Genomic DNA, 57671 nt, shown 5'->3' on the forward strand with positions numbered 1-57671 from the left:
CAACACGCGTACCCCGGAGTCCTCGATCGTGCAGGTGGCATGACCCCACCAGGTGACCTCCACCGGCACGTGCCGCCTCCTCGCTGCTCGGCCTCCGCGGGCCCGATGCCCCGGAGCGGTCCACGCCCTACCCGTTACCCGGAAGCGCCGCCGGTACGAGCCTATGCGCCCATGCGCGCTCCCCACGACGGCCGCCGACCGGGACCGACGCTGTGAAAGGCTGGGGACGGGCCCTTGACGGACGGGCCCGTGGTGAAGAAGGCGTGAGGTGGACCGGCGTGGACGAGCGGAGACGACGTACGCCGGGGTGGCCCACGGGGAGACGGCGTACGGCGGAGCGGTCCACGGCGGACCGCCCCCTGCCCGCGCAGTCCGCACCGGGAGGGCGTACGCCGGGGTGGCGCACGGGAGGATGGCGCAAGGCCGGGTGGCGCACAGGCGTGTGGCACACGGCCGGGTGGCGTACGGCGGGCGGTGCGCTCCTGCGGATCATCGCGGTCTGGGCGGTCTCCACCCTCACCATGCTCGTGCTCGCCGGGGCCCTCCCCGACTTCCGGCTCCAGTCCGACGACGGCGACACCATCACCCGTACCGCGTTCACGGCGGCCTGGGGCGCGGGCGCCTTCGGTCTGCTCTCGGCGCTGGTGTGGCCCGTCCTCGTCCGGGCCCTGCTCATCGTGCCCGCGCTCGTGCTCGGCGCGCTGGTCTTCTTCCTCAACGGTTCGCTGCTGCTGATCGCGCTGCGCCTGATCCCGGACGGGCGCGGGGACGCCGCCCCCGAGACCGCCGTCGTGGTCGCCGCCGTGATGTCCGCCGTCGCCTCCGCCACCTCCACCGCCCTCGCCGTCCGCGACGACGAGGCATACCGCCGCAGGCTCTCCCGCCTCGCCGACCGGCGCCGCAGACGCGGCTCCCCGGACACGCTGGAGCCCGACCGCGACGGACCGCCCGGCACCGTCTTCCTCCAGCTCGACGGCGTCGGCCACGACGTCCTGGTGAAGGCCGCCGCCGACGGGCTCATGCCGACCGTCGCGGGCTGGCTCGCCGACTCCTCCGGCCACCGCCTCACCCCCTGGCGCACCGACTGGTCCAGCCAGACCGGCGCCAGCCAGCTGGCCATCCTGCACGGCTCCAACCACGACATCCCCGCCTTCCGCTGGTACGAGAAGGAGACCGGCACCGTCATGGTCTCCAGCCGCCCCGCCAGCGCCCTGGAGATGCAGCGCCGCGCCATCGCCCGCACCCGGGACGGCGGCCTGCTCACCATCGACGGCGCGAGCCGCGGCAACCTCTTCAGCGGCGGCGCCGGACAGCTCGCCCTGGTCCTGTCCATGGCGGCCCGGCGCGGCAAGGGGCGGCGCTCCCGCTCCGGCTACTTCGCCTACTTCTCCGACCCGGCCAACGCCGTCCGCACCGCCCTCTCCTTCGCCGCCGAGGTCGGCCGCGAGATCGGCCAGTCGACCCGGGCCCGCGCCCGGAAGGAGACCCCGAGGGTCAAGCGCGGCGGCCTCTACCCCTTCATCCGGGCCTTCGCCACCGTCGTGGAGCGCGATGTGGTGGTAGCCGCCGTCCTGGGGGACATGTTCGCCGGACGCACCGCCGTCTACGCCGACCTGGTCGCCTACGACGAGGTCGCCCACCACTCCGGACCGCACAGCCGCGACGCCGAGAAGGTCCTCCGGCGGCTCGACCGCTCGCTCGCCCTGATCGCCAAGATCGCCGACCACACCCCGCGCACCTACCGGATCGTGCTCCTCTCCGACCACGGCCAGAGCCCCGGCGAGACCTTCGCCGGGAAGTACGGGCTGACGCTCAAGGACCTCGTACGGGCGGGCTGCGGACTCCCCGTACCGCGTCGGGCACGCGGCACGCACAGCGCCTCCGAGGCCCGTGACGCGGTACGGATCGCCCTGCACCGCCCGCCCGAGGCGGAGGAACCGGAGGCCGAGCACCCGGCCAAGCGCTCCGACCCGATCGTGCTGGCCTCCGGCAACCTCGGCCTGATCTCCTTCCCCGACATCGAGGGGCGCGCCTCGCGCGAGCAGATCGACCGCCGCCACCCGGCGCTGCTCTCCACGCTCGCCAACCATCCGGGGATCGGCTTCCTCCTCGTCCGCAGCGAGGAGCACGGCTCCGTGGTGCTCGGGCCGGGCGGGGCCGAGGTCCCGGTGGCCGAACTGACCGACGGGGAGGGCCCGATCGCGGTCTTCGGCACCGGAGCGGCGGCGGCCGTGCGACGTACCGACACCTTCCCGCACGTCGCCGACATCATGGTCAACTCGATGTACGACCCCGAGTCCGGCACCGTGCACGCCTTCGAGGAGCAGATCGGCTCGCACGGTGGCCTGGGCGGTGAGCAGTCCCGGCCGTTCCTGCTCTGGCCGCGCGGGATGACGGACCCGCTCGACATCGTGGCCGCGGAGACCGCCGAGGGCGCGCCCCCGCCGCCGGGCGGCGGGCTGGTGGGCGCCGAGGCGGTGCACCGGGTGCTGAACCGCTGGCTGCTGGAGTTCTCGGGGCCCCAGGTGCCGGTGCGGACGGAGGGGTTCACGGGGGCGGCCCGGGCGGACGAGCCGTTCCCGGGGGATTCGGGGAGCTCGGTGGGTTCGGTGGGTTCGAGGAAGGGGTCGGTCGAGGCTCGGGGGCCGGTCGACCGGAAACCCCCGCTGTCCTCCGACGTGGTGCACGGCCAGGTCCCGCAGGGCCAGGCCCCGCCCGCGCGGACGCCCCCGGTGCTCAGCGAGGTCCCGCTGCCGCTGCCCCTGCCGCTGTCGGAACCGGAACCGGAACCGGAGGCGCCGGGCACGACGGGGTGAGCGCGCCCCGGCTCACGCTCAGGCCGACTGCCGCCGTACCAGCGTCGGCGGGAAGACCACGGAGGGCGAGGGGCCGCCGGGCCCGCCGATCTGCTTGAGCAGCAGCCGGGCCATCTCCGCCGCCATCTCCTCCACCGGCTGCCGCACCGTCGTCAGCGGCGGGTCGCAGGCGGCGGCCGCGCTGCTGTCGTCGAAACCGACCACCGCGACATCGGACGGTACGTCACGCCCGGCCCGCAGCAGCACCGGCAGAGCGCCCAGCGCCATCAGGTCCGAGGCGATGAACACCCCGTCCAGGCCCGGCTGTTCCGCCAGCAGCCGGCGCATCGCCGCCGCCCCGCCCAGATGGGTGAAGTCCCCCTCGGCACAGGCCACGTCCTCGATGCCGTGCGCGGCGAGCGCCTCCAGGAACCCCGCCAGCCGGACCTGCCCGGCGGGCCTGTCCTGCGGACCGGAGATCGTCCCGATGCGGCGCCGCCCCAGCGCGGCCAGATGGTCGGCCGCGAGCCGCGCCCCGGCCTGCTGGTCCACCTCCACATAGGCGAGCGACGAGGGGCGCGGGGGACGGCCCGCGAGGACGGCGGGCAGCCGGGTGTCCTCGAGCAGCCCCGGCAGCGGGTCGTCCGCGTGCGAGGTGACCAGGACGACGCCGTCGACATGGCCGTGGCGCAGGTAGGAGAGCAGCTGGTTCCGGGACGCCTCGTCGTCCGCCAGCATCAGCACCATCTGGATGCCCGCCGGACGCAGCACTTCGAGGAGTCCACCGACGACCCGGCCGAAGTAGGGGTCGGAGAACATCCGGCCGACGAACGGCTCGGAGTCCGGCCGCCGTTCGCGCTCCGAGATCACCAGGGCCACGGAGTCGGTCCGCCGGGTCACCAGCGAGCGGGCCGCCCGGTTGGGCACGTACCCGGTGGTCGCCACCGCCTCCTCGACCACGGTGCGCAGGGCCGGGTCCACCGTGGTGGCTCCGTTGATCACCCGCGACACGGTGGCCCGTGAGACACCTGCCACGGCCGCCACGTCCTCCAAGGTCGGGCGCACGGGCGGCTCCACTTCGGCTGTCATGCAGCCCTTTATACCCGCAGCCCAGCCGCACCGGTCAGCCGAGGGCCCGCGCGGCCTCCGGGAGCCCTTCCAGCTCGGTGAGCGCGGCCTCGCGCGCGGTGACGAGTGCGGCGGCCAGCCGCTTCGCGTCGGCTCTGGCGCCCGCGTCGATCTCGGACCGCGACACCTGCGCGGAGTGGCGCAGATGGTCGTGGACCAGTTTCAGGAAGAGCCGGTCGAAGGCCGAGCCCTCGGCCGCTTCCGCCGCTGCCAGGTCCTGTTCCGTCACCATGCCGGGCATGTCGTGGCCCGCGTGCACATCGGTACGGGGAAGCCCCATCCGTACCAACAAGGCTTTCAGGCGCTTGAGTTCGGACTCCTGGCCACTGCGCAGGCGGTCCGCGAAGGCCCGCAGCCGGGGCTCGGTGGCGCGGTCGGCGGCGAGGGCGAGCAGGGCCACCGCCTTCTCGTTCATCGGGGTCATCAACTGCACCCAGGCGGCGTCGGTGGAGGGGGCGGAGGCGGTCTTCCGTACGGCGGAGGGGCCGGGCGCGGGGTCCGTGGCGGGGGAGCAGCCGGCCGACGCGGTGAGGACCAGCAGGGCCGACAGGCACAGCGCGACGAGGGGCCTGGCCGGGGCGGAGCGGTTCATGAGGTGTCCTGTGACCGGGCGGAGGGTGCCGCCCCGGAGCCTGTGCCCGGGGCGGACACCGGCGGACAGCCGGCCTGCACATCACCGGCACATCACTGACGCATCACCGGAGCTTTCCTGACGGAGGCTCAGGGGGTGCCGTCGAAGCCGCACTTGACGATGGCGTTGATGCAGTCGCGTACGCGCTGTGCGAGCTCCTCCTCCGGCCATACGTTGAAGAAGTCGCCGTGCATCGTGTAACCGGCCCCCGACGCCAGCCGGAAGCGGGCCGGGTCGCCGTTGACCGGATAGCGCAGCACCTGGCGGAGCTTGGGCACCGGTACGGGGTGGGTCGACGGGCAGGCACCGGCGACCGGGTAGGCCATGTGGCTCTTGTGGTCGGCCGAGTCGAGATCCGTACCGTTCCAGCACTGCGGGAAGTCCAGGTAGGACTCCAGCATCGTGCCGGGCGGACAGTTCACGAAGTCCTGCGAGGGGTCGACGTGACCGGCGTGCAGGCACGACCACCGGGCGATGGTGTTCTCCTGCGGCCCGGCCGCTTTCGCGTTGCCCGCCACGATGCGCAGGCCCCGGGGGAAGGGCTGGATCTGCCGGATGATGTCGTCCCTGACCCCTTCGCCCAGGTAGTAGAAGGTGGTCCCGGTCGGCTCCACCTCCCGGTCGCCGTCGTACAGGGTGGGCACCCAGTACGAGGAGAGGTCGGTCTCGGGCGAGCAGCTGGTGCGGCCTTTCTCCAGCGACTCCAGGTCCGAGTTCCCGTTCGTGGTGTCGTTGCCGAAGAAGCTGTGCATGTGGGAGGCGCCCGGCAGGCCCGGGAAGACGATCGGGTCGTCGGGGGCCCGGTGGGTGAACGGGCACTCCGCGAGGAACTCGGCGACCCGCACCACATCGGCGGCGGCCCCGGGCGCGATCCCGGCGGCGGCGCGGTCGCCCGCCGCGTTGCCGATGTTGGCCTGGACGAGGGAGAGGGCGAGGGCAGCGGCGGCGAGCCCGGCGACTCTGCGGCGCCAGGAACGGGGGGATCGCCGACGGCGGTGTTCGCGACTGTTTCGGTTTCGGAAGAGCACGGCACTCCTGTTCGGAAGTGGGGGGAGATTTCTCGATCACGGTAGAGAGCGCTCTCTCATCGGAACGTAAGAGTGCTGCCTATGCATGTCAAGGGAAGGTGCGAGAACTGCAACGAGCTGCACAATGAAGGGACTTGAGGGGGTGGAGGGCAGGAGAGCGCTCTCCCTTTTCTGTCCTCGGAACGTGCCGTTCCCTGGCGTACGGGGAGGTGCCCCGCCGTTCCTGGAGTGACGGGAGAGGCCCCGGGGGCGAGGGCCGGGAAGCGCTGCCGGAGGATTGTCAGTGGTGGGCGGCAGGATGGTGGTCATGACGAACTCAGCCGCTGTGCTCGCCGATGCCGCCGCCTATGCCGCCGCGGTCGAAGAGGCATCCCAGGCCGCCGCCGCGTACTACGCCACGGGCGAGAGCACGCTCGACGACGACGCGTACGACCGGCTGGCGCGGGGGATCGCCGCGTACGAGGCGGACCATCCCGACGAGATACACGAGTCATCACCGACGGGGAAGGTGGCGGGCGGGGCCGCCGTCGGCGATGTTCCGCACACGGTGCCGATGCTCTCGCTGGACAACGTGTTCTCGGCCGAGCAGTTCGTGAGCTGGACCGCGTCGCTGGAGCGGCGGATCGGCAGACCGGTCGCCGCCTGGAGCGTGGAGCCGAAGCTCGACGGCCTCGCGGTCGCCGCCCGTTACCGGGAAGGCCGCCTGGAGCGGCTGATCACCCGGGGCGACGGCGCGGCGGGCGAGGACGTATCGCATGCGGCCGCCGCGGTCGTCGGACTGCCCGAGCGGCTGGCGGCCCCGGTCACCATCGAGGTGCGCGGCGAAATACTCATGACGAACGAGCAGTTCGAGCAGGGCAACGCGATCCGTACGGAGCACGGCGGCGCCCCCTTCGCCAACCCGCGCAACGGGGCGGCGGGCACCCTGCGCGCCAAGGACCGGGCGTACCGCGTGGAGACGACCTTCTTCGCCTACGGGGCACTGCCGCTCGCCGACTCCGGTGAGCTCGCCGAGACCCTCACCGAGCTGCCCCACAGCGAGATCCTCGCGTATGTCGCCGGGCTCGGCGTGCACACGGCCGCGGCCACGGAGGTGGCACCGGTCCGGGTGACCACGGCGGAGGAGGTGCAGGCCCGGGTGGACGAGATCGGCGCCCTGCGTGCCGTGCTGCCGTTCGGTATCGACGGGATCGTGATCAAGGCGGACCTCGCCGCCGACCAGCGCGAAGCCGGGTCCGGGACCCGGGCGCCGCGCTGGGCCATCGCCTACAAGCTCCCCGCCGTCGAGAAGATCACCCGCCTGCTCTCCGTCGAGTGGAACGTGGGACGCACGGGGATCATCGCGCCGCGTGCCGTCCTGGAGCCCGTCGAGATCGACGGATCGACCGTCGGGTACGCCACCCTGCACAACCCGGCGGACATCACCCGCCGCGATCTGCGCCTGGGCGACCAGGTCATGGTCTACAAGGCGGGTGACATCATCCCGCGCATCGAGGCGCCCGTCGCCCATCTGCGTACGGGGGACGAGACGCCGATCGAGTTCCCGGAGAGCTGCCCGCAGTGCGGCTCCGAGATCGACGCGAGCGAGCAGCGCTGGCGCTGCACCCGGGGCCGTGACTGCCGGCTGGTCGCCTCCGTCTCGTACGCCGCCGGGCGGGACCAGCTCGACATCGAGGGCCTCGGGGCCACCCGGGTCGTCCAGCTCGTGGACGCGGGCCTCGTCACGGACTTCGCCGATCTGTTCACCCTGGAGCGGGAGCAGCTGCTCGCCCTGGACCGGATGGGCGAGACCTCCACCGACAATCTCCTGGCGGCCATCGAGACCGCCCGCTCGCGCCCGCTGTCCCGGGTCTTCTGTGCCCTGGGCGTACGGGGGACGGGGCGCTCCATGTCCCGCAGGATCGCGCGGTTCTTCGCGACCATGGACCACATCGTCGCCGCCGACGCCGAGTCGCTCCAGCGGGTCGACGGCATCGGCAAGGAGAAGGCCGCGGCGGTGGTCGCCGAGCTGGTGGAGCTGGCCCCGCTGATCGAGAAGCTCGTCCGGGCCGGGGTGACGATGACGGAGCCGGGTGCCACCCCGCCCCCGGAGCCCGGCACGGAGGAGCAGGAGGGCGCGGGGGCCGGTGCGGAGCTGCCGCTGGCGGGGATGAAGGTGGTGGTCACGGGGGCGATGACCGGGGCGCTGGAGAAGCTGTCGCGCAATCAGATGAACGAGCTGATCGAGCGGGCGGGCGGGAAGTCGTCCTCCAGCGTCTCCGCGCGCACCAGCCTGCTGGTGGCGGGGGAGAAGGCCGGGTCGAAGCGGACCAAGGCGGAGGAGCTGGGCCTCAGGATCGTGGCGCCGGAGGAGTTCGCGGAGCTCCTCGCGGACTTCCTCACGGGGAAGGCCGCCGAGGTCGGGGAGGTCGCGGAGGCCATGGAGACGGTGAGCGTGGTGGCGGCGGTCGTGACTGCCGAAGCGGCGGCCGGTACGGCAGCGGCAGCCGTGGGGGCGGCGGAAGCTGTGGAGGGCGCGGTGGTCGTGGAGGGCGCGGTGGTCGCGGGGAGTGCGACGGTTGTGGACGAGGCGGTGGTCGTGGAGGGCGCGGTGGTGGTCGAGGAGGCGGAGGCCGTGAAGGACGCTGAGGTGGTGAAGGACGCTGAGGTGGTGAAGGACGCTGAGGTCGTGAAGGTCTGAGGCAGCCCGGGGGTGCCTTGGAATCGGGAGGGAAGTGGCTTTCCCTCACCCGGTATTGCATAGTGAGGGCTTGGTCATGCCTCGCTATCAGCGGGCCGATGGGTGCGTGGACGGCTGCGGACGGCCGACCGGGGGTGAGGGGCGATGCGTTCTCCGTACGACGGACAGCGACACGGCCGTGCCGTCCCCCTGCCGGGCCGCCCCGGCGGCGAGGACCGTGACCCTCCGGCCACGTTCGGGCCCGGCCGGTCCGGTGAAGGACACGGCCCGCCCGACGACGGACACGGACCGTTCGGCGAGGGACCCCGCCCGCCCGGCGGAGGTCCCGCACCGCTTCGTGACGGAAGCGGGGCCGGGAGGTCCGGGACCGGGCGTGAGCCCGGGGCGCTCCGGGTGCGCCACGGACACCGCCGGCTCGGCGGCAGGACCGTGGCCGCCCGGGGACTCGCCCTGGACCTCGGCAGCTCCCGCACCCGGGCCTGGGTGCCCGGCCACGGCCTGGTCGCCGACCCGCTCCTCGGCCGCGCCCCCGACGGGGATGCCGAGCGGCCCGTCCGGCGCGGGCGCATCGTCGACCCCGAGTCCTGCGGACGGCTCCTCGGCCGCATCGCCGACGCGGCCCTCGGGCCCGACCGTACGGACAGTGTGATCGTCCTCAGCCACCCCGTCCTCGCCGGGGCCGTCCACCGCAACGCCGCGCGGGAGCTGCTCGCCGGGCTGGGACCCACACGCGTCCTCGTCCTCAGCAGCGCCCGGGCCGCCGCCGCGTACGCCGGACCGCGCGACGCCGGTCCCCTCCTCGTCGTGGACATGGGCGCCGAGCTGACCGAGGTCACGCTCCTCGTCGGCGGCCGGATCGCGGACGCCCGGCAGGCCGAGACCGGCCTCAGCGACCTGGACCCGGCGACGCTGCCCGCCACCCTGGTCGGTACGGTCCTGGACATGGTGAAGTCCATGTGGCGGCAGGACCGGCACGGCGCGATCCGGGGCGCCCTGCGCAAGGGCCCGGTCCTCGCCGGTGGCGGAGCGCTGCGCCCCGACGTGACCGACCGCATCGCGCGGTGCCTCGGCACCCCCGTGCGGCTGGCGGACGACCCGTCGACCACCGTCGTGCGCGGCGCGGGACAGATCCTCAGCTCCGTGCTCCGCCACGGGGTGACGCCCGCCGTCCTGCCCGGCCGACCGAGGTGACCCCGCACCCGGGGCCGCCCCGGGGGAACGCACTCCGGCCGAGGCCGACCGATACGGCACAGGGCTCGCGGCGCATGCTGGCCGTGCTGCTCCTCGCCGTCCTCACCCTGGCCGGTGGCGCCCCCGCAGCGGGCGCGCTCCCCGTCGGGGTCCTCAACAGCCTCTCGCTCGCCGTGGCGTACACGCCGCAGGCCCCGGCGCCCGCCCCGCAGACCGACCGGACCGTCCACCCCGGCTCCCCCCACCCCGATCTCCGGCGCACCCGCACGGCCCCGGCCCCCGCGGGTTCCGGCGCCGGTGGCCGTACCGCCCGGGAGCAGCAGCCCCGGGCGCGGACCACCCCCGCGCAGCCGTACACCTCGACCCTGTACGAGCGGTCGCCGGCCGCCGATCCGAGCACGCACACCCCCCGGGCGGGCATCGGCCGCGCCCACCTGACGGGGCACGCGCCCCCGCCCTCGTACGAAGGGCTGCTGCCCGGCGCACCCGGTCCGGTCGTGCCGTACGGCCCGGCCGAGCGGGTCGCCGTGCCTTCCGCCGGAACGCCCTCGGGGCGCGAGGGCGCCCTGCCCGGCGTCCGGGGTCCTCCGCGCACGGCCGCCGGCCCCTCGGCCGGTCATCCGTCCCGCTCTGCCGTTCCGGCGTCGCGTCCTCGCTGAGGTGAGGGCGGCCGACGCCCCACCGGAGGATTCCCATGACTCGCGCCACCGCGGTGCGAGCGGTTCTGGCTGTCGCCGTGCTGCTCGTCTCCGTCTACATCTCGCTGACCATGTCACCCAGACTCGGCCTGGATCTCCAGGGCGGCACCCGTATGGTGCTCCAGGCCAAGGACTCCGCCACCGTCAAGGCGGACCGGGAGACCACCGACCGCACCCTGGAGGTCCTGCGCCAGCGCGTCGACTCCCTCGGGGTCGCCGAACCCGTCCTCACCCGCTCCGGCGAGGACCGGATCATCGTCGAACTGCCCGACGTCCAGGACCCGCGCCAGGCCGCCGCCGTGATCGGCCGCACGGCCCAGCTCAGCTTCCACCCGGTCCTCGGCGCCTTGCCACCCGGCGCCGAACCCGAGGCCAAGCCCGAAACCGGGGAAAAGCGGCTGCTCCTGCCCGACGAACAGGGCGTGCAACTCGATCTCGGCCCCACCCAGCTCTCCGGGGCGGGGGTCAAGGACGCCACCGCGGCCTTCGACGCCCAGCAGGCGGGCGGCTGGACCGTCTCCCTCGACTTCCACAAGGACGCCGGGAAGGGCTGGACCAAGCTCACCGGTGAGGCCGCCTGTCACCCCGCCGGGGACGAGCGGCGGCGCGTCGCGATCGTCCTGGACGAGAAGGTCATCTCCTCGCCCCAGGTCGACCCCTCGGTCGGCTGCCAGGTGGGGCTGCCCTCCGGCGGCACCCAGATCACCGGCTCCTTCACCGCGAAGGAAGCCCGCGACCTGGCCCTGCTCATCAAGGGCGGCGCCCTGCCCGTACCCGTCGAGATCGTCGAGCAGCGGACCGTCGGACCGACGCTCGGCGCCGCCGCCATCGACGCCAGCGCCCAGGCGGCCCTGATCGGCGCCGCCGCCACCGCGCTCTTCATCACCGTCATCTACCGCCTCTTCGGCGCGCTCGCCGCCGTCGCCCTCGCCGCGTACGGGGTGATCTCGTACGCCGCACTCGTCGGCCTCGGCGTCACCCTCACGCTCCCCGGACTCGCCGGGTTCGTCCTGGCCATCGGGATGGCGGTCGACGCGAACGTCCTGGTCTTCGAACGGGCCAGAGAGGAGTGCCAGGCCCAGCCGAAACCCACCCTGCGCTCGGCCCTGACCACCGGGTTCCGGAAGGCGTTCAGCGCGGTCGCCGACTCGAACATCACCACGCTCCTCGCCGCCGGGCTGCTGTTCTTCCTGGGCTCGGGTCCGGTCAAGGGCTTCGGTGTCACCCTCGCCATCGGGGTCATCGCCTCGATGTTCTCCGCGCTGGTCATCGCCCGGGCGCTCACCGAGATCGCGGCGGGCTCCCGCTTCGTCAGCGACTACCCGGGCGTCAACGGCATCGCGCGCCCCGGCGGCGTACGCACCTGGCTGATCCGCAAGGACCCCAAGCTGTTCCGGAAGCCGGTCCAGTGGCTCGTGGTCTCCGCCGTCCTGGTGGCCGTCGCCGTCGGCGGGATCGTGGTGCGCGGGATCGACCTGGGCGTCGAGTTCACCGGGGGCAGGCTCGTGGAGTACTCCACCAGCCGCCCGGTCGACGTCGAGACCGCCCGTTCCACGCTCGCCGAGGCCGGGTTCGGTGACGCCGAGGTCACCACGGCGGGCGACGGCGACATCTCCGTACGCACGGGCAAGCTCGACAACGACGGGGAACACGCCCTGCGAACCGCACTGGCCACCGAGGGAGGGGAGACCACGAAGGTACGGGACGAACTGATCGGTCCGAGCCTCGGCGACGAGCTGCGACGGAACGCGCTGATCGCCCTGGCCGTCGCGGTGCTCGTGCAGCTCGCCTATCTGGCGGTCCGGTTCCGCTGGACGTTCGCCGTCGGATCGGTGGTCGCGATGGTGCACGACGTGGTCATCGTCGTGGGCGCCTTCGCCTGGCTGGGGCGGCCCGTGGACGGCATCTTCCTGGCCGCCCTGCTCACCGTCATCGGCTACTCGGTCAACGACTCGGTGGTGGTCTTCGACCGGGTCCGGGAGCTGTGGGGCGCCAACCGGAAGACGCCCCTGCCCACCATCGCGCGCCGGGCCGTCCTCCAGACCGTCCCCCGTACGGTCAACACCGGGATGGGCGCCCTGTTCATCCTGGTCGCCCTCGCCGTGCTGGGCGGCGACTCGCTGGCCGACTTCGCACTGGCCCTGCTCATCGGCATCGTCGTGGGCACCTGGTCCTCGGTGTTCACCGCCGTACCGGGCGCCATCGTCCTGGAACGGACCACCAACGCCCCGCCGCCCGTCCCGGGGAAGACGAACCGGCGCGGCCGCGCACCCCGGCGGGACCTGGACGACAACGGGGCCCGCGTCTGACACCCGTACACGAGGAAACCGTCCGTCCCCCCGCTCCGGGTTCCGGGGCGGGGGGACGGACGGTGGCTACGGCAGGCGTTCGCGCAGATAGGCCGCGGTCTCCCGGTCGGCGGGGAGGAACGTCTCGATGGCCAGCTCCGCCACCGTCACGTCCATCGGTGTGTTGAACGTGGCGATCGAGGCGACGAACGACAGCACCCGGTCGCCGTGCTCGATTACCAGAGGGAGGGCGAACGACGGCGTACGCTCCCCGCTCGGATCACCGGCTCCCCGGTCCGCCACCGGGTAGGCGGCCACCTCCTCGTACAGGGCGCGCAGCTCCGGCGACCGTACGAGGGCGATCTGACGTTCCATCTGCGCCAGCAGATCCGCCCGCCACTCCGGCAGGTTCCGGATGCGCGGCGCGAGCCCCGCCGGGTGGAGCGTGATCCGCATGGCGTTGAGCGGCGGGGTCAGCAGCTCCTCGGAGACCCCCTCCATGAGCAGGGCGATGCCCCGGTTGGCGGCCACCACGTCGTACGTGCCGTCGACGACGAGCGCGGGATACGGCTCGTACCCTGCCAGCAGCCGGTCCAGGCCCTCGCGCAGCGACGCCAGCGCGGGGGCGTCCAGCGGGGTCTGTGCGTAGCGGGGCGCGTAACCGGCCACCACGAGCAGGGCGTTGCGCTCCCGTACGGGGATGTCCAGGTGCTCGGCCAGGCGCAGGATCATGTCCTCACTGGGGCGGGCGCGGCCCGTCTCGACGAAGGAGATGTGCCGGGCCGAGGAGTCCGCGCGCAGCGCCAGCTCCAGCTGGCTGATCCGCCGCCGCTCGCGCCAGCCGCGCAGCAGCGGCCCCACTCCCGTGTCGGGGGAGACAGTCGTCATGCGAAGACCGTAACGTCACCGGCGGGCCGGGGAGCCGCGTACCCCGGGACCGAACCGGCCGGACGTGCGCCCGGCCCGACATCCGACACCCACGTCCACACCCACGGGAGCCGTGCCATGTCCGCCGAACCGCTGTCGAAGACCGAGACCGAACACCGGCTGGAGGCGCTGCCCGGCTGGGCGCTGGAAGGGGACCGGATCACCCGGACCTACCGGCTGCCCTCGCACGTGGCCGCCGCCGCGCTGACCGTCCACATCGCGCGGATTCAGGAGGAGCTGAACCACCACTCCGATCTGACGCTCGGGTACAACACCGTGGCCCTGTCCGTCCACACGCACGACGCGGGCGGCGCGGTCACGGCGAAGGATCTGGAGCTGGCCACCCGGGTGGAGGCCGCCGCACCGGCCCACGGAGCGGAGTAGCCGGTACGGGAGGCCGTACGGGAGACCGCCTGGTGCTCCGACGGCCCGGGCGCTCCCGGCTCAGCTCACCCGGTCCGGACCGCTCCCGGTTCAGCTCTCCCGTCTCCGCTCGCTGGTCCGGGCCCTCCCGGCTCAGCTCACCAGCCCGAAGCGTGGATTCGCGGCGAGCCACCGTGCGTAGCTCGGGCTGCGCAGCACCGCTTCCTCGTACGCCGCGCGGGTCTGCCCGGCCACCGCCACCGCCGCGGCGTCGGCGGCGGGGGAGTGCGGGTGCCAGCCCAGCAGGTGGCGCCAGCTGAGCGGCGCCCCGGCGAGCGGCCGGGTCACCAGGCCGGGGACCGGCGGGAACGTCGCCCGGCACAGGCCGATCGCCCGCCCGACCTGCACCAGGTGGACGACGGACGAGGTGTCCGTCTCGTACACGGACACCGGGGTGAAGCCCGCCCGCGCGCAGGCCGCCGCGAAACAGTCGGCGAAACAGCCGTCCCCCGGCACATCGGCCCAGCACTGGTCAGCGAGCGCGGCGAGGTCGAGCTCCTCCTCACCGGCCAGCGGATGGTCCTCCGGCAGCATCACGAAGACCGGGTCCACCCCCACCACCTCCCAGACCAGCCGGTCGGCCAGCGGTGGCGGGCTCTCCCCGCAGGTGCCGATGAGCGCGAAGTCGAGGCGTCCGTCGATCGTCAGGGCGGCGATCTCGTCCACCGACCACGCGGTGTACGTGGTGACCGGCGCCTGCGGGTGCGCCGTGGCGATCCGGTCGACCAGACCGCCGAGCAGCGGGCCGTGCGTACCGCCCAGCCGGAACCGCTCCAGCGGACCGGTGGCGTTGGCGAACCGCACCGCCTCCGCCTGGAGTTCACTCACCGCGGGCAGCACCACCCGGGCCCGCTCCAGCACCAGTTCGCCGAGCGGAGTGGCGCGGGCGCCCGTGTGGTCACGGTCGAAGAGCGTGCCCCCGAGGGCCTTCTCGATCCGCCGCAGCTGGGCGCTGAGAGCGGGCTGGGCGAGGCCCAGCGTGGCGGCGGCCTTGGTGAGGCTGCCGGTGTCGGCGATGGCACGGACGGTTCTCAGATGGCGCAACTCCAGCTCCATAATGGCAAGTTATGGCCACCGGCCCGCCCCGGCAATATGTCGGTCACTCTTCGGTCCGGGCAATGTTTCCGGCCTGTACCCAGTCTGTACCCCGGTCTGTCCCTCCGGCCCGCACGGGCCGGAGGGACCAGCTCCGGTTCAGCCGTGCCAGGCGCCGTCCCGCGCGGCCTCGTGGGCGAACGCGGTGAACTCCTTCGCCTCCCGCCCCAGCACCCGCTTCACCCCGTCCGTCGTCACGGAGTTGTGGCCGTCCAGCAGCCCCGCGAACAGCTCGGCCAGGAACCCCGCCTCGGGGCCGGACACCCCGTACCCCTCCAGCACGTCCGCGTACGCGGCGGCGCTCACCGGCACGTACCGCACCGGCCGCCCCGCCGCCCGGCCGAGCTCCGCCGCCGCCTCCTCGAACGTCAGGCTCCGGGGCCCGGTCAGCTCGTACACGGCCCCCGCGTGCCCGTCCCCGGTCAGCGCCGTCACCACCACATCGGCCAGGTCGTCGATGTCCAGGAACGGTTCGGCCGTCGACCCGGCGGGGAAGACCAGCTCACCCCCGAGCACGCTGTCCAGCAGGGCACCCTCGCTGAAGTTCTGCGCGAAGAACGCCGACCGTACGACGGTGAGCTCCACCGCCCCCACCGCATCCCGCAGCGCCTCCTCGGCCACGGCCGCCTGCGGTTCGCCGCGCCCCGAGAGCAGCACCACCCGGCGGAGCCCGCTCGCCGCCGCGAGCCGCCCGAAGGCCGCCATCGCCGCGGGCGCACCGGGCACCGCGAGATCCGGGTAGTACGTGATGTACGCGGCCTCCGCACCGGACAGCGCCGCCGCCCAGCCCGACTCGTCCTGCCAGTCGAAGCGCACCCCGCCGGTACGCGAACCCGCCCGGACCGGCACCCCCAGCGCCGTCAGCCGCTCCGCCACCCGGCGGCCGGTCTTGCCGGTACCGCTCGTCACCAGAACCGTTCCCACGGCCCTCACCTCTTCCTGTCCGCTTTTCCGGCCGCATTTCCGTCCGCCGGGGGTGCCGGTGTCCGTGCCGACCGGCCGCTTCGTATACGGCTTCTCCGTCATGTTTTTCTCCGCCCTCCGTCTTCGGCCGTCCGTCTTCCGGCAGGTCTTCCGGCCTGGCTCCAGACTTCCGGGCGCCGGACACCGGGAACATCGTCGAGAAGCTCAGCTCCCTCCGTCTGCGTCCAGACGGCGCCCCGGTCCGGCCCGCCCCCGCCCACCCGCGTCTACGCTGTCGCCCATGGACGCTCTCGCCGGACTCCTGGACGGACCCCGGGCCCGGGGCGCCTTCCTCCTGCGCATGGTGATGGAGCCGCCCTGGGCGGTCCGGGTCGCCGACCGGGCCCCGATCTGCCTGATGTCGGTCACCCGGGGAACGGCGTGGATCGTCCCCTCGGAGGGGGCGGAGCCGGTCCGCCTGGACCCGGGTGACATCGCGGTGGTGCGCGGCCCGCACCCGTACACCGTCGCCGACGCGCCCGGCACCGAGCCGCACGCGCTGGTCGGGCCCGGCGGCCACTGCACCACCCTGCACGGGCGGCCGCTCTCCCAGGAGATGCTGCTGGGGGTACGGACCTGGGGCAACGCCGCCCACGGCGCCACGGCGGTGCTCGTCGGCACCTACCTGATGGACGGTGAGATCAGCCGCCGGCTGCTCGACGCCCTGCCGCCGCTGCTCCGGCTCCCCGCCGACCGGCGGACCGGGCCGCTGCTGGACCTGCTCGACGCGGAGATCGCGCAGGACGAACCGGGGCAGCACGTCGTGCTGGACCGGCTGCTGGACCTGCTGCTCATCGCCGTGCTGCGCGGCTGGTTCTCCCGGCCGGGCGCCGAGGCCCCGGCCTGGTACCGGGCCATGAGCGACCCCGTCGTCGGCGTGGCCCTCCGGCTGCTCCAGAACGACCCGGCGCACCCCTGGACCGTCGCCTCGCTCGCCGCCCGGGCCGGGGTCTCGCGGGCCGGGCTCGCCCGCCGCTTCACCGAACTGGTCGGCGAGCCCCCGATGGCGTACCTCACCGGCTGGCGGCTCGCGCTCGCCGCCGACCTGCTCCGGGAGAGCGACGCCACGGTCGAGGCGGTGGCCCGGCGGGTCGGCTACAGCGCCCCGTTCGCCTTCAGTACGGCGTTCAAGCGCGTCCGGGGAGTGAGCCCGCAGGAGTACCGCGCGACCGGAGACGGGGGCGAGCCCCCGGCCCGCACCGGTTTGCCGGAACGGCAACGTAACTTGCCCACGGGCTGACCTGCGGCGAAGGTGGCGCCATGAGCAGCCACGCCGGACACGGCCACCACGACAGCCACAGCGACCGGGACGCGCACGTCCACACCCACGGACCGGGCGCGGCGGGCGCCGGTACGGAGTTCGACTGGAACGTCATGGGCCCGATGCTGGAGCAGGAGGCCGAGCTCAACAGCGGGCCCTACGAGGAGGCGGCCCGCTGGATTGCCGCCCTGCCCACCGCGCCGGAGGTGCGCCGGGTGCTCGACATCGGCAGCGGTCCCGGCGTCGTCACCTGTCTGCTGGCCGAGGTGTTCCCCGAGGCCGAGGTCGTCGCCGTGGACCCCACCCCCGCCCTCCTAGAGCGTACGGAGGACCGCGCCCGGCGCCTCAGCCTGAGCGGCCGCGTCCGGACGGTGGAGGCCGAACTCCCCCAGGACGCCGACCGGTTGGGCGAGGCCGATCTCGTCTGGGCCGGTAACTCCCTGCACCACATGGGCGACCAGCGCGCCGCCCTCACCCGCTTCGCCGGACTCCTGCGCCCCGGCGGGACCGTGGCGCTCCTGGAGGGCGGGCTGCCCACCCGGCGGCTGCCCCGGGACCTCGGCTTCGGACGGCCCGGACTGGAGGCCCGGATGGACGCGGCCTCCGCCGCCCGGTTCGACCGGATGCGCACCGAACTCCCGGACGCCAGGCGGGAGACCGAGGACTGGCGGGCCCTGATCGAGGCGGCCGGGCTGACCCCGCAGGGCACCCGCACCTTCCTGCTCGACCTGCCCGCCCCGCTCTCCGGGCCTGCCCGCGACCATGTGGTCACCCGGATGACCCGGGAGGCCGAGGTCCTCGGCGAACTGCTCGACGCCGAGGACCGCGCCGTACTGGACCGGCTGCTGGACCCCGAGGACCCGGCCGGGCTCCACCGGCGGCCCGACGTCCACCTGCTCTCCGCCCGCACGGTCCACCTCGGCCGCCGTGACTGAGGGACCGGTCTGCGACTGAGAGACCCGTCCGTGGCTGAAGGACCCGTCCCGGGTATGGGTCAGGACGGCGGTACCGGCTCCAGCCGCCACCACTGGAAGGGGGAGTCGGTGTCCTCCCACTGCTGGACCGTGCCGCCCTCCTCGGCCGAACGGTCGGCGACCTCCATGACGAGCCCGCTGATGAAGCTCACCAGCGTCACCGTCCCCGGCGCCTCCAGGTGCTGTTCGATCAGCCACTCCTGGGCGCCGAAGTTGTTGGCCTTCCACTGCTGGATGCGGACGCCGTTCTCCGTGTCGGCGTTGGCCACGTCCAGCCGCTTCCCGCTGTGCGCGTTGACCAGGTGGTAGAGGGCCGCGCCCTCGTGCACCGGGGACACCAGCCACTCCTGGGCGGCCGTCCCGTCGTCCTTGCCCTGCTGGACCCGGGCACCGCTGCCCTTGGCCGCGCCGTGCACCTCCAGCACCAGGCCGCTGCCCACATTGCGCAGACGGTATGTGCCCGCCTCGACGACAGGCGCCGGATCGCTGCTCATTGCTCTGTTCACTCCCGGGACGTGGGGCTGTGGACCGACGACGGCGCCCCCACCGCCGTGACGGTGGGGGCGCCGGGGGCACCTGGCGCTCAGGCGCCGAGGTTGAACTCCGCCGGGTCCGGGCCGAGCCGCTTGCCCTCGTCCAGCGCCGCGAAGGCGGCGAGGTCGTCGGCGTCCAGCTCGAAGCCGAACACGTCGATGTTCTCCTCGATCCGCGCCGGGGTCACGGACTTCGGGATCACGATGTTGCCGGTCTGGAGGTGCCAGCGCAGGACCGCCTGGGCGGGGGTGCGGCCGTGCTTCTGGGCGATGGCGACGACCGTCGGCACCTCCAGCAGGCCCTTGCCCTGGCCCAGCGGCGACCATGCCTCGGTGGCGATGGAGTGCTCGGCGTGGAAGGCGCGCGCCTCGGCCTGCTGGAGCTGGGGGTGCAGCTCGATCTGGTTGAGGACGGGGACCACGGAGGTCTCGTCCAGCAGCCGCTTCAGGTGCTCGGGGTGGAAGTTCGACACACCGATGGCCTTGGCCCGGCCCTCGGCGTAGATCTTCTCGAACGCCTTGTACGTCTCGGTGTACGCGTCCTTGGCCGGAACCGGCCAGTGGATCAGATACAGGTCGACGTAGTCCAGGCCGAGCTTGTCCAGCGAGGCGTCGAACGCGCGCAGCGTGCTGTCGTAGCCCTGCTCGCTGTTCCACAGCTTCGTGGTGACGAAGAGCTCGTCACGGGCGACACCGGAGGCGGCGATGGCCTTGCCGGTGCCCACCTCGTTCTCGTAGATCGCGGCGGTGTCGATGGACCGGTACCCGGACTCGATGGCCTTCGCGACCGCCTTCGCCGCCTCGTCGTCCGGCACCTGCCAGACACCGAAACCGAGCTGCGGCATGTCGAGGCCGTTGTTGAGGGTGATGGAGGGGACCTGGCTCACGAGCGGTCGATCCTAACGTCGTCGGTTGGTACTCCGTACGACAACGAGCGGGCGGGCCCAGGCATTCCCGCCCCGGGCACGGTCAGTGGTAGAGCGCGTCGACCTCGACCGCGTACGCCGTCTCGATCGCCCGCCGCTTCAGCTTCAGCGAGGGCGTCAGCAGCCCGTGCTCCTCGGTGAACGGATGGGCCAGAATCCGGAACGTACGGATCGACTCGGCCTGCGACACCGCCGTGTTGGCGGCCACCACCGCCCGGCGGACCTCCATCTCCAGGTCCGGATCGCGCACCAGGTCGGCGGGGCCGAGCGGGGTACGGCCCTGCATGGAGAGCCAGTGGTCCACGGACTCCTGGTCGATGGTGACCAGCGCCGCGATGTACGGGCGGTCGTTGCCGACGACGATGCACTGGGCGACCAGCGGATGGGCCCGTACGCGCTCCTCCAGACCGGCCGGCGACACGCTCTTGCCGCCGGACGTCACCAGGATCTCCTTCTTCCGCCCGGTGATCGTCAGATAGCCGTCCGCGTCCAGCGCGCCGAGGTCCCCGGTGGCCAGCCAGCCGTCGTCGAGCGCGGCCCGGGTGGCGGCCGGATTGCCCAGATAGCCGGAGAAGACGTGGGGGCCGTACAGCCAGACCTCGCCGTCGTCCGCGATGTGCACCGAGGTGCCGGGGATGGGCTGCCCGACCGTGCCGTAGCGGGTGCGCTCGGGCGGATTGGCGGTGGCGGCGGCGGTCGACTCGGTCAGCCCATACCCCTCGAAGACGCCCACCCCGGCGCCCGCGAAGAACAGGCCGAGCCTGCGGTTCATGCCCGAGCCGCCCGACATCGCGTGCCGCACCCGGCCGCCCAGCGCGTCACGGACCTTCTTGTACACGACCTTGTCGAAGAACTGGTGCTGCACCCGCAGCCCGGCGGACGGCCCGGGCCCGAGCCCGAACGCCTTCTGCTCCAGCGCCTCGGCGTACTTCACCGCGATGTCCACGGCCTTGTCGAACGGCCCGGCCCTGCCCTCCGTCTCGGCCCTGCGGCGGGCGCCGCTGAACACCTTCTCGAAGATATGGGGCACCGCCAGGATGAAGGTGGGCCGGAACGTCATCAGGTCCGGCATCAGCGCGTTCGCCGACAGCTCCGGCTGATGGCCCAGCTTGACCCGGCCCCGTACCGCCGCGATCTCCACCATCCGGCCGAAGACGTGCGCCAGCGGCAGGAAGAGCAGGGTGGCCGCCTCGTCGCCGGGCCTGGAGTGGAACACGGGCTCCCAGCGGGCGACCATCGTGTCGCTCTCGAACATGAAGCTCGCGTGCGTGATCACGCACCCCTTGGGGCGGCCGGTCGTGCCCGAGGTGTAGATCACCGTGGCCACGGAGTCGGGCGTCACCGCGCGCCGGTGCCGGTGCACGACCTCGTCGTCGACCGCCCGGCCCGCGCCGACCAGCTCGTCCACCGCACCGGCGTCCAGCTGCCACAGCCGCTTGAGGCGCGGCAGCCGGTCGATCACCGAGCCGACGGTCATCGCGTGGTCCTCGTGCTCGACCATCACCGCCACCACCTCGGCGTCGTGCAGCATCCAGTGGACCTGCTCGGCGGAGGAGGTCGGGTAGACCGGCACCGACTGGGCCCCCACCGACCAGACCGCGAAGTCGAAGAGCGTCCACTCGTACCGGGTACGGGACATGAGGGCGACCCGGTCGCCGAACCTGACCCCGTGCGCGATCAGCCCCTTCGCCAGGGCCAGCACCTCGTCGCGGAACGCCTCCGACGTCACATCCCGCCACTGCCCGTCCGCGTCCTTGCGGCCGAGCGCGACCCGCCGCGGGTCGTGCTCGGCGTAGTCGAAGACCACATCGGCCAGACCGCCGACCAGGGGCGCCGCAGCCAGGGGTGGGACAGTGAATTCACGCAATGACCTGCTCCTCGTGGCGCTCCGCACAGCGCCGCGACGCTACCCCAACCGGGGGCCCGGCGGGAGGGCCCGAGCCGCCCGCAAAACGGGCCGTCCCCAGAGGTCAACCGTCGAAATCCGGCCAGAAGGGCAAGGCTCGGGCGTACTTCTGCCGGAGGAGTGAGCGGCTCGCGGTCACATCTCCACCGAATCCGCCCCCCGAGGGCACGCACGGCTGCTTCCGGGCCCGGAGGCCCCTGCTCGGGCCCGGCCTCAAGGCTCCCGTCCGGTCCGGGAACTCACGCCCGGCCGCCGGACGGCCCCCGAGCTCACTCCCGGCCGCCGATGCCCCGGTGCAGCCGGTCCCCGCCCGCCAGGATCGCCCCCGCCAGCGCGTCCGCCGCCTCCTGTGCCGCGCCCCGGCGCTCCCCGTGCAGCAGGACGAAGTCGACCCCGCCCGGCTCCGGCAGCCCCGCCCGCGCCGGAACCGGTGCCAGCCCCGGCGGGATCAGCCCCCGCGAGTGCACCATCACACCGAGCCCCGCCCGCGCCGCCGCCACCAGGGCGCTCAGGCTCGTACTCGTACACGCGATCCGCCAGGCCCGCCCGTGCTCCTCCAGCACCTCCAGGGCGCGGGCCCGGGTGATGCCCGGCGGCGGGAAGACGATGAGCGGCACCGGGCGTTCCGGATCGATCCGCAGCCGCGGCGCGCCGATCCAGTCCAGCGTGTCCCGCCACACCGGCTCGCCGTGGCTGTCGCCGGTCCTCCGCTTGGCCAGCACCAGATCCAGCCTGCCCGCCTCCAGCTGCCGGTGCAGGGTCCCGGAGAGCTCCACCGTGAGTTCCAGTTCGACGTCCGGGTGGTCGCGGCGGAACGACTCCAGGATCTCCGGCAGCCGGGTCAGCACGAAGTCCTCACAGGCCCCGAAGCGGAGCCGGCCGCGCAGCCGGGTGCCCGCGAAGAAGGCGGCGGCCCGCTCGTGCGCCGCCAGGATCGTCCGGGCGAAGCCGAGCATGGCCTCGCCGTCCTCGGTCAGGTCGACCCGGTGGGTGTCCCGCGCGAACAGCTGCCGCCCGGCCGCCTCCTCCAGCCGCCGCACGTGCTGGCTCACCGTGGACTGGCGGATTCCCAGCCTGCGGGCGGCCTGGGTGAAGCTCAGGGTCTGGGCGACCGCGAGGAAGGTACGGAGCTGGGCGGGGTCGTAGGAGGTGTCCACGTACCCACGCTAACGGCCCTTATCGCGTTCCGTGATGACAGTCAGAGAGGTGTGAGGGATTCCCGATCGCCGCATGGGAGGCAGGATGGTGGGGCACTGCAGGAAGCCCGAAGCCGCCCACGCGCCGCAGAGAAGCCACAGGAGCACATGAGCCGCCGCCGCACCCTCGCCCTGCCGTCCTGGCTGCCGGTCGACGCGTACATCCTGGCGCTGGTCGGCACGGTCGTTCTCGCCGCGCTGCTGCCCGCACGCGGTGCCGCCGCCGATGTGGCGGGCGGGGCCTCCACCGGGGCGGTCGCCCTCCTCTTCTTCCTCTACGGGGCCCGGCTCTCGACGGCCGAGGCGCTCGACGGGCTGAAGCACTGGCGGCTCCACCTCACCGTCCTGGCCTGCACGTTCGTCGCCTTCCCGCTGCTGGGGCTGGCCAGCAAGGGCCTGGTGCCGTACGTGCTGACGCCCGAGCTCCAGGCGGGCTTCCTCTTCCTGTGCCTCGTGCCCTCGACGATCCAGTCCTCGATCGCCTTCACCTCGATCGCCCGGGGGAACGTGCCCGCCGCGATCTGCGCCGGGTCCTTCTCCAGCCTCACCGGGATCTTCCTCACCCCGCTGCTCGCCGCGCTCCTGCTCGGCTCCGCGGCCGGCGGGTTCTCGGCGGACTCGCTGCTGAGGATCGTGCTCCAGCTGCTCGTCCCGTTCCTCGCCGGACAGTTCCTGCGCCGCTGGGTCGGCGGTTTCCTGACCCGGCACAAGAAGGTGCTCGGCCTGGTGGACCGCGGCTCGATCCTGCTGGTCGTCTACACCGCGTTCAGCGAGGGCATGGCCGCCGGTGTCTGGAGCCGGGTCACCCCGGCCAGGCTCGGCGCCCTGCTCGCGGCCGAGGCGGTCCTGCTGGCCCTGATGCTCGCGCTGACCTGGTACGGGGCGCGGCGGCTCGGCTTCGGCCGGGAGGACCGGATCGCCATCCAGTTCGCCGGGTCGAAGAAGAGCCTGGCGGCGGGGCTGCCGATGGCGAGCGTGCTGTTCGGCGCGCACGCGAGCCTCGCCGTGCTGCCGCTGATGCTCTTCCACCAGATGCAGCTGATGGTCTGCGCGGTCATCGCGAAGCGCCGCTCGCGGGACCCGGAACCGGCACAGGACGATCGGCCCCGGCGACAGGACCCCGTACCGACCGCCTCCTGAGAGGGGTGAAGGGGCCAGGCCCCGTCACCCGTCCCGGACCCCCGCCTCCAGCGCGATCCGGTGCTCACCGGCGTACACGTTCATGGACGGACCCCGCAGGAACCCCACCAGCGTCAGCCCGCTCTCCGCCGCCAGGTCCACCGCCAGCGAGGACGGCGCCGAGACCGCCGCGAGCACCGGAATCCCGGCCATCACCGCCTTCTGCGCCAGCTCGAACGAGGCCCGCCCCGAGACCAGCAGCACCGCCCGCGACAACGGCAGCCGCCCGTCCGTCAGCGCCCGGCCGACCAGCTTGTCCACCGCGTTGTGCCGCCCCACGTCCTCCCGTACGTCCAGGAGCTCGCCCGCCTCGGAGAAGAGGGCCGCCGCGTGCAGCCCCCCGGTCCGGTCGAACACCTTCTGCGCGGCCCGCAGCCGGTCCGGGAGCGCGGAGAGCAGCCCGGGAGTGATCCGGACCGGGGGAGTGTCACCGACCGGGTGGCGGGTGGTGGTGCGTACCGCGTCCAGGCTGGCCTTGCCGCACAGGCCGCACGAGGAGGTGGTGTAGACGTTCCGCTCCAGCGTGATGTCGGGCACCCGGACCCCGGGCGCGAGCTTCACGTCGACCACGTTGTACGTGTTCACGCCGTCGGCACTCGCCCCGGCGCAGTAGACGATGGACTGCACCTCCCCGCCGTCGGCGATCACGCCCTCGCTGACCAGGAACCCGGCGGCCAGCGCGAAGTCGTCACCGGGCGTGCGCATGGTGATGGCCAGGGGTTTCCCGTTGAGCCGGATCTCCAGGGGCTCCTCCGCGACGAGCGTGTCGGCGCGGGAGGAGACGGCACCGTCCCGGATACGGAGGGTGCGGCGGCGCTCGGTGACCCGTCCCATGAGGCTGAACCCGATTCTGTCGGTTGCGGAGCTGGTGGCCGTGGCTGCGGCCGGAGCCTGGCCCCGTCATTGTCCTGCACACGCATCGCCCTGTCCCGGCACGGGAGCAGCACGGGGGCGGGGCTGTTGTCAATGCTCCAACACGCGGGCCGGATTCCTGTGGGATCACGTGCCCCCGTACCGGGCGGTAGCCACCAAGACTGGGTCTTTCCTGCCCTACGCCAATGATGGGAACCCGTATGACCGGCTCACGTGTCGTGGCGCTCGGCCACTATCAGCCAGCCAAGGTGCTCACCAACGACGATCTGGCGGCCATGGTCGACACGAGCGACGAGTGGATCACGAGCCGGGTCGGTATCAAGACCCGGCATGTGGGCGGCCCCGACGAGCCGGTCGACGAGCTGGCCGCGCACGCGGGCGCCAAGGCGCTGGCCGCCGCCGGCCTCCAGCCCTCGGACATCGATCTGGTCCTGGTGGCCACCTCCACCGCGATCGACCGCTCCCCGAGCATGGCGGCCCGGGTCGCGGCACGGCTCGGCATGGGTTCGCCCGCCGTGCTGGACATCAATGTGGTCTGCTCCGGCTTCACCCACGCCCTGGCCCTCGCCGACCACACGATCCGGGCCGGAGCGGCGACCCGGGCGCTGGTCATCGGCGCCGACAAGATGGGCGACATCGCGGACTGGACCGACCGCACCACCTGTGTCCTGCTCGGCGACGGGGCGGGCGCCGCCGTCGTCACCGCCGACCCGGCCGCCCCCGGCACCCCGGGCGGCCCCGGGATCGGGCCGGTGCTGTGGGGATCGGTGCCGGAGATGGGCAACGCCGTACGGATCGAGGGGACGCCGCCGCGCTTCGCGCAGGAGGGCCAGTCCGTCTACCGCTGGGCCACCACCCAGCTGCCCCCGATCGCCCGGCAGGTCTGCGAGAAGGCGGGCATCGCCCCGGAGGACCTGGCCGCCGTCGTCCTGCACCAGGCCAACCTGCGGATCATCGAACCGGTCGCCCGGAAGATCGGCGCGGTCAACGCGATCATCGCCCGGGACGTGGTGGACTCCGGCAACACCTCCGCCGCCTCCATCCCGATGGCGCTCTCCAAGCTTGTCGAGCGCGGTGAGATCGCCTCCGGAGCGCCCGTACTGCTCTTCGGGTTCGGCGGAAACCTCTCGTACGCCGGACAGGTCATCCGCTGCCCCTGAGCGCTTCCCGGCACGGCCTCCGGATACCTCCCCGGCACCTTTGTCCTGGGTGTGGAGAAAGTTGGCATGGATTCCTGCTCAACTTCTTCCCCCTCGGGGAAAGCGCTGCTACGTTCCCCATCGAAAGCCCGACGGACTGGCCGGATGTGGCGGGGAGGGACGCGTGAGACGTATGACGGCACGGCCCGCGAACACGCATCAGGCGCGGCTGCTCCGGCTGCTGCGTGACGGGGGCCCCAACTCCCGTGCGCAGCTGGGCGATCAGGTCGACCTCTCGCGCTCCAAGCTCGCCGTGGAGGTGGACCGGCTGCTGGAGACCGGTCTCGTGGTGGCCGACGGGCTCGCCGCGTCCCGGGGCGGGCGCCGCTCGCACAACATCCGGCTCGCCCCCGAACTGCGCTTCCTCGGGGTCGACATCGGGGCCACCTCCATTGATGTGGCCGTCACCAACGCGGAGTTGGAGGTCCTGGGCCACCTCAACCAGCCGATGGACGTACGCGAGGGCCCGGTCGCGGTCTTCGAGCAGGTCCTGGCGATGGCGGCCAAGCTCCGGGCCTCCGGCCTCGCCGAGGGCTTCGACGGCGCGGGCATCGGCGTGCCGGGCCCCGTCCGCTTCCCCGAGGGCGTGCCGGTCGCGCCGCCGATCATGCCCGGCTGGGACGGTTTCCCGGTCCGCGAGGCGCTCAGCCAGGATCTGGGCTGCCCCGTCATGGTCGACAACGACGTGAACCTCATGGCGATGGGGGAGCAGCACGCGGGCGTGGCCCGCTCCGTGGGCGACTTCCTGTGCGTCAAGATCGGTACGGGTATCGGCTGCGGGATCGTCGTCGGCGGTGAGGTCTACCGGGGTACGACGGGCAGCGCCGGGGACATCGGGCACATCCAGGTGGACCCGGACGGCCGTCCCTGCGCCTGCGGCAACAAGGGCTGCCTGGAAGCCCACTTCAGCGGTGCCGCCCTGGCCCGCGACGCGGAGGACGCCGCCCGTGAGGGCCGCTCGCCCGAGCTCGCGGTCCGGCTGCGGGCGGTGGGACGCCTCACCGCCGCCGACGTGGCCGCCGCTGCGGCGGCCGGGGACGCGGCGGCGCTCGACCTGATCCGCGAAGGCGGCAACCGGGTCGGGCAGGTTATCGCGGGCCTCGTCAGCTTCTTCAATCCCGGTCTGGTGGTGATCGGCGGCGGGGTCACCGGCCTCGGTCACAACCTCCTCGCCAGTGTCCGCACCCAGGTCTACCGGCAGTCCCTGCCGCTGGCCACCGGCAATCTCCCCATCGTGCTGGGCGAGCTCGGACCCACCGCCGGAGTGATCGGCGCGGCCCGGCTCATCAGCGACCACCTCTTCTCACCGGCCTGATCACACCGGGCCCCCGCATCGCCCCGGCGCCCCGCGCCGACCCCGGCACCCCGCACCCGTCACCGTACGCACCACCGCCACCCGTCACCGTACGCACCACCGCATTGGTCAGGTACGCGTCACGTACCCCTGGTCAGCAGCCGCTCCCGGTGCCCGCTCCACGGCACCTCCAGCCCTGCGCCCCGCCCGTTCACCCGGCCCTTCCCGAACCCGCCCGGCAACCAACGCGACCGGGCAGGGAAGACCCCGTTCGCCGAGGGGATTCGTCATGGCACCAGAACCACCCCTGCTCACGATGTCCGGCATCACCAAGTCCTTCCCCGGCGTACGCGCCCTGGACGGCGTCGACCTGGAGGTCCAGGCAGGCGAGGTCCACTGCCTCCTCGGCCAGAACGGCGCGGGCAAGTCCACCCTCATCAAGGTGCTCGCCGGGGCCCACCAGCCCGACGGCGGCGAGATCACCTGGCGCGGCGAAGCCGTACGGCTCAAGTCCCCGATCGCCGCCATGCGCCGGGGAATCGCCACCATCTACCAGGAACTCGACCTGGTGGAAGGGCTGTCGGTCGCCGAGAACGTCTTCCTCGGCCATGAGCCGACCAGCGCCGGGTTCATCGTCCGTACGGGGGAGGGGCGTTCGGCGGCGAAGGCGCTGCTGGCCCGGCTCGGCCACCCGGAGATCGACCCCGCCCGGCCCGTCGGCTCCCTCTCCGCCGCGCAGCAGCAGATCGTCTCCATGGCACGGGCGCTCTCCCACGACGTCCGGCTCATCGTGATGGACGAACCGTCCGCCGCGCTCGACCCCGACGAGGTCGACAACCTCTTCCGGATCGTCGACGGCCTCACCGCCGACGGGGTCGCCGTCGTCTACATCTCGCACCGGCTGGAGGAGATCCGCCGCATCGGCGACCGGGTCACCGTGCTGAAGGACGGCCGGGCGGTCGCGGTCGGGCTCCCGGCCGCCGGTACGCCGACGCGCGACATCGTTGCCATGATGACCGGCCGCGATGTCGAGTACGTCTTCCCGCCCCGCCCGGAGGAGACCGCCGCGACCACCGCCGAACCCGTTCTCCGGGTCCAAGGGCTCTCCAGGGAAGGGGAGTTCGCGCCCGTCGACCTCGAACTGCGGCCCGGCGAGATCGTCGGCCTCGCCGGTCTCGTCGGCTCCGGCCGCTCCGAGATCCTGGAGACGATCTACGGGGCCCGCAGGGCGACCACCGGCACCGTCACCGTCGCGGGCCAGCAGCTGCGCAACGGCAGTGTCCGGGCCGCCGTCGCCGCCGGGATCGGGCTCGCCCCCGAGGAGCGCAAGGCCCAGGCCCTGCTGATGACCGAGTCCGTGACCCGTAATGTCTCCGTCTCCTCCCTCTCCCGGTTCGCCCGGCTGGGCTGGATCGACCGGGGCGGTGAGCGGCGGTCCGCGCGGGAGGCCACCCGTGAACTCTCCCTGCGGCCGGACAACCCGGACACGCTCATCCGCACCCTCTCCGGCGGCAACCAGCAGAAGGCCGTCCTCGCCCGCTGGCTGCTGCGCGGCTGCCGGGTCCTGCTGCTCGACGAACCCACCCGGGGCGTCGATGTCGGCGCTCGCGCCGAGCTCTACGCCGTGATCCGCAGGCTGGCCGACGACGGCCTCGCCGTCCTGCTCGTCTCCAGCGAAGTGCCCGAAGTCCTGGGCCTCGCCGACCGGGTGCTGGTGCTCCGGGAGGGACAGGTCGTGCACACGGCCCCCGCCCAGGAGCTCGACGAGCACCGCGTACTCGACCTCGTGATGGAAGGGAGCCCGACGCCATGACACAGCCCGCCCCGTCGGCACGGCACAACGGGCCGGACAAGGAAGACCCCACCGGCCCCGGCAGGGCGGGTGCCACCGCCCCCGCCGCCCCGCCCCCGGTGAAGACCGGTGGCGCGGGGCCCGCGCTCGGTCTGCGGCTCGACGTCCGGGTCCTGTCCCTGCTCGGTGTCCTCGCCGCCCTTGTCCTGGTCGGCGGCATCACCGAACCGGACGCCTTCCTGGACACCGGGAACCTCCAGCTGATCCTGACCCAGGCGTCCGTCATCGGGGTCGTCACCGTCGGCATGACCTTCGTCATCACCAGCGGCGGCATCGACCTCTCCGTCGGCGCGATGGTCGCCCTCGCCTCGGTCTGGGCGACGACGCTGGCCACCCAGGAGTACGGCTTCGCGGGCATCGCCTTCACCGCCGTGATCGTCGGCGTCGCCGCCGGACTGGTGAACGGCGTGCTCATCGCGTACGGGGGGATGGTCCCGTTCATCGCGACGCTTGCCATGCTCGCCTCGGCGCGCGGCCTCGCCCTCATGATCACCGACGGCAAGACCCAGATCGTCACCGTCGACTCGGTGCTGAGCCTGGGACTGCCGGACTCCTACATCCTCGGGGTCCCGCCGCTGGTCCTCATGTTCGCCGCCGTCACCGTCATCGGCTGGCTGATCCTCAACCGGACCACCTTCGGCCGCCGCACGGTCGCCGTCGGCGGCAACGCGGAGGCGGCCCGGCTCGCCGGGATCGACGTCCGCCGCCAGCGCCTCTACCTCTACCTGCTCTCCGGGCTGTGCTGCGGCATCGCCGCCTTCATGCTGATCGTGCTCTCCGGCTCCGGCCAGAACACCAACGGCAACCTGTACGAACTCGACGCCATCGCCGCCGCGATCATCGGCGGCACCCTGCTCAGCGGCGGTCGCGGCACCATCGTCGGCTCCGTCCTCGGCGTCCTGATCTTCACCACGATCACCAACATCTTCGCGCTCAACAACCTCCAGAGCGACGTCCAGCAGATCGCCAAGGGCGCCATCATCGTCGCCGCCGTTCTCGTCCAGCGCCGCACCCTGCGCGGCGCCGACACCTGACCAACCGCCTTACCGAGAGCCGCACTTCGTACGCCCTGTCTGTGACCAGAGCCGCTTTCCGTACGTCACCCACCGGATGAAGGGTTCCACCGCCATGCCAGAGACCAGCCGCAGAGGGCTGCTGTTCGGAGCCACCGCCCTCTCCGCGGGCGCGCTCCTCACCGCCTGCACCAGCAACGAGCCGAAGAACGCCCAGCCCGCCGGCAACAGCCAGCCCGCCGCCGACGACAAGCCGGGCAAAGCCGTCACCATCGGCTTCGCCGGTCCGCAGGCCGACCACGGCTGGCTCAACGCCATCAACGTCAACGCCAAGTCCCGGGCGGAGGAGTACTCCGAGGTCTCGTTGGAGATCACCGAGGGCTCCAACGACACCGCCGCCCAGATCGGGCAGGTCAAGACCCTCATCAACAAGAAGGTCGACGTCCTGGTCATCCTCCCCGCCGACGGCAAGGCCCTCACCCAGGTCGGCCTGGAGGCGATGAAGGCGGGCATCCCCGTCGTCAACCTGGACCGCATCTTCGCCTCCCCGCAGGCGTACCGCTGCTGGGTCGGCGGCGACAACTACGGCATGGGCCTCAACGCCGGTCACTACATCGGCGAACAGCTCAAGGACAAGGCGAACGCCAAGGTCGTCGAACTGGCGGGCATCGACAACCTGGAGCTCACCAAGCAGCGCAGCCAGGGCTTCTCCGACGCGCTCAAGAACTACCCCAACATCAAACTGGTGGCCCGTCAGGCCGCCGAGTTCACCGTCGAGTCGGGCCAGGCGAAGATGGCCCAGCTCCTCCAGGCGCAGAAGCAGTTCGACGCCCTGTGGAACCACGACGACGACCAGGGTGTGGGCGCGCTCCGCGCCATCCAGCAGGCGGGCCGCGACGAGTTCATCATGGTCGGCGGCGCCGGAGCCAAGTCCGCGATGGACGCCATCAAGGCCGACAACGGGGTCCTCAAGGCGACCGTCCTCTACCCGCCGACGATGGCCGCGTCCGCCATCGACCTGGCGCGGGCGCTGGGCCAGAACAAGGGCATCAACGGTCTCTCCGAGATGGAGATCCCGACCTCCCTGACCCTGTACTCGGCCGTGGTCACCAAGGACAACATCGACCAGTACCTGCCGACGGGCTTCAACTGACCGGGTCTCCGGGGGGCGTGGCGAGCGCGTCCCCCGGCCCGTTACCGCACACCGACGAGGAGGAAGTCCGCATGGCCCGTAGTCAAGAGCAGGGGACGGAAGCGCAGACCGGGGCACCGGCGCCGCCGCCACGGCAGGCGCGAGGAACGCTCGGGGTCGGCATGGTCGGTTACGCGTTCATGGGCGCCGCCCACTCCCAGGGGTGGCGCACCGCCGGACACGTCTTCGACCTGCCGGTGCGGCCCTCTCTCGCCGCGATCTGCGGACGCGACCGGGCGGCGGTCGAGGCCGCCGCCGCCCGGCACGGCTGGGCGGCGGCGGAGACCGACTGGCGGGCGCTGATCGCCCGGGACGATGTGCAGCTGATCGACATCTGCACCCCCGGCGACAGCCATGCGGAGATCGCCATCGCCGCCCTGGAGGCGGGCAAGCACGTGCTGTGCGAGAAGCCGCTCGCCAACACGGTCGCGGAGGCGGAGGCGATGGTCCGCGCCGCCGAAGCAGCCCGGTCCCGGGGGCAGGTGGCGATCGTGGGCTTCAACTACCGCAAGGTGCCCGCCATCACCTACGCCCGGCAGCTCATCGCGGAGGGCCGCCTCGGCACCCTGCGCCACGTGCGCGCGAGCTATCTCCAGGACTGGCTGGTCGACCCGGCCTCCCCGCTCACCTGGCGGCTCAAGCGCGAACACGCGGGCTCCGGTGCGCTGGGCGACCTGGGGGCGCACATCGTGGACCTCGCCCAGTACCTGGCGGGGGAGCTGCTGACGGGGGTCTCCGCCGTGGCCGAGACCTTCGTACGGGAGCGGCCCCTGCTCGCCGGACCCGCCGCCGGGCTCTCCGGCAGCGCCGGTACGGCGGAGCTCGGCGAAGTGACCGTGGACGACGCCGCGTTGTTCACCGGCCGCCTCGCCTCCGGGGCGCTCGCCTCCTTCGAGGCGACCCGGATGGCGGCCGGACGCAAGAACGCGCTGCGGCTGGAGATCAACGGGGAGCTGGGCTCGCTCGCCTTCGACCTGGAGCGGCTCAACGAGCTGTCCTTCCACGACCACACCGAGCCCGCCGCCACCGCGGGCTTCCGCCGCATCCTGGTCACCGAGCCCGAACACCCCTACCTGGAGGCGTGGTGGCCGCCGGGCCACGGCCTCGGCTACGAGCACACCTTCGTCCACCAGGCCCGTGACGTGGTCCGCACGATCGCCGAAGGCACTGAGCCCCGGCCCTCGTTCGCGGACGGCCTCCAGGTGCAGCGGGTGCTCGCCGCCGTCGAGGAGAGCGCCGCCAAGAACTCCGTACACACCCCCGTCCCGTCCTAGGAGGCTGCCGCCCATGCCCCGCCCCTTCACCCTCTTCACCGGCCAGTGGGCCGACCTCCCGCTGGAGGAGGTCTGCAAGCACGCCCGGGACTTCGGTTACGACGGGCTCGAACTCGCCTGCTGGGGAGACCACTTCGAGGTCGACAAGGCCCTCGCCGACCCCGGCTATCTGGACAGCAGGCACCAACTGCTCGACAAGTACGGGCTGAAGTGCTTCGCGATCTCCAACCACCTGGTGGGCCAGGCCGTCTGCGACCATCCGATCGACGAACGCCACCAGGGCATCCTGCCCGCCCGCATCTGGGGCGACGGGGAGGCCGAAGGCGTACGGCGGCGGGCCGCCGCCGAGATCGCGGACACCGCACGGGCGGCCGCCGCCTTCGGGGTCGACACGGTCGTCGGGTTCACCGGCTCCTCGATCTGGCATCTGGTCGCGATGTTCCCGCCGGTCCCGCCGCACATGATCGAGCGCGGCTACGAGGACTTCGCGGAGCGCTGGAACCCGGTCCTGGACGTCTTCGACGCGGAGGGGGTGCGCTTCGCCCACGAGGTGCACCCGAGCGAGATCGCGTACGACTACTGGACCACCAAGAAGGCCCTCGAAGCGGTCGGCCACCGGCCCGCGTTCGGGCTGAACTTCGACCCGAGCCACTTCGTCTGGCAGGACCTCGACCCGGTCGGCTTCCTCTACGACTTCCGGGACCGGATCTACCACGTGGACTGCAAGGAGGCCCGCAAGCGGCTCGACGGCCGCAGCGGCCGGCTCGGCTCGCACCTGCCGTGGGGCGACCCCCGGCGCGGCTGGGACTTCGTCTCCGCCGGGCACGGCGATGTGCCCTGGGAGGACGTGTTCCGGATGCTCCGGTCCATCGGCTACGAGGGGCCCGTCTCCGTGGAGTGGGAGGACGCGGGCATGGACCGGCTGACCGGCGCGCCGGAAGCGCTTGCCCACCTCAAGCGGTTCGACTTCGACCCGCCATCGGCCTCCTTCGACGCGGCCTTCGGCGGCGGCGAGTAGAACCTGCGGCGGAGTGGCCCCGGGTGCTCCGCACAGGCGCCCCGGGGCTGCCCCGCCCTGCCCGGAATCCCCTTTGTCCTGACGGAAGCAGAAGTTCGGCCCAACCCTTGCACAAGGGCTTTCCGTCCCCGACGAACAGGTCTACCGTCCTCAGCGTGTACACGACATGACTCGCGTCACCGGGGTCACTCCCGTCCCCGGTGACGCACGCGCGGCAGTCCCCGCGCGGCACGGCACGGCTACATCCGCCCGTACAACCGGCACTCTCCGGAGGACCTACGTGCACCGAACCAGAAAGCGGCTCCTGGCCCGGACCCGCGTCCGTAAAACGCTCGCGCTGTTCACCGGCGGACTCCTCGCCGCCGCGACCCTGACCCTCGGCTCCGCTCCCGGCGCCACCGCCCACCCGGGCCACCCCGGACACGAGCAGCCCGTGGCGGAGGACTTCCAGCAGGTCACCCTCGCCAAGGGCGTGGAGGAGACCGGCGAGCCCATGTCGCTCGCCGTCCTCCCCGACCGCAGCGTGCTGCACACCTCGCGCGGCGGCGAGCTGCGGATCACCGACAGCGCGGGCAACACCCGGATCTCCGGCACCCTCCCCGTGTACACGCACGACGAGGAAGGGCTCCAAGGCGTCGGAGTCGACCCGGACTTCGCCGAGAACCGGGCCATCTACCTCTTCTACGCACCCCCGTTGGACACCCCGCCGGGCGATGCCCCGGAGACCGGTACCGCCGCCGACTTCGCCAAGTTCGAAGGCGTCAACCGGCTCTCCCGGTTCGTCCTCAACGAGGACGGCACGCTCGACACCGCCAGCGAGAAGAAGGTCCTGGACGTCCCCACCTCGCGCGGCATCTGCTGCCACGTCGGCGGTGACATCGACTTCGACAAGGACGGCAACCTCTACCTCTCGACCGGCGACGACACCAACCCCTTCGCCTCCGACGGGTACACCCCGATCGACGAACGCCCGGACCGCAACCCGGCGTTCGACGCCCAGCGGACCTCCGGCAACACCAACGACCTGCGCGGCAAGATCCTGCGCATCAAGGTCGCCGAGGACGGCTCGTACACCGTCCCCGAGGGCAACCTCTTCGAGCCCGGCACGGAGAAGACCCGCCCCGAGATCTACGCGATGGGCTTCCGCAACCCGTTCCGCTTCTCCGTCGACCAGGCCACCGGCATCCTGTACGTCGGTGACTACGGCCCCGACGCCGGTGCCGCCGACCCGAAGCGCGGGCCGTCCGGGAAGGTGGAGTTCGCCCGGGTGACGAAGGCCGGCAACTTCGGCTGGCCGTACTGCGTCGGCGAGAACGAGCCGTACATCGACTACGACTTCGCCACCAAGACCTCCGGCGCCGCCTTCGACTGCGCGGGCCTCAAGAACGAGTCGCCGCACAACACCGGCCTCGTCGACCTGCCCCCGGCCGAGGCCGCGTGGATACCGTACGACGGCGGCTCGCTCCCCGAGTTCGGCACCGGCTCCGAGTCCCCGATGGGCGGACCGGTCTACCGCTACGACGCCGACCTCGAATCCCCGGTCAAGTTCCCCGAGGCGTACGACGGCGACTTCTTCGCCGGAGAGTTCGGCCGCCGGTGGATCAAACGTATCGAGCAGGACGCCGACGGCACCGTCCAGTCCATCAACGACGTGCCGTGGTCCGGCACCCAGATCATGGACATGGCCTTCGGACCCGACGGGGCGCTCTACGTCCTGGACTACGGCCTCGCCTGGTTCGGCGGCGACGAGAACTCCGCGCTCTACCGCATCGAGAACGCCACCGGAGGCCGCTCACCCATCGCGGAAGCCTCGGCGAACAAGACCTCCGGCACCGCGCCCCTGAAGGTGAAGTTCTCCTCGGCCGGGACCTCCGACGGCGACGGCGACCCGCTCACGTACGCCTGGGACTTCGGCGACGGCGGAACCTCCACGGCCGCCAACCCCACGTACACGTACAAGAAGAACGGTACGTACGTGGCGACCCTCACCGCCGAGGACCCGACCGGCCGCACCGGCTCGGCCAGCGTCCACATCACCGTCGGCAACACCGCCCCGACCGTGGAGCTGGTGCTCCCCGAGGACGGTCAGCTCTTCGAGTTCGGTGACTCCGTCCCGTTCAAGGTGAACGTCAGCGACCCCGAGGACGGCACCATCGACTGCACGAAGGTCGAGGTCAAGTTCACGCTGGGCCACGACAGTCACGGCCACGACATCACCACCGAACACGGCTGCGAAGGCACCATCAAGACCGCCATGGAAGGCGGCCACGACCCCAACGCCAATATCTACGGCGGCATTTCGGCCTCCTACACCGACAATGGCGGGGGCGGCCAGGCCAAGCTGACCGGCAAGGACGCCGCCCGGCTCCAGCCCCGGCACCGGCAGGCCGAGCACTTCGACGGCTCCTCCGGCGTCACCACACCGAGCAAGGCGAGCGCGCACGGCGGAAAGACCGTCGGCGACATCCACAACGACGACTGGATCTCCTTCAAGACCTACGTCCTCGGCGGCACCACCAAGCTCACCGCCCGTATCTCGTCGGCCGGTTCGGGCGGCTTCCTCGAAGTCCGTACGGGATCGCCCACCGGCAAGCTCCTCGGCTCGGGCCCCGTCCCGGTGACCGGCAGCTGGGACACCTTCCAGGACATCGACATCCCGCTGCGCGGAGCACCGAAGAAGCAGACCGAACTCTTCCTCGTCTTCAAGGGCGGCGACGGAGCGCTCTACGACGTCGACGACTTCGAAATCTCCAGCAGCCCCGTCGACAGGACCGCCAAACGCGTCCTGGTCTTCTCCAAGACCGCCGGTTTCCGCCATGACTCCATCCCGGCCGGTATCGCCGCACTGAAGGAGATCGGCAAGGACACCAACATCACGGTCGACTCCACCGAGTCCGCCGCCCAGTTCACCACCAGCAACCTCGCCCGCTACGACGCCGTGGCCTTCCTCTCCACCACCGGGGACGTCCTCAACACCGAACAGCAGAAGGCGTTCGAGAACTACGTGGCCAACGGCGGCGGTTACGTCGGCATCCACGCGGCCGCCGACACCGAGTACGACTGGGAGTTCTACGGCGGCCTCGTCGGCGCCTACTTCGACTCCCACCCGCAGATCCAGCCCGCCACCGTCCGCGTCGAGGACCACGGCCATCCGGCCACCGCGCACCTGGACGAGGAGTGGGAGCGCACCGACGAGTGGTACAACTACCGCACCAACCCCCGTGACAAGGCAAAGGTGCTGGCCACCCTCGACGAGACCACCTACACCGGCGGGAACATGAAGGGCGACCACCCGATCTCCTGGTGCCAGACCTACCAGGGCGGCCGCTCCTTCTACACCGGCCTCGGCCACACCAAGGAGTCGTACGCCGAACCGGCCTTCCGCCAGCACCTGTCGGGCGGTCTGCGCTACGCCACCGGCCAGGTGAAGGCCGACTGCAAGCCCAGCAAGGACTACCGGCCGATCTTCAACGGCAAGACGCTGGAAGGCTGGAAGCAGGCGGGCCCCGGCAAGTTCACCGTCAGCGACGGCGCCCTGCACTCCGAGGGCGGCATGGGCCTGCTCTACTACCAGGCCAAGGAGCTGAAGGCGTACTCGCTCAAGCTCGACTGGAAGATGGCCGGCGACGACAACTCCGGTGTCTTCGTGGGCTTCCCGGAGTCCGACGACCCCTGGTCTGCGGTGAACAACGGCTACGAGATCCAGATCGACGCCACCGACGCGGCCGACCGCACCACGGGCGCCGTCTACGGATTCAAGTCCGCGAACATCAAGGCCCGTGACCGCGTCCTGCGGCCCCCGGGCCAGTGGAACAGCTACGAGATCAAGGTCCGGGGCGAACGTCTCCAGGTCTTCCTCAACGGAGCGAAGATCAACGACTTCACCAACACCGACCCGGCCCGCAGCCTCAAGGACGGCTACATCGGCCTCCAGAACCACGGGGCCGACGACCAGGTGTCCTTCCGCAACATCCAGCTGAAGGAGCTGCCCTCGACGTAGGGCGGCCACCTCTGCCGACGGCGGGCGGGGAAGAGCACGCACCTTCCCCCGCCCGCCGTCCTCCACCCCCTCATCCCCCAGGGAGGCAGCCCGTGACCGCACACGCCGCTCGTGAAGGCCGTACGGAGACCCCACACCATGGAGCCGACAGCCCGGGCCACCGGACGGGCGTCTGGTTCATCGGGGCGCGCGGCTCCGTCGCCACCACCGCCACGGCGGGGTGCGCGGCCATCGCGGCGGGCCTACACCCGCCCACCGGCATGGTCACCGAGACGCCCCCCTTCGCCGACACCGGCCTGCCGCCCCTGGCCTCCCTGGTCTTCGGCGGCCACGACATCCTGGACTGCCCGCTGCCCAAACGGGCCGAGGCACTGGCCGAGGGCGGCGTACTCCCGTACCGCCTCCCCACCGCCGTACGGTCCGAACTCGACGCTGCCGACGCCGAGATCCGCCCCGGCGGACCGCTCCCCGGCGACACCCGCACCGACCAGCAGATCATCGCCGCGTTCGCCGCCGACCTCACCGACTTCGCCCACCGCCACGAGCTGGCCCGCACCGTCGTCATCAACGTGTCCTCCACCGAACCGGCCCCCGGCCCCGACGACCCCCGGCTCCCCGCCAGCTCGCTCTACGCCGCAGCAGCCCTCCGCGCGGGCTGCTCCTACGTCAACTTCACCCCCTCTACGGGCCTGCGCGCCCCCGGGCTGGCCGACGATGTCGCCGACTGCGGCCTTCCCCACGCCGGACGCGACGGCAAGACCGGCCAGACGCTGCTCCGCTCCGTACTCGCCCCGATGTTCCTCCAGCGCGCCCTGCCCGTACGGGCCTGGTCCGGATCGAACCTGCTGGGGGGCGGGGACGGGGCGGCGCTGGCCGACCCGGCGGCGGCCGCCGCCAAGAACGCGGGCAAGGAACGTGTCCTCGCGGACACGTTCGGTACGGCCCCCGAGGGCGAGGTCCACATCGACGACGTACCGGCGATGGGGGACTGGAAGACGGCCTGGGACCACATCGCCTTCGACGGCTTCCTCGGCTCCCGGATGGTCCTCCAGACCATCTGGCAGGGCTGCGACTCGGCCCTCGCCGCCCCGCTGGTGCTGGACCTGGCGCGGCTGCTCGCCCGCTCCCACGAGGCGGGGCTCAGCGGCCCCCGCCCGGAGCTGGGCTTCTACTTCAAGGACCCGGACGGCGGCACCTCACCCGCGCTCGCCGAGCAGTACGCCGCCCTGCTGGCCTTCGCCGAGCGGCTGCGGGGCATGGCGTGAGGCGGCTGCCGCGGGCCCTGCCGCTGCTCGGGGCGGGACTGTGGGCCCCCGCCGGGGCCCCGGGCCGCGCCTCCGAAGACGGCCTGTCCGGTACGGGTGGGACTGCGCCCGCACCGGACAGGCTCAGGCCGTCCCCCGGACGCGGGAGAGGGGGCACGGTGCGGGCCTGGAGCGAACTGTTCCGGGTCTCCGCACTGTTCTCCGTGCCGGGTGACGCACTGGCCGGGGCGGCGGCGGTGGGCCGCCGCCCCGGCCGGGGTACCGCGCTCGCGATCGGCGCCTCGCTCTGCCTGTACGAGGCGGGGATGGCGCTCAACGACTGGGCGGACCGCGAGGAGGACGCCGTCGACCGCCCGCACCGGCCGATCCCCTCCGGCCGCGTCGCCCCGTCGGCCGCCCTGGGCGCGGCCGGGGTACTGACGGCGGCGGGCCTGGCCCTCGCGGCACGGGCGAGCCGCCCGGCGCTCGCGGTCGCCACGGGCCTGGCCGCCACGGTCTGGGCCTACGACCTCCACCTGAAGCACACGAAGGCGGGCCCGGCGGCGATGGCGACAGCCCGCTCCCTGGACCTGCTGCTGGGAGCGACGGCGACGGCCGCGACCGCGCGAAGCACGGGCGACAACGTTGCCGCACCCGTCGCGTCCGTACGCGATGCCCTCCCCGCCGCCCTCGCGCTCGGGGCGCACACCTACGGCGTCACCGCCGTCTCCCGCCACGAGGCCCAGGGCGGGTCCACCGCCGTACCGCTCGCGGTCCTGGCCACGACGGCGGCACTGGGCGCGGCCGTGCTGACAGCGGACCGGGCGGCCAGGACCTCGCCACCGGCGGCCCGGGCGGCCCGGGCCGGGGCACTGGGGGAGCCCCGGCCGGCCCGGGCGAAGAGCCCGGGGGAGCACACGCCCGTACGGACGGGAGGGTCCGGGGACCACCAGCTCGTACGGACGCGAGAGCCCGGGGCGCACCGCCCGGTGCCCACGAGAGGACCCGGGGAGGGCCGGGCGACCCGCCCCCACCACCTCACCCCCGCCGACCTCCTGCTCACCGCGTTCACCGGCGCCTACCTTCGCACCGCCGGGCCACCCCTCCTGCACGCCGCCCTGAACCCGTCCCCGCCCCTGACCCAGCGGGCGGTCGGCGGCGGTATCCGGGCCATGATCCCGCTCCAGGCCGCGCTCGCCACCCGGGCCGGAGCACCCGGCTCCGGGCTCGCCGTCATGGCGCTCGTCCCCCTCGCCCGCGCTCTCGCCCGGAAGGTGAGCCTCACATGACCCTCCACCTCGGTTACGGCACCAACGGGCTCACCGACCTCCGACTCGACGACGCCCTCGGGCTCCTCGCCGACCTCGGGTACGAGGGCGTCGGCCTGACCCTCGACCATATGCACCTGGACCCCCTGGCCCCGGACCTCGCCGAGCGCACCCGCCAGGTCCGGCGCCGCCTCACCTCCCTCGGGCTCCGCGTCACCGTCGAGACCGGGGCCCGCTATGTCCTGGACCCGCGCCGCAAGCACGGCCCCTCCCTCCTCGACGCGGACCCCGAGGCCCGGGCCGCCCGCACCGCGCTCCTCGTCCGGGCCGTGGATGTGGCCGCCGAACTCGGCGCGCACGCCGTCCACTGTTTCAGCGGCGTCACCCCGCCCGGCACCGCGCCGGACACCGCCTGGAAACGGCTGACCGAAGCGCTCGCCCCCGTACTCGACGCCGCCGACCGGACCGGCATCCCCCTCGCCGTCGAACCCGAACCCGGTCACCTCCTCGCCACCCTCGCCGACTTCCACCACCTCCGCGCCCTCCTCGGCGATCCCGCCCCCCTCGGCCTCACGCTCGACATCGGCCACTGCCAGTGCCTGGAGGAGGCCACCCCCGCCCAGTGCGTGCGGGACTCCGCCCCCTGGCTCCGGCACGTCCAGATCGAGGACATGCGGCGCGGCGTCCACGAGCACCTCCCCTTCGGTGACGGGGAAATCGACTTCCCGCCCGTGCTCGCCGCCCTCGCCGCCACCGGCTACCAGGGCCTCACCGTTGTCGAACTGCCCCGCCACTCCCACGCGGGCCCCGAACTCGCCCGCACCTCCATCGACTTCCTGCGCGACGCCATGACCGGGGGCGCGATCGGCAAGAGGAGGGGCGGCGCACCGTGCTGAAGACCCGCAAGGAACTCGACGCCGAACTCGACACCACCGCCCGCGCCTGGCTCGACACCGCCCTGACCGAGGCCGCGCACCACGCCACGCCCGACGGGCCCGCCGCCGACGGGCCTGCCACCCCCGCGTGGGAACTGCGCTTCGCCGCCGCCGGTCGGCACTGCGGTCAGCAGCACGCCGACTCCGTACGCTCCCTCCTCCTCATCAAGGCCCGAGCCCCGCTGCCCACCGTCACCCGGCTCTACGACCAGGGCACCGCCGCCGAACGCCGCGCCGTCCTGCTCACCCTGGACCGCCTCGACCTCGGCGCCACCGCCCTCCCGCTCGTCGAGGACGCCCTGCGCACCAACGACACCCGGCTGGTCGCCGCCGCCGTCGGCCCGTACGCGGCGGCCCACCTGGACCCGCACGCCTGGCGCCACGCCGTACTGAAGTGCCTGTTCACCGGGGTGCCGGTGGACGCCGTCGCCCGGCTCGGGGAACGGGCCCACGGGGACGCCGAACTCGCCCGCATGCTGAGCGACTTCGCCGCCGAACGCACCGCCGCGGGCCGTGAGGTCCCGCCCGGCCTGCGCACCGCCCTCGCCCTCACCGATCCGGCACCCGAGCACGCCCCGGCACCCGAACGGGCCACCCCTGCCGCCCCCACGGAGGAGTCCTGATGCGCATCTTCGACCCCCACATCCATATGACGTCCAGGACCACGGACGACTATCAGGCGATGTACGACGCGGGCGTCCGCGCCCTCGTCGAACCCTCCTTCTGGCTCGGCCAGCCCCGCACCTCGCCCGCCAGCTTCTTCGACTACTTCGACGCCCTCCTCGGCTGGGAGCCCTTCCGCGCCTCCCAGTACGGCATAGCCCACCACTGCACGCTCGCCCTCAACCCCAAGGAGGCGAACGACCCCCGCTGCACCCCCGTCCTGGACGCCCTGCCCCGCTATCTGGTCAAGGACTCCGTCGTCGCCGTCGGCGAGATCGGCTACGACTCCATGACCCCGGCCGAGGACCACGCGCTGGCCGCCCAGCTCCAGCTCGCCGCCGACCACGGGCTCCCCGCCCTCGTCCACACCCCGCACCGCGACAAGCTCGCCGGTCTCCACCGCACCATCGACGTCATCCGCGAATCGCACCTCCCCCCGGAGCACGTCCTGCTCGACCACCTCAACGAAACAACCGTAAAGGCCGCCACTGACAGCGGCTGCTGGGCCGGGTTCTCCATCTACCCCGACACCAAGATGGACGAGGACCGGATGGTCACCATCCTCAAGAACCACGGCATCGAGAAGATGCTCGTCAACTCCGCCGCCGACTGGGGCAGGAGCGACCCGCTCAAGACCCGCAAGGTCGCCGACGCCATGCTGAAGGCCGGGTTCACCGAGGACGACGTCGACCAGGTCCTCTGGCGCAACCCCGTCGCCTTCTACGGGCAGAGCGGCCGCCTCCAGCTGGACGCCCCCGCCCCCGACGCGCTCCACGAGGGCAACTCCATCCTGCGCGGCGGGGAGTGAGGCCATGCGCTTCCGCCACCCGGACGGCTCCACGGTCCACCTCGCGTACTGCACCAACGTCCACCCCGCCGAGACCCTGGACGGCGTCCGCGCCCAGCTCCGCGACCACTGCGAACCCGTACGCCGCCGCCTCGGCCGGGACCGGCTCGGCATCGGCCTCTGGCTCGCCCGGGACGCCGCCCGCGCCCTGACCAACGACCCCGCCGAACTCCGCGCCCTGCGCGCCGAACTCGACAGCCGGGGCCTCGAAGTGGTCACCCTCAACGGCTTCCCGTACGAGGGGTTCGGCGCCGACGAGGTCAAGTACCGGGTCTACCGGCCGGACTGGACCGAACCCGACCGCCTCGCCCACACCACCGACCTCGCCCGCCTCCTGGCCGCCCTCCTCCCCGACGACGTCACCGAAGGCACCATCTCCACGCTCCCGCTCGCCTGGCGCACCCCCTACGCCACCGACCCCGGGGCCGCCCGCACCGCACGCACCGCCCTCACCACGCTCGCCCAGCGCCTGGACGCCCTCGCCGAACTCACCGGCAAGTCCGTCCGCGTCGGCCTCGAACCGGAACCGGGCTGCACCGTGGAGACCACCGCCGACGCCATCGCCCCGCTCACCGACGTCGGCCACGACCGCATCGGCATCTGCGTCGACACCTGTCACCTCGCCACCTCCTTCGAGGAACCGGACACCGCGCTCGACGCCCTGACCGCCGCGGGCATCCCGGTCGTCAAGTCCCAGCTCTCCGCCGCCCTGCACGCCGAACACCCCCACCTGCCCGAGGTCCGCGCCGCGCTCGCCGCCTTCGCCGAACCGCGCTTCCTCCACCAGACCCGCACGCGCACCGCCGCCGGGCTGCGCGGCACCGACGACCTGGACGAGGCGATCGTCGGCGGGGCGCTCCCGGACTCCACCCCCTGGCGCGCCCACTTCCACGTGCCGCTGCACGCGCCGCCCGCGCCCCCGCTCACCTCCACGCTCCCCGTGCTCCGTACGGCGCTGGCCCGGCTCGTCGGGGGAGCGGTGCCGCTGACCCGGCACCTGGAGGTGGAGACGTACACCTGGCAGGCGCTCCCCGCCGAACTGCGCCCCCGCACCCGCACCCAGCTCGCGGACGGGATCGCCGCCGAACTCACCCTCGCCCGCGACCTCCTGGTCGACCTCGGCCTCAAGGAGCTGCCATGACCAAGGACGACCCCGGAACCACCACGGGCACGGCGGACCACCAGGGCCCCACCCCCCTCCTCGTCCTCGACGTCGTCGGCCTCACCCCGCAGCTGCTCACCCACATGCCCCACCTCACGGCGCTGGCGGAGCAGGGCGCGCAGGCCCCTCTCTCCACCGTGCTGCCCGCCGTCACCTGCGCCGCCCAGTCCACCTTCCTCACCGGCACCATGCCCGCCGAACACGGCATCGTCGCCAACGGCTGGTACTTCCGCGAACTGGGCGACGTCCTGCTCTGGCGCCAGCACAACGGGCTCGTCGAGGGCGACAAGCTCTGGGACGCCGCCCGCCGCGCCCACCCCGGCTACACCGTCGCCAACATCTGCTGGTGGTACGCGATGGGCGCCGACACCGACTGGACCGTCACCCCACGCCCCGTCTACTACGCCGACGGCCGCAAGGAACCCGACTGCTACACCCGGCCCCCCGCCCTGCACGACGAACTGACCGAGAAACTCGGCACGTTCCCCCTCTTCCACTTCTGGGGCCCCGGCGCCGACCTGGTCTCCTCCCAATGGATCATCGACGCCACCCGCCACATCATCGCCACCCGCACCCCCGACCTCGCCCTCTGCTATCTGCCGCACCTGGACTACGACCTCCAGCGCTACGGCCCCGACGACCCCCGCTCCCACCGGGCCGCCGCCGACCTCGACCGGGCCCTGGCCCCGCTGCTGGCCGACGCCCGTGCCGAAGGCCGTACGGTCGTCGCGCTCTCCGAATACGGCATCACCCGCGTCAGCCGACCGGTCGACATCAACCGGGCGCTGCGCCGGGCGGGCCTGCTGGAGGTGCACACGCAGGACGGCATGGAGTACCTCGACCCGATGGCCTCCCGCGCCTTCGCCGTCGCGGACCACCAGCTCGCCCACATCTACGTACGCCGTCCGGAGGACCTGGAGGCGGTCCGCGCGGCCTTGGCGGACCTGCCCGGCATCGACCAGCTCCTGGACGACGAGGGCAAGAAGGCGCACCACCTGGACCACCCCCGCTCCGGGGAGCTGGTCGCCGTGGCGGAGAAGGACGCCTGGTTCACGTACTACTACTGGCTCGACGACGCACGCGCCCCCGACTTCGCCCAGCTCGTCGAGATCCACCGCAAACCCGGCTACGACCCCGTCGAGCTGTTCATGGACCCCGAGGACCCCTACGTACGGCTCAAGGCCGTCTCGGCGGTCGCCCGCAAGAAGCTCGGCCTGCGCTACCGCATGGCGGTCGTCCCCCTGGACCCCTCACCTATTCGCGGCAGCCACGGCCGCCTCCCCGAGAGCGACGACGAAGGTCCGCTCATCCTCTGCTCCACCCCCCACACGTTCACCGACCGGGTCAGGGCCACCGAAGTGAAGTCCCTGCTCCTCCAGCTTGCCGGACTGCACTGACAATCCCCGTCACGCACCCGGTACCGCACCGCTCACCCCACGTCCCGTCACGTCATCCAAAGGAGCCACGCGAACATGAGCCGCACCTCCAAGGACACCGAACTCGCCCGCAGACTCAGCCGCCGCAACATCCTCGGTGTCGCCGCCGGAGCCACCGCCGCCACGATCATCGGCACGGCGACCGCCCAGGCCGCCGCAGCCCAGGGACCCGCCAAGGGCCCCGGTCACGGACACGACCACGGGCATGGTCACGGCAAGGGCAAGGGGAAGCCCGTCCTGCCCCCCGGCCGCCTCGGCATCCAGCTCTACAGCCTCCGCGACAAGATCTCCACGCTCGGCTTCGCCCCCGTCTTCGCCGAGCTGGAGAAGTACGGCTACGACGAGATCGAGCTCGCGGGCTACACCCAGGGCTCCGCCGGCCCCATCACCCTCGCCCAGCTCAAGCGGCTGGCCAAGGACCACGGCCTCAACCCGATCGGCAGCCACGTCGGCTACTACGACGACAACAACCCCGGCGCCTACACCTTCGCCCAGAACCTGGAGAAGGTCCTCGACGACGCCCAGGCCCTCGGCCTCAAGCACATCGGCACGGCCTCGGGCCCGTTCCGCTACGGCTCCACGGTCGACGGCTGGAAGCGGGCGGCCGAGGACTTCAACACGTACGGGGCCGCCGCCCGCAGGCGCGGCATGAAGTTCTACCAGCACAACCACGCCGAGGAGTTCTCTTTCGCGACCGACAAGCCGAAGGTGCGCCTGTACGACGTGCTGCTCGCCGAGACCGATCCCGACCTGGTCTATCTGGAGATGGACATCTACTGGGCGTACTGCGCGCAGTTCCGGTTCAGCAAGCGCGTGGACGGCACCCGGGCCCCGCTCGACCCGCTGAAGTACGTCCTCAAGTACCCGAACCGCTACCCCCTCTTCCACGTCAAGGACGGCGTCCGCGACGACACGACGCGCGACGGATACCGCATGTCGGACGTCGGCGACGGGGACATCGACTACAGGACGTTCCTGTCCAAGGTGACCAACAGGACCCACCACGGCCGGAGCTACCACCACTGGCAGGCCGAGCACGACAACCCGGTCGACTCGCTCGCCTTCGCCCGGAAGTCCAGCGAGCACCTGCACTCCCTGAGGGCGGGCCGCTGCGGCGACTGACGCGCGCCGTGCATGCGGGACCGGCGGGGCTACCCGATGCCCTGCCGGTCCGGCAGCAGGGCGAACTCCCGGTCGGCGGCCACCGGAACGGTCCGCTCCACGGCCTGGACCAGCAGTGCCCGGTGCCGTACCAGCGGCTGCTTCCGCTCCTCCGGCGCCAGCAGCAGCAGATCGTCCAGCCCCGCCAGCAGCCGCCGTGACACCTGGGGGCTCCCGGCCACACACCAGCGGATCTCCTCGAAGGCCAGATCCACCAGGTCCTCCCACCCCGGCCCCTCCTGCACCAGCCGCACCTTCCCCGCCCGGTCCCGGTGGTGGACGGTACCGAGCGGCAGCCGCACCACGGTCGCGAGGAACTGCACGATCCGGTCCAGGCACTGGACGGCGGTGGTCGGGTCGTTCACGGAGGTCGACAGGGCCCGCAGCGCGATGTCGGTGAGCTGGCGCAGCCCGAACGCCAGATCCTGGTGCAGGGTGCGCTCCACCGAGACGGAGACCGCCGACCCCAGGCGGTGCCGTGGAGGTACGGCGCCGCCGTGGACAGCGAGCACCGGGGTCCCCGGCACCACGAAGTCCCCGATCCGGGGGATCAGCCGCAGGACGACACCCTGCCGCCGCGCGGCCCGGACCAGCCGCGCCGTGTTCACGTCCCGCAGCACCCCGGCCCGCCCCTCGTGCACCACCCGCCCGGTCTCCGGCCCCAGCACCTCGGGCCCGCCCGGCCCCCTGGGCATCCGGCCGAGCACCCGGAACGAGTCCCGGGCGATCCGGTCGACGACCGGCCCGACCTGCATGAGCCGCAGCGTCGAGCTCACGTAGATGATGAACAGCAGCAGGCTCAGCCCGACGAGCACCAGCGTGAGCAGGCTCTGCAACAGGGGGACCGAGACCACCTGGCGCGGGTCGGTCTCACCCTCGTACGAGGCCAGGACCAGCAGCGAGAAGAGGAACGTCGCGAGGAACACCGTCAGCGTGAGCTTGCTGATCCGGCTGCGGACGAAGATCCGCACCACCCGGGGCGTGAGCTGCCCGCTGGCCATCTGCACGGCGACCAGCGAGATGCTGAACACCACACCGATGAAGGTCATCATGGCCGAGCTGATCTGAGTGACGATCGTCTTCGCGTCCTGGGAGAACGAGATCAGGCCGCCGAGCTCGTCGTACGCCTCCTCCCGCTGGAAGAACGCGACGATCTCCTCGTCGATCTCGGAAGCGGCCAGCCACAGCACGAACACACAGACGAACCCCAGCGTCGGGGCGAACCAGAACGTGTCGCGCAGATGCTCGCGCAGGGGAGACAGCGGACGGGGCCGGCGGTAGCCGCGATCAGTCATGGACGCGAAGGTAGCCCCGCGACCTCCCCGGACCGCGGAGGCCGAGGTCGTACGGCACGCCGCACCCCACTGACCACCGGATATGCACCCGATACGCAGGTGAAACGCACTCCGAACCCCTGGTATTGTTTTCCATGTCGCCGCGGGGAACACACCGCGAACGGCAGACACCTTGTCCGGGTGGCGGAATGGCAGACGCGCTAGCTTGAGGTGCTAGTGCCCTTTATCGGGCGTGGGGGTTCAAGTCCCCCCTCGGACACTGAGGCCAATCGACCAGATGAAGCCGGTCAAAGCAGCGTTATGTTGCTTTGACCGGTTTCTTCGTCGTGGTGGGCGAGGTGCAGGCTTCCGGTTCAATGCCGTCGGCGGACCGGAACGTTCCCGACCACTCGCAGGTGGTGTGCCCGCCGTGCCCCACGCACACGAGCCGGGCCGCGGTGAAGGTGCCCCGCGGCCCGTCCGCGGTGGCGGTGCCGAGACCGAGACGTTCAGGATCGAGAAGGTGACGGAGAACATGAACCCCTTGCCCGGCAGGCCGAAAAGGATCTGTCGCTGCCGGGCGGTGAGCCGAGGTGGTTCCCTGCCTCTCTGGCGGTCGGATCGCTGAAGGTGCTGTCAGGGGCGTGGCAGCTGGTGCGACCAGAGGGGCCGAGGCCACTCCGGCCGGAAGAATCGCGGAGCGCGCGGCGCGGGTGCCGGTCGGAGCCCCGCTAAGGTGTGTCCCGCTCCGCCGCCTCGGCGATGTGCTTGATGCGGGCAAGACGCCGGTCCCAGTCGGCGGCGAGCGCGGCCATCCACTGCGCCGTCGCGTTCAGGGCGTCCGGCCGCACCGCGTACCGGACCTCGCGGCCGACCCGCCTGCTGGAGACGAGACCGGCCGCGTCCAGCACCGCCAGGTGCTTGACCACGGCCTGCCGCGAGACGGGAAGCCTTCCGGCGAGCACGGTCGCGGTGGTCTCGTCCCGCTCGGCGAGGACATCCAGCAGCTGACGCCGGGTCGGCTCGGCGAGCGCGGCGAGAACACCGTCGACCGCGTTGGCGGCGTCGCGGGGCTCGCTCGTCACTCGGACCGCTCGACGCGCTCCTTGAACGCGTCGAGCACCTGCGGCCAGCCGCCGACGTTGTCCTGAAAAGCCTTTCGCCGCAGCTCCTCGGAGGCGACCAGTGCCCCGAACCCGCTCTCGACGACGCGCAGCCGTGTCTTGTCACCCTCCGCGATCAGCGTGAACTCCACCAGCGTGCTGTTGTCCGCGGTGAGCTCCTTGCCCGGGAAGGCGCTGGCCCAGCGGTAGGCCACGTACGTCGGCGGCTCGACTTTCTCCACGCGCACCGGGAAGTCACCGTACTCGGGGTCCTTCACCACCAGTGTCTCGCCCGGCTTCGCCAGGATGCCGGCCGCGGCCGCCGGGTCGGAGACCCAGAATCCCGGCTCGGCCACCAGTGGCCAGACCCGTTCCACGGGAGCCGCAATCAGGGTCTCGCGTTCGATCAGTTCCTCGCTCATGGCGAACTCCTCGGTCGATACCAAACGTGCAACCCAAGGGTTGCATGTCCAGTCGCAGACGCGCAACCCTTGGGTTGCACAAGGTGGGGTCCGAGGCGTCGTACGTGTTGGGCTCCGGGCCGCACAGCGCCCGGCCGTAGATCTCGGCGTCGGTGCCGGGGCCTCATCCGGAGGGCATCGGCGCGGCCTCACCGGTCTCGCCGGTGCCTGGCGTGTGCGCGGCAAGGGCAGGCGGGCGCCCCTCCTGTCACGATCCGGTCTCGGACGCGGAGGAGGGTCTTGTTTTCAGCCATGTAATCGATTCCAATCATGCCTGTAATCGATTCCACGGCGTCGTGCGAGCGCACCAACCCTGGTTTCGAGGTGTACGGAAACCACAAGGAGGTGGTCCGGACATGGCGAGCATCAAAGATGTCGCGGCCCAGGCGGGGGTCTCCGTCGCCACGGTCTCGCGGGTGCTGAACAGCCATCCGTCCGTCAGTGCCGAGGCGCGCACCCGTGTCCTCGCCGCCGTCGACGCCCTCGGCTACCGGCCCAACGCCGTGGCCCGCTCCCTGCGCACCGCGCAGACCCGGACGCTCGGCCTGGTCATCAGTGACGTACTCAATCCGTACTTCACCGAGCTGGCCCGCTTCGTCGAGGAGGAGGCCCGCGCGCTCGGCTACAGCGTCATCATCGGCAACGCCGACGAGCGGCCCGAGCTCCAGGACCACCACATCCGCACCCTCATCGACCGCAGGATCGACGGGCTGCTCGTCTCGCCCGCCGACGGTGGCTCGCCGCTGATGCGGGAGGTCTCCCTGAGCGGTACGCCGATGGTCTTCGTCGACCGCTGGATTCCGGGCATCGACGTGCCCGTCGTCCGGGCCGACGGCACGGGGGCGGTCAAGGACCTGGTGGCGCACCTCCACGAGCTCGGCCACCGCAGGCTCGCGATCATCGCCGGGCCCGCGGCCACCACCACCGGCAACGAGCGCGTCGAGGCGTTCCGGGAGGCCCTGCGGGAGCTCGGCCTCGCCCTGCCCGACGCCTACATCGGGCAGGGCGACTTCCAGGCCGCCAGCGGACGGCGGGCCACCGAGGGCTTCCTCGCCCTTCCCGAGCCGCCCGAGGTCGTGTTCGCCGCCGACAACCTGATGGCGCTCGGCGCGCTGGACGCGATCCGGGCCCGGGGGCTGCGGGTCCCCGACGACATCGCGCTCGCCGCCTTCGACGACATCCCGTGGTTCGTCCACACGGACCCGCCGATCACCACCGTCGCCCAGCCCACCGCGGAGCTGGCGCGGGCCGCCGTCCGCGCGCTGGCCGACCTGATCGAAGGACGGACCCCGCAGTCCGTCACCCTGCCCGCCCGTCTCGTCGTACGCCGCTCGTGCGGCCAGGACGCGACCGACCAGAGGAGCACCCGGTGACCGCATCGGAGGAACGGCCGGAGCGACCGGAGCCGGGGGAGGGCCCTGAGCCGACGGCGGCCACGCCGGACGAGCGGCCGGTTCCCCGCCCGGACGGGCAACCGGCGCCCCACCCCCACGAGTTGCTGCGCATCGAGGGCCTGCGCAAGACCTTCCCCGGTGTCGTGGCGCTCGACAACGTCGACTTCGACCTGCGCAGAGGCGAGGTCCATGTCCTGCTCGGCGAGAACGGCGCCGGGAAGAGCACCCTCATCAAGATGCTCTCCGGCGCCTACCGCCCCGACCGGGGCCGCATCCTCGCCGAGGGCCGCGAGGTGCGGATCAACAACGCGCAGGACGCCGAACGGCTCGGCATCGCCACCATCTACCAGGAGTTCAACCTCGTCCCCGACCTGACGGTGGCCGAGAACATCTTCCTCGGCCGGCAGCCGCGCCGCTTCGGGCTCGTCGACCACCGGCGCATGCGGGCCGACGCGGAGAAGCTGCTGCGCCGGGTCGGCGTCGATGTGCGGCCCGACGCCAAGGTCCGCGAACTGGGCATCGCCCGGCTCCAGATGGTCGAGATCGCCAAGGCGCTCAGCCTGGACGCCCGGGTCCTGATCATGGACGAACCGACCGCCGTGCTCACCTCCGAAGAGGTCGACAAACTCTTCGCGATCGTCCGGCAGTTGCGTGCGGACGGCGTCGGGATCGTCTTCATCACCCACCACTTGGAGGAGATCGCCGCACTCGGCGACCGTGTCACCGTCCTGCGCGACGGCCGCAGCATCGACCAGGTGCCCGCCTCCACGCCCGAGGACCGGCTCGTCCAGCTCATGGTGGGCCGGAGCATCGAGCAGCAGTATCCGCGTGAACGGCCCGATGCCGGTGAGGTGTTGCTTTCCGTGCGCGGTCTGACCCGGGACGGGGTCTTCCACGACATCAGCTTCGACGTGTACGCCGGTGAGGTCGTCGGCCTCGCCGGACTCGTCGGCGCCGGTCGTACGGAGGTGGCGCGCGCGGTCTTCGGCGCCGACCCGTACGACACGGGCACCGTCGACGTACGCGGCGAACGCCTCGCCCGGCACGACGTGCCCGCCGCGATGGGTGCCGGGATAGGGCTCGTACCGGAGGACCGCAAGGGGCAGGGCCTGGTCCTGGACGCCTCCGTACAGGAGAACCTCGGCCTGGTCACGCTGCGTTCGGCGACCCGCTCCGGGCTCGTGGACCTGAAGGGGCAGCGTACGGCCGCCGCCCGCATCGCCGAGCAGCTCGGCGTCCGTATGTCCGGCCTCGGCCAGCACGTGCGCACCCTCTCCGGCGGCAACCAGCAGAAGGTCGTCATCGGCAAGTGGCTGCTGGCCGACACCCGCGTGCTCATCCTCGACGAGCCGACCCGGGGCATCGACGTCGGCGCCAAGGTCGAGATCTACCAGCTCATCAACGAACTCACCGCATCCGGCCATGCCGTCCTGATGATCTCCAGCGACCTGCCCGAAGTCCTCGGCATGAGCGACCGGGTGCTGGTCATGGCCCAGGGCCGGATCGCCGGTGAACTCCCCGCCGGACAGGCCACCCAGGACGCGGTGATGGCCCTCGCGGTCTCCACCGCCGCGGCGGACGCGAACGACCACCCCGCACCGAAGAAGGAAGAAGAGGAGGGCCCCCGTGGCCACTGAGACACTCAAGAGTGACACGGGCGCGGGGGGCACTTCCGTCATACGCCGCGTCCTGCTCGACAACGGCGCGCTCAGCGCCCTGGTCGTCCTGGTGGTGGCGATGTCGCTGCTCTCCGGCGACTTCCTGACCACCCAGAACCTGCTGAACGTCGGTGTCCAGGCGGCCGTCACCGCGATCCTCGCGTTCGGCGTCACCTTCGTCATCGTCTCGGCGGGCATCGACCTGTCCGTCGGTTCGGTGGCGGCCCTGTCCGCGACGGTCCTGGCCTGGTCGGCGACGTCCGCCGGGGTGCCGGTCGTCCTCGCGGTCGTGCTCGCGATCGTCACCGGTATCGCCTGCGGCTTCGTGAACGGCGCCCTCATCTCGTACGGCAAACTCCCGCCGTTCATCGCGACGTTGGCCATGCTCTCGATCGCCCGCGGTCTCTCGCTCGTCATCTCGCAGGGCAGTCCGATCGCGTTCCCCGAATCCGTCTCGCGGCTCGGCGACACGCTCGGCGGCCGGCTCCCCGTACCGGTCCTCGTGATGATCGCGATGGGGCTGCTCACCGCGCTGATCCTCGGCCGTACGTTCATCGGCCGCTCGATGTACGCGATCGGCGGCAACGAGGAGGCGGCCCGGCTCTCGGGGCTCCGCGTCAAGCGCCAGAAGATCGTCATCTACGCGCTGTCCGGCCTCTTCGCCGCCGTCGCGGGCATCGTCCTGGCCTCGCGCCTCGTCTCCGCCCAGCCGCAGGCCGCCCAGGGGTACGAACTCGACGCCATCGCCGCGGTCGTCATTGGCGGCGCCAGCCTGGCCGGCGGGGTCGGCAAGGCGTCCGGCACCCTGATCGGCGCACTGATCCTCGCGGTGCTCCGCAACGGCCTCAACCTCCTCTCCGTGTCGGCGTTCTGGCAGCAGGTCGTCATCGGTGTCGTCATCGCGCTCGCCGTCCTGCTCGACACCCTGCGCCGCAAGGCCGGTTCGGGTGCGGCCTCCTCGGCGGGCACCGCACCCGGCGCGCCCGGGTCCGGGCGTCGGGGAGTGCTCAAGTTCGCCGGGGCCGCGCTCGCTGTGGCGGTTGTCGTCGGCGGGGTCTCCTACGTCAACTCCGGTTCGTCCGGGGGCGCGACGAAGGTCGGCATGTCCCTCTCGACGCTGAACAACCCCTTCTTCGTGCAGATGAAGGAGGGCGCGCAGGCGGAGGCGGAGAAGGCGGGCATCGACCTCACCGTCACCGATGCCCAGAACGACGCCTCGCAGCAGGCCAACCAGCTCCAGAACTTCACCAGTTCGGGGTTCTCCTCGATCATCGTCAACCCGGTGGACTCGGATGCCGTCGGCCCCGGTGTCCGCAGCGCCAACCAGGCGGACATCCCGGTGATCGCCGCCGACCGGGGTGTGAACAAGGCGGAGGCCGCCACCCTCGTCGCCTCCGACAACGTGGCGGGCGGAAAGCTCGCCGCCGACGCGCTGGCCGACAAGCTCGGCGGCAAGGGCAGCATCGTCATCCTCCAGGGCACGGCGGGCACGTCCGCCAGCCGGGAGCGCGGCGCGGGCTTCGCCGAGGGGCTCAAGGCGTACCCGGGCATCAAGGTGGTCGCCAAGCAGCCCGCCGACTTCGACCGCACCAAGGGCCTGGACGTCATGACCAACCTGATCCAGTCCCACCCGGACATCACGGGCGTCTTCGCCGAGAACGACGAGATGGCGCTCGGCGCGGCCAAGGCGCTCGGTGCCAGGGCCGGGAAGTCCGTCTCGGTCGTCGGCTTCGACGGCACCCCGGACGGCCTGAAGGCGGTCGGGGCCGGAACGCTCTACGCCTCGGTGGCGCAGCAGCCCGGCGAACTGGGCAGGATCGCGGTGCAGAACGCCGTCAAGGCGGCCAAGGGCGACAAGGTCGAGAGCACGGTGAAGGTGCCGGTCAAGGTGGTGACCCGCGAGAACGTGGCCGACTTCTCCTGACGGCCGCCCCCGGCCCCGACCGACGAAAGCAGGAAGCAGGAAGCATGCACGACAACGCCCCCGACGACCGGTACCGGTATGACCTCCTGGTCGTCGGCTCGGCCAACGCCGACCTGGTGATCGGCGTCGAACGCCGCCCCGCCCCCGGCGAGACGGTGCTCGGCTCCGACCTGGCCGTCCACCCGGGCGGCAAGGGCGCCAACCAGGCGGTCGCGGCAGCCCGGTTGGGAGCCCGTACGGCGCTGCTCGCCCGGGTCGGCGACGACAGCCACGGCCGGCTGCTGCTGGAGAGTCAGCGCGCGGCGGGTGTGGACACGGACGGCGTCCTGGTCGGCGGGGCCCCGACCGGGGTCGCGCTGATCACCGTGGACCCCTCGGGCGACAACAGCATCGTGGTGTCCCCGGGCGCCAACGGGCGGCTGACCCCCGAGGACGTACGGGCGGCGGCCCCGCTGCTCGCCGCCGCGCGGGTGGTCTCCGTACAGCTGGAAATCCCCCTGGACACGGTCGCGGAGACGGCGCGCGGTCTGGGGGCGGGGGCCCGTCTCGTCCTCAACCCGTCCCCGCCCGCCCCGCTGCCCGACGAGGTCCTGGCCGCCTGCGACCCGCTGGTGGTCAACGAGCACGAGGCGCGGTACATCCTGGGCGAGGCGGCGGGGGACACCCCGCACGACTGGGCCCCGGCCCTTCTCGCGCTGGGCCCGCGCTCGGTCGTGATCACCCTGGGCGCGGCGGGCGCCCTGGTGGCCGACAGCCGTACGGACTCCCTGGACCACCTGGTCAGCCCGAAGGTCGGGGCCGTCGACACGACGGGGGCCGGTGACGCGTTCACCGCCGCCCTGGCCTGGCGCCTGGGCCGGGGCGACGACCTGCGCGAGGCGGCGGCCTTCGCCGTACGGGTGGGGGCGGCGGCCGTGATGTCGAAGGGCGCGCAGGCATCGTTCCCGACGCTGGAGGAGGTCGACGCGCTGTGAAGAAGTCGGGCATCCTCAACCGCCACCTGGCCGGAGCGCTGGCCGAACTCGGCCACGGCGACGGGGTGCTGATCTGCGACGCGGGCATGCCGATCCCGCCCGGCCCGCGCGTGGTCGACCTGGCCTTCCGCGCCGGGACCCCGTCGTTCGCCGAGGTGCTGGACGGACTGCTCGACGAACTGGTGGTGGAGGGAGCGACGGCCGCCGAGGAGATCCGCGACGCCAACCCGGCGGCCGCGGCGCTCCTGGACGGTCGCTTCCCCGGGCTGGAACTGGTCCCGCACGACGAGCTGAAGGCGCGTACGGCAGCGGCGCGCCTGGTCGTACGGACGGGGGAGGCCCGGCCGTACGCCAACGTGCTGCTGCGGTGCGGGGTGTTCTTCTGAGCGGTTGAGCGGTTGAGCGGGAACGGTACGGGGAGAAGACGGGCCGCACCCTGATCAGGCTGCGGCCCGCCGGGACTCGAGAGGCCGCGTCCGGTCAGCCGTCGCCCGCTTCCCGCGCCACCCGTTCCAGTCGGCTGCGATGGTTCTCCCACCATGCCCGGTCCTCCGGTGGCATGCTGTCGTTGCCCTCCGAGTGCCCGACGCTTCCGTCGATGAGTTCTCGCACGATGTCGGCGTGGCCGGCATGGCGCTGGGTATCGGAGATCACGCGCACCAGGATGTGGTGCAGCGTCACCTCTCGTCGTTCCTCCGGCCACCAGGGGACGTGACCGATCGTGTCGAGCGTCAGCGTCTCGATCGTGCTGTCGGAGTGTCGCCACGCCTGGTGGTACAGCCCGACGATCTCCTCGCGCGACTCGTCCGCGGTCGCCCACATGTCCGCGTTGGGCTCCGCGTCCTCCGTGTACCACCACGGCGGCGGTTCCTCCTGGAAGAACGGCCGGCCGAACGTGTCGCCGAAGTAACCCAGTTCTATACCGGCGACGTGTTTGACGAGTCCCAGGAGGTTCGTGCCCGTGGGGGTCAGCGGACGGCGGATGTCATGTTCAGACAGCCCCTCCAGCTTCCACAACAGGGCGTCCCGCCCGTCCCGCAGGTAGCGGAGAAGGTCGGCTTTCGGGTTCGGTTCGATCATGCCGGACAGCTTTGCACCCGGCACTGACAGTCGGCTTCCGCCGCACGGCACGAGACGCTGCCGACACGCCCTGCCCCTGCCTCTGCCCATTCCCAGGCGCGGACGAGGCAGCCGGACGCCGGGCCGGGGGTCCCAGAGCCGGGACACCAGCTCCGCCAGCGCCTCCGCCAACGCGTCGAGTCCCGGTCCCGCCGGGCCGCCCGGCTCGCTCATGTAGGTGTCGCGGCGGATCTCGATCATCAGGGCCGTGACCCGGCGGTCCGTGCCGTAGTGCTTCAGTGGGACGTACGTACCGGCGAAAGGGCTGTCGACGCCCGTGCCGCCGAAGCGGGCGAACGCCGTCTCCGCCAGGGAACGCAGCTCCGGCGGGGTGTGGAACGGGTCCGTGCCCAGGCAGACGGGCGGGCGCGGGCCCGTGCCGTGGAGTTCGTACGGGAGCGGGGCCGTCGGGTACGAGTGGACGTCGAGGATCACCGCGCGGCCCGTGGCGGCGATCCGGGCGTCGACCGCTTCCGTCACCGCCTGCGCGTACGGGTGGAAGTACCGCTCCAGCAGCGGGCGTTGGTCGACATCCGGAGCACGCAGCCGTTCCCGGTGCGTGGTGTGCGTGTAGACCGCGCCCATGCCCACGGCGCGCATCTCCTCCCGGTCGTCGGGGAACCGTTCGGGGTCGACGACCAGGCGGGAGAGGGTGTTGACGAAGCGCCAGGGGCGGGCGGCGGCGCACCCGGCCGCGTCGGCTGCCCGGGCGGCCAGTTCGGCCGTGTGGGAGTCGGTGATGTGGTCGAGTTCCCGCTCCAGGGCACGGTCGTCCAGGACGATTCCGTCGCGTACCTCCCCGGGAAGCGTCCGGGACCCGTGCGGTACGTGCAGCAGTACCGGGGACTCGGGGCTTCCGGGGAGGAGGCGGAACGACGGCTGGGGGACGGTGCTCATGGAGCGGGTCCTTCACGGGTGGGGCCGGGGCCCCGATTGTTTCATCCGCGTGGTCAGTCGGCGGAGCCGATCACCGGGTAGTGGTCGGAGAGGTTCGTGTACGTGTAGTTCTTGCCCCAGCTGGAGACCGTCCAGGGGGCGCTCCGCTCCTTGATCACGTCGTTGTTCCAGCCCGCGGGCTTCGCGTGACCGGCGCGGTGCAGGACGTGGTCCAGGTCCTCACGGGGGTCGTTCGGGTAGCGCTCGGAGGCGATCGAGTTGTCGCGGGTGTCGAAGGAGTAGATGTGGCCCGTCTTGGTGTCGGGCGCGGCCAGGTCGGCGTCCTTGAGGAAGGAGGCGTACTCGGCGGAGTGGCCGTCCACGTTGAAGTCGCCCGCCACGATGACCTGTTCGGAGGCCGGGATCTTCTTGGCGTCCAGGAAGGCGTCCATCGCCTTGAACTGGCGGCTGCGCATCCTGGCGGCCTCGCCCGCCGAACAGCCGGGGTCGGTCGACTGCGCGTGGGTGCCCACGACATGGACGCGGGTGCCGTTGACGTTCAGCACGGTGTACGCGAAGCCCTTGTTCGACCACCAGTCGGCGCCGCAGGCGTCCTTGTAGACGTACTGCTCCTT

47 protein-coding genes, 1 tRNA gene and 2 pseudogenes (2 of these 50 cut by a window edge) are annotated in these 57671 nt (G+C 72.3%); 31 read left to right on the top strand and 19 right to left on the bottom strand.

Annotation, left to right across the window (positions count from 1 at the left end):
* On the bottom strand, positions 1-63 hold the start of the coding sequence (locus B7C62_31790; GenBank protein ARF77461.1) for a hypothetical protein. 714 nt of this gene lie to the left of the window's left edge; only the first 63 of its 777 coding nucleotides appear in the window; the start codon lies at positions 61-63; its stop codon lies beyond the left edge, outside the window.
* A gap of 377 nt (positions 64-440) precedes the next feature.
* On the opposite strand from B7C62_31790, the pseudogene B7C62_31795 reads away from it, so the two are divergent.
* Positions 441-2591: pseudogene (locus B7C62_31795) on the top strand (hypothetical protein).
* A gap of 243 nt (positions 2592-2834) precedes the next feature.
* On the opposite strand, the gene B7C62_31800 reads toward B7C62_31795, so the two are convergent.
* The 3 genes from B7C62_31800 to B7C62_31810 form a co-directional block, all read right to left on the bottom strand.
* On the bottom strand, positions 2835-3884 hold the full coding sequence (locus tag B7C62_31800; GenBank protein ARF76358.1) for a LacI family transcriptional regulator: 1050 nt from the start codon (positions 3882-3884) through the stop codon (positions 2835-2837).
* 34 nt (positions 3885-3918) lie between these two features.
* A complete protein-coding gene (locus tag B7C62_31805) occupies positions 3919-4515 on the bottom strand; it encodes a DUF305 domain-containing protein (protein ID ARF76359.1) in 597 nt (198 codons plus the stop codon).
* Positions 4516-4643: 128 nt separating this feature from the next.
* On the bottom strand, positions 4644-5582 hold the full coding sequence (locus B7C62_31810) for a hypothetical protein (GenBank protein ARF76360.1): 939 nt from the start codon (positions 5580-5582) through the stop codon (positions 4644-4646).
* A 283-nt stretch (positions 5583-5865) separates the two neighbouring features.
* Here B7C62_31810 and B7C62_31815 point away from each other — a divergent pair, with 283 nt between their 5' ends.
* The 4 genes from B7C62_31815 (at position 5866) to B7C62_31830 (ending at position 12460) form a co-directional block, all read left to right on the top strand.
* Positions 5866-8262, top strand: a complete 2397-nt coding sequence (locus tag B7C62_31815) for a DNA ligase (NAD(+)) LigA (GenBank protein ID ARF76361.1) — start codon at positions 5866-5868, stop codon at positions 8260-8262.
* A 483-nt stretch (positions 8263-8745) separates the two neighbouring features.
* Entirely contained in the window at positions 8746-9453 is a 708-nt protein-coding gene (locus B7C62_31820) for a rod shape-determining protein MreC (GenBank protein ARF77462.1), read from the top strand.
* 74 nt (positions 9454-9527) lie between these two features.
* Positions 9528-10112, top strand: a complete 585-nt coding sequence (locus B7C62_31825; GenBank protein ID ARF76362.1) for a hypothetical protein — start codon at positions 9528-9530, stop codon at positions 10110-10112.
* Between the two features lie 35 nt (positions 10113-10147).
* Positions 10148-12460, top strand: a complete 2313-nt coding sequence (locus B7C62_31830; protein ID ARF76363.1) for a protein translocase subunit SecD — start codon at positions 10148-10150, stop codon at positions 12458-12460.
* A 66-nt stretch (positions 12461-12526) separates the two neighbouring features.
* On the opposite strand, the gene B7C62_31835 is transcribed toward B7C62_31830, so the two are convergent.
* Positions 12527-13327 (bottom strand): transcriptional regulator, encoded by an 801-nt coding sequence (locus B7C62_31835; GenBank protein ID ARF76364.1) that lies wholly within the window; start codon positions 13325-13327, stop codon positions 12527-12529.
* A gap of 117 nt (positions 13328-13444) precedes the next feature.
* On the opposite strand from B7C62_31835, the gene B7C62_31840 reads away from it, so the two are divergent.
* Positions 13445-13750, top strand: a complete 306-nt coding sequence (locus tag B7C62_31840) for a 4a-hydroxytetrahydrobiopterin dehydratase (GenBank protein ID ARF76365.1) — start codon at positions 13445-13447, stop codon at positions 13748-13750.
* A gap of 132 nt (positions 13751-13882) precedes the next feature.
* Here the strand turns inward: B7C62_31840 and B7C62_31845 are convergent, their stop codons facing one another.
* Positions 13883-14845, bottom strand: coding sequence for a LysR family transcriptional regulator (locus B7C62_31845; GenBank protein ARF76366.1), 963 nt, complete (start codon positions 14843-14845; stop codon positions 13883-13885).
* A 138-nt stretch (positions 14846-14983) separates the two neighbouring features.
* Positions 14984-15910, bottom strand: coding sequence for an NmrA family transcriptional regulator (locus tag B7C62_31850; protein ID ARF76367.1), 927 nt, complete (start codon positions 15908-15910; stop codon positions 14984-14986).
* A 178-nt stretch (positions 15911-16088) separates the two neighbouring features.
* Between B7C62_31850 and B7C62_31855 the strand changes: the two genes are divergently transcribed.
* Together B7C62_31855 and B7C62_31860 are read left to right on the top strand one after the other, a co-directional pair.
* Entirely contained in the window at positions 16089-17087 is a 999-nt protein-coding gene (locus tag B7C62_31855; GenBank protein ID ARF76368.1) for an AraC family transcriptional regulator, read from the top strand.
* Positions 17088-17107: 20 nt separating this feature from the next.
* The gene (locus B7C62_31860; GenBank protein ID ARF76369.1) at positions 17108-18043 is read left to right on the top strand and encodes an SAM-dependent methyltransferase; all 936 of its coding nucleotides are present in this window, start codon (positions 17108-17110) and stop codon (positions 18041-18043) included.
* Between the two features lie 59 nt (positions 18044-18102).
* Here the strand turns inward: B7C62_31860 and B7C62_31865 are convergent, their stop codons facing one another.
* From B7C62_31865 to B7C62_31880, 4 genes are all read right to left on the bottom strand, one after another.
* Positions 18103-18576: a hypothetical protein gene (locus tag B7C62_31865; GenBank protein ARF76370.1), complete on the bottom strand. Its 474-nt coding sequence runs from the start codon at positions 18574-18576 to the stop codon at positions 18103-18105.
* 89 nt (positions 18577-18665) lie between these two features.
* On the bottom strand, positions 18666-19502 hold the full coding sequence (locus tag B7C62_31870) for an oxidoreductase (protein ARF76371.1): 837 nt from the start codon (positions 19500-19502) through the stop codon (positions 18666-18668).
* Between the two features lie 82 nt (positions 19503-19584).
* Positions 19585-21384 (bottom strand): long-chain fatty acid--CoA ligase, encoded by a 1800-nt coding sequence (locus B7C62_31875; protein ID ARF77463.1) that lies wholly within the window; start codon positions 21382-21384, stop codon positions 19585-19587.
* A 332-nt stretch (positions 21385-21716) separates the two neighbouring features.
* On the bottom strand, positions 21717-22604 hold the full coding sequence (locus tag B7C62_31880) for a LysR family transcriptional regulator (GenBank protein ID ARF76372.1): 888 nt from the start codon (positions 22602-22604) through the stop codon (positions 21717-21719).
* 147 nt (positions 22605-22751) lie between these two features.
* On the opposite strand from B7C62_31880, the gene B7C62_31885 reads away from it, so the two are divergent.
* Positions 22752-23783, top strand: coding sequence for a bile acid:sodium symporter (locus B7C62_31885; GenBank protein ID ARF76373.1), 1032 nt, complete (start codon positions 22752-22754; stop codon positions 23781-23783).
* Positions 23784-23807: 24 nt separating this feature from the next.
* Here the strand turns inward: B7C62_31885 and B7C62_31890 are convergent, their stop codons facing one another.
* The gene (locus tag B7C62_31890) at positions 23808-24656 is read right to left on the bottom strand and encodes a sulfurtransferase FdhD (protein ID ARF76374.1); all 849 of its coding nucleotides are present in this window, start codon (positions 24654-24656) and stop codon (positions 23808-23810) included.
* A gap of 239 nt (positions 24657-24895) precedes the next feature.
* On the opposite strand from B7C62_31890, the gene B7C62_31895 reads away from it, so the two are divergent.
* The 16 genes from B7C62_31895 (at position 24896) to B7C62_31970 (ending at position 46214) form a co-directional block, all read left to right on the top strand.
* The gene (locus B7C62_31895) at positions 24896-25855 is read left to right on the top strand and encodes a 3-oxoacyl-ACP synthase (GenBank protein ID ARF76375.1); all 960 of its coding nucleotides are present in this window, start codon (positions 24896-24898) and stop codon (positions 25853-25855) included.
* A 172-nt stretch (positions 25856-26027) separates the two neighbouring features.
* A complete protein-coding gene (locus B7C62_31900) occupies positions 26028-27209 on the top strand; it encodes a sugar kinase (GenBank protein ID ARF76376.1) in 1182 nt (393 codons plus the stop codon).
* Between the two features lie 268 nt (positions 27210-27477).
* Positions 27478-29001 (top strand): sugar ABC transporter ATP-binding protein, encoded by a 1524-nt coding sequence (locus B7C62_31905; protein ARF76377.1) that lies wholly within the window; start codon positions 27478-27480, stop codon positions 28999-29001.
* The gene (locus B7C62_31910) at positions 28998-30074 is read left to right on the top strand and encodes an ABC transporter (protein ARF76378.1); all 1077 of its coding nucleotides are present in this window, start codon (positions 28998-29000) and stop codon (positions 30072-30074) included. The genes B7C62_31905 and B7C62_31910 overlap by 4 nt, the downstream gene beginning before the upstream one ends.
* Positions 30075-30168: 94 nt before the next feature.
* Positions 30169-31206: a sugar ABC transporter substrate-binding protein gene (locus tag B7C62_31915; GenBank protein ARF77464.1), complete on the top strand. Its 1038-nt coding sequence runs from the start codon at positions 30169-30171 to the stop codon at positions 31204-31206.
* A gap of 71 nt (positions 31207-31277) precedes the next feature.
* Positions 31278-32519 carry a dehydrogenase gene (locus tag B7C62_31920; protein ID ARF76379.1) on the top strand — a complete coding sequence of 414 codons (1242 nt, stop codon included), beginning with the start codon at positions 31278-31280 and terminating at the stop codon, positions 32517-32519.
* 13 nt (positions 32520-32532) lie between these two features.
* Positions 32533-33537, top strand: coding sequence for an AP endonuclease (locus tag B7C62_31925; GenBank protein ID ARF76380.1), 1005 nt, complete (start codon positions 32533-32535; stop codon positions 33535-33537).
* A gap of 280 nt (positions 33538-33817) precedes the next feature.
* The gene (locus B7C62_31930; GenBank protein ID ARF76381.1) at positions 33818-37537 is read left to right on the top strand and encodes a glycosyl hydrolase; all 3720 of its coding nucleotides are present in this window, start codon (positions 33818-33820) and stop codon (positions 37535-37537) included.
* Positions 37538-37716: 179 nt separating this feature from the next.
* Positions 37717-38802, top strand: a complete 1086-nt coding sequence (locus B7C62_31935; protein ID ARF77465.1) for a myo-inositol-1-phosphate synthase — start codon at positions 37717-37719, stop codon at positions 38800-38802.
* The gene (locus B7C62_31940) at positions 38799-40070 is read left to right on the top strand and encodes a prenyltransferase (protein ID ARF76382.1); all 1272 of its coding nucleotides are present in this window, start codon (positions 38799-38801) and stop codon (positions 40068-40070) included. Before B7C62_31935 ends, B7C62_31940 begins: the two co-directional genes overlap by 4 nt.
* A complete protein-coding gene (locus B7C62_31945; GenBank protein ARF76383.1) occupies positions 40067-40945 on the top strand; it encodes a xylose isomerase in 879 nt (292 codons plus the stop codon). Before B7C62_31940 ends, B7C62_31945 begins: the two co-directional genes overlap by 4 nt.
* On the top strand, positions 40939-41607 hold the full coding sequence (locus B7C62_31950; protein ID ARF76384.1) for a sugar phosphate isomerase: 669 nt from the start codon (positions 40939-40941) through the stop codon (positions 41605-41607). Before B7C62_31945 ends, B7C62_31950 begins: the two co-directional genes overlap by 7 nt.
* Complete coding sequence (locus B7C62_31955) at positions 41607-42455, top strand: hydrolase TatD (GenBank protein ARF76385.1); 849 nt, start codon at positions 41607-41609, stop codon at positions 42453-42455. The genes B7C62_31950 and B7C62_31955 overlap by 1 nt, the downstream gene beginning before the upstream one ends.
* Before the next feature lie 4 nt (positions 42456-42459).
* Positions 42460-43635, top strand: coding sequence for a xylose isomerase (locus B7C62_31960; protein ARF76386.1), 1176 nt, complete (start codon positions 42460-42462; stop codon positions 43633-43635).
* The gene (locus tag B7C62_31965) at positions 43632-45053 is read left to right on the top strand and encodes an alkaline phosphatase family protein (GenBank protein ID ARF76387.1); all 1422 of its coding nucleotides are present in this window, start codon (positions 43632-43634) and stop codon (positions 45051-45053) included. Before B7C62_31960 ends, B7C62_31965 begins: the two co-directional genes overlap by 4 nt.
* Before the next feature lie 75 nt (positions 45054-45128).
* The gene (locus B7C62_31970; protein ID ARF76388.1) at positions 45129-46214 is read left to right on the top strand and encodes a xylose isomerase; all 1086 of its coding nucleotides are present in this window, start codon (positions 45129-45131) and stop codon (positions 46212-46214) included.
* Positions 46215-46243: 29 nt separating this feature from the next.
* Here B7C62_31970 and B7C62_31975 read toward each other — a convergent pair whose 3' ends face one another.
* On the bottom strand, positions 46244-47548 hold the full coding sequence (locus tag B7C62_31975) for a hypothetical protein (protein ARF76389.1): 1305 nt from the start codon (positions 47546-47548) through the stop codon (positions 46244-46246).
* Positions 47549-47722: 174 nt separating this feature from the next.
* Between B7C62_31975 and B7C62_31980 the strand changes: the two genes are divergently transcribed.
* Positions 47723-47807, top strand: a tRNA-Leu gene (locus B7C62_31980).
* Between the two features lie 39 nt (positions 47808-47846).
* Here B7C62_31980 and B7C62_31985 read toward each other — a convergent pair.
* Genes B7C62_31985 through B7C62_31995 form a run of 3 tightly spaced genes read right to left on the bottom strand, consistent with a single transcriptional unit; the run spans position 47847 to position 49052 of the window.
* Positions 47847-48206 (bottom strand): hypothetical protein, encoded by a 360-nt coding sequence (locus B7C62_31985; protein ARF76390.1) that lies wholly within the window; start codon positions 48204-48206, stop codon positions 47847-47849.
* 52 nt (positions 48207-48258) lie between these two features.
* Positions 48259-48612 carry a transcriptional regulator gene (locus B7C62_31990; protein ARF76391.1) on the bottom strand — a complete coding sequence of 118 codons (354 nt, stop codon included), beginning with the start codon at positions 48610-48612 and terminating at the stop codon, positions 48259-48261.
* Entirely contained in the window at positions 48609-49052 is a 444-nt protein-coding gene (locus tag B7C62_31995) for a polyketide cyclase (GenBank protein ARF76392.1), read from the bottom strand. Before B7C62_31995 ends, B7C62_31990 begins: the two co-directional genes overlap by 4 nt.
* Positions 49053-49447: 395 nt before the next feature.
* Between B7C62_31995 and B7C62_32000 the strand changes: the two genes are divergently transcribed.
* From B7C62_32000 to B7C62_32020, 5 genes are all read left to right on the top strand, one after another.
* On the top strand, positions 49448-50464 hold the full coding sequence (locus tag B7C62_32000; protein ID ARF76393.1) for a LacI family transcriptional regulator: 1017 nt from the start codon (positions 49448-49450) through the stop codon (positions 50462-50464).
* A 122-nt stretch (positions 50465-50586) separates the two neighbouring features.
* A complete protein-coding gene (locus B7C62_32005; GenBank protein ID ARF77466.1) occupies positions 50587-52122 on the top strand; it encodes a sugar ABC transporter ATP-binding protein in 1536 nt (511 codons plus the stop codon).
* On the top strand, positions 52112-54067 hold the full coding sequence (locus tag B7C62_32010) for a transporter (protein ARF76394.1): 1956 nt from the start codon (positions 52112-52114) through the stop codon (positions 54065-54067). Before B7C62_32005 ends, B7C62_32010 begins: the two co-directional genes overlap by 11 nt.
* Positions 54068-54111: 44 nt before the next feature.
* Positions 54112-55041 carry a ribokinase gene (locus B7C62_32015; protein ID ARF76395.1) on the top strand — a complete coding sequence of 310 codons (930 nt, stop codon included), beginning with the start codon at positions 54112-54114 and terminating at the stop codon, positions 55039-55041.
* On the top strand, positions 55038-55427 hold the full coding sequence (locus tag B7C62_32020; protein ARF76396.1) for a D-ribose pyranase: 390 nt from the start codon (positions 55038-55040) through the stop codon (positions 55425-55427). The genes B7C62_32015 and B7C62_32020 overlap by 4 nt, the downstream gene beginning before the upstream one ends.
* 94 nt (positions 55428-55521) lie before the next feature.
* Here B7C62_32020 and B7C62_32025 read toward each other — a convergent pair whose 3' ends face one another.
* The 3 genes and pseudogenes from B7C62_32025 to B7C62_32035 all read right to left on the bottom strand — a co-directional run.
* A complete protein-coding gene (locus tag B7C62_32025) occupies positions 55522-56121 on the bottom strand; it encodes a hypothetical protein (GenBank protein ID ARF77467.1) in 600 nt (199 codons plus the stop codon).
* A 144-nt stretch (positions 56122-56265) separates the two neighbouring features.
* Positions 56266-57057, bottom strand: a pseudogene (locus B7C62_32030) (N-formylglutamate amidohydrolase).
* A gap of 53 nt (positions 57058-57110) precedes the next feature.
* Positions 57111-57671 carry the 3' portion of a sphingomyelin phosphodiesterase gene (locus tag B7C62_32035; protein ARF76397.1) on the bottom strand. It continues 429 nt past the right edge of the window, so the window shows 561 of its 990 coding nt (coding positions 430-990); its start codon lies beyond the right edge, outside the window; its stop codon occupies positions 57111-57113.

This window comes from Kitasatospora albolonga, assembly GCA_002082585.1.
Lineage (GTDB): Bacteria > Actinomycetota > Actinomycetes > Streptomycetales > Streptomycetaceae > Streptomyces > Streptomyces stephensoniae.

Excerpts from the sequence above, each read along its gene's own strand:
- B7C62_31885 (ARF76373.1), top strand. The coding sequence starts at position 22,752 with ATGAGCCGCCGCCGCACCCTCGCCCTGCCGTCCTGGCTGCCGGTCGAC.
- B7C62_31800 (ARF76358.1), bottom strand. The coding sequence starts at position 3,884 with ATGACAGCCGAAGTGGAGCCGCCCGTGCGCCCGACCTTGGAGGACGTG.
- B7C62_31970 (ARF76388.1), top strand. The coding sequence starts at position 45,129 with ATGAGCCGCACCTCCAAGGACACCGAACTCGCCCGCAGACTCAGCCGC.
- B7C62_31840 (ARF76365.1), top strand. The coding sequence starts at position 13,445 with ATGTCCGCCGAACCGCTGTCGAAGACCGAGACCGAACACCGGCTGGAG.
- B7C62_31920 (ARF76379.1), top strand. The coding sequence starts at position 31,278 with ATGGCCCGTAGTCAAGAGCAGGGGACGGAAGCGCAGACCGGGGCACCG.
- B7C62_31975 (ARF76389.1), bottom strand. The coding sequence starts at position 47,548 with ATGACTGATCGCGGCTACCGCCGGCCCCGTCCGCTGTCTCCCCTGCGC.
- B7C62_31910 (ARF76378.1), top strand. The coding sequence starts at position 28,998 with ATGACACAGCCCGCCCCGTCGGCACGGCACAACGGGCCGGACAAGGAA.
- B7C62_31830 (ARF76363.1), top strand. The coding sequence starts at position 10,148 with ATGACTCGCGCCACCGCGGTGCGAGCGGTTCTGGCTGTCGCCGTGCTG.
- B7C62_31960 (ARF76386.1), top strand. The coding sequence starts at position 42,460 with ATGCGCTTCCGCCACCCGGACGGCTCCACGGTCCACCTCGCGTACTGC.
- B7C62_31845 (ARF76366.1), bottom strand. The coding sequence starts at position 14,845 with ATGGAGCTGGAGTTGCGCCATCTGAGAACCGTCCGTGCCATCGCCGAC.
- B7C62_31865 (ARF76370.1), bottom strand. The coding sequence starts at position 18,576 with ATGAGCAGCGATCCGGCGCCTGTCGTCGAGGCGGGCACATACCGTCTG.
- B7C62_31860 (ARF76369.1), top strand. The coding sequence starts at position 17,108 with ATGAGCAGCCACGCCGGACACGGCCACCACGACAGCCACAGCGACCGG.
- B7C62_31890 (ARF76374.1), bottom strand. The coding sequence starts at position 24,656 with ATGGGACGGGTCACCGAGCGCCGCCGCACCCTCCGTATCCGGGACGGT.
- B7C62_31835 (ARF76364.1), bottom strand. The coding sequence starts at position 13,327 with ATGACGACTGTCTCCCCCGACACGGGAGTGGGGCCGCTGCTGCGCGGC.
- B7C62_32025 (ARF77467.1), bottom strand. The coding sequence starts at position 56,121 with ATGATCGAACCGAACCCGAAAGCCGACCTTCTCCGCTACCTGCGGGAC.
- B7C62_31895 (ARF76375.1), top strand. The coding sequence starts at position 24,896 with ATGACCGGCTCACGTGTCGTGGCGCTCGGCCACTATCAGCCAGCCAAG.
- B7C62_31905 (ARF76377.1), top strand. The coding sequence starts at position 27,478 with ATGGCACCAGAACCACCCCTGCTCACGATGTCCGGCATCACCAAGTCC.
- B7C62_31855 (ARF76368.1), top strand. The coding sequence starts at position 16,089 with ATGGACGCTCTCGCCGGACTCCTGGACGGACCCCGGGCCCGGGGCGCC.
- B7C62_31915 (ARF77464.1), top strand. The coding sequence starts at position 30,169 with ATGCCAGAGACCAGCCGCAGAGGGCTGCTGTTCGGAGCCACCGCCCTC.
- B7C62_31825 (ARF76362.1), top strand. The coding sequence starts at position 9,528 with ATGCTGGCCGTGCTGCTCCTCGCCGTCCTCACCCTGGCCGGTGGCGCC.
- B7C62_31995 (ARF76392.1), bottom strand. The coding sequence starts at position 49,052 with ATGAGCGAGGAACTGATCGAACGCGAGACCCTGATTGCGGCTCCCGTG.
- B7C62_31955 (ARF76385.1), top strand. The coding sequence starts at position 41,607 with ATGCGCATCTTCGACCCCCACATCCATATGACGTCCAGGACCACGGAC.
- B7C62_31900 (ARF76376.1), top strand. The coding sequence starts at position 26,028 with ATGACGGCACGGCCCGCGAACACGCATCAGGCGCGGCTGCTCCGGCTG.
- B7C62_31945 (ARF76383.1), top strand. The coding sequence starts at position 40,067 with ATGACCCTCCACCTCGGTTACGGCACCAACGGGCTCACCGACCTCCGA.
- B7C62_32000 (ARF76393.1), top strand. The coding sequence starts at position 49,448 with ATGGCGAGCATCAAAGATGTCGCGGCCCAGGCGGGGGTCTCCGTCGCC.
- B7C62_31850 (ARF76367.1), bottom strand. The coding sequence starts at position 15,910 with ATGACGGAGAAGCCGTATACGAAGCGGCCGGTCGGCACGGACACCGGC.
- B7C62_32015 (ARF76395.1), top strand. The coding sequence starts at position 54,112 with ATGCACGACAACGCCCCCGACGACCGGTACCGGTATGACCTCCTGGTC.
- B7C62_31925 (ARF76380.1), top strand. The coding sequence starts at position 32,533 with ATGCCCCGCCCCTTCACCCTCTTCACCGGCCAGTGGGCCGACCTCCCG.
- B7C62_31965 (ARF76387.1), top strand. The coding sequence starts at position 43,632 with ATGACCAAGGACGACCCCGGAACCACCACGGGCACGGCGGACCACCAG.
- B7C62_31805 (ARF76359.1), bottom strand. The coding sequence starts at position 4,515 with ATGAACCGCTCCGCCCCGGCCAGGCCCCTCGTCGCGCTGTGCCTGTCG.